Genomic DNA, 57,537 nt, shown 5'->3' with positions numbered 1-57,537 from the left:
TATTCAATCTGTAGAGATTAATTTTGTTTACCATGATAACTTTAGTTAATGTGTTTGTTTTCTTTTTTTTGGTAAGTTTACATTTTATTCTGTTAGCTCATCGAACTTGAGATTTATCTCCTTCCCGTTTATAACTTTACATTCTCCAGCTTTTCAGGTTTTGGCAATGTTCAGCTTGGTTTAATTATATTTTGGTGAAATACCACTCTAACAAGAAATAGATAATGAAGAAAATAACAATAGCTTATATTGTAGTCATCCAAATGCTTTATAGTTTACCAGCATTAGGCCAATTGATACTCCCCGTGAACAAAGCATGCGATGAGCAGTTTATTAATGACATGGTGTCACTTAAGACAATTAAACCCTCTAATTATTATTACTATCACTACATTGCTAGTGGGGGATGTCAGGGTGTGGAATTAAGTGAAGATCGATTTGATAGGATTAATAAGCACTTTGCTAAGTTAGGCAATTTGGATGCGAAATGGGCGTTGGGTGAAGGTTATAAAGAATTGGTTAAAAACGCTCGATTGGGTTCTATTGCAGCTAAAGGAAAAATTGTACAAGCGAATACAGTGCAAGAAACACCACACTTTAGCCGTGATAAAGACCTTGATGCACTGCAGCTATCTGATGAGATAAAACAACGCTATGTCAGTGAGATATTGGAGCTAGCCGAAAAGGGCGATATTCGCGCACTTCGTACTGCTTTGGTGTACTACCTATGGACGCCGCTGTCTCTTTCTGGTTCGGATACTGATGCCATTAAGGCTACCAATAGACTGAAAAATGCGCAACGTTTGGTTAAGCGTTTTGGTGATCAATATGGATGGCTAAAAATGCTTTACAAAATCTGGCTTTTAGAAGCGAAAGATGTGGCTTGGTGTACTCAAAGCTTTGAGGGAAAGCAATATACATCGGGTTTCGAAAAAGATCTGGAAACATTTAGTAGGCCATTACTTTGTAGCAGCGTTTTTGACAAAAAATTATATGAGCAGATTCGGCTTATGGATGAAGTCAGTCGGATACGTGACTTTAAGGAGCAACTAGTTTCGTTAGATGCCAACTTTACCGGCAATATGCAGGCTAGGTTAAAGAAACTGAAGGAATGGGATAAGGCGGCTAATCACATTGCACTGCTGGCATACTTTAACGTTCCGTTAGCCAAGGAAATGTTGGCGTTTATGCTTACTTCCTTGCCTTATGAGCCAAATCAAAATCTTGCAGGTTTTTACTGGATAGATTTGGACCATGAACCTTCCCCTTTAATGCGGCTCATCAGTAGTGTGAATGGTAAAAATGGCTATAACATCAATAAAAAAATAACGGAGCAGGTTATACCAGAGATCTTGGCGAGCGAGAAACATTTTGGAATGAGTTACCTTTATCAAGGGAGGCTCGACGATTACTACAAGTTCACCTTAAAAAATGTGCTCCCTAAAGGAGATTTGCCAACATTATATAGTTTTTACTTAATGTTTAAATTCGAAGATAATACTCGTGCTTGGGCAATGATTAAAGCCCTGGAACAATACGATACCAATATGGCTAATCAGTTAGCTGCAGACTTCACTGTCAGCGGCCTTCACCAACCCGATAGGCTAGCTGTTGAAAAAGTAATGGCTGAAATCAAGCCTTATTTACCTGAAAGAAGTAAAGCCCACTACTCTCAGATAGATTGGCGTAGGGATATTAAACCATACTTGTTGTTACAGCTGTCATTGAGGATTGAACAAGGAATAAGTAACAATCAGAGAATTGAGTAAGGTATCTATCTCTGCTTATTGTGAAAATAAAACGCTAAAGGTGCTTATTAAACTCTATGGCTTATTTGCTAACTTGGATGAGTTCAATTTGATAGCCGTCAGGATCGGTGACGAATGCAATGTGGGTCGATCCACCTTTTACCGGGCCTGGTTCGCGAGTGACGTTGCCACCTTGCGCTTTGATCTTGTCACAGGCAGCATTAATATCGTCTACCCCTAGTGCCAGGTGACCAAAAGCATTCCCCATCTCATAATGGTTGGTATCCCAGTTATAGGTCAGCTCTATAGTGGTACCTTCCGGCTGATCCTTATAACCCACAAACACTAGCGTATATCGGTATTCAGTGTTTTCTGTTCTGTCTAAAACGCTCATACCTAGCACCTGGGTATAGAACTCGATAGATTGGTCCAGATTAGTAACGCGAATCATGGTGTGCAAGAATTTCATAATTAGCCCTTAATACGCTTTATCCTACTAGCTCATAGGCGTTGTAATTCGGCAGCGTCGTGAAGATGGATGATGATAAATCTGGCAGTGAAGATAACGCGATTAGTATTGAGCGTAAAATTATGGTTTTTTATCTTTTTAATAAGTTTAAGTTATCATCTGGTCAAGCTGATCCTCGAAGGAAAGGCTTAGTCTGTGTAAGTATCGCTGCGCAAACGGTTAGGCAATCGATTTTTGTTGACGTGTGTAAACTGTGTGTTTCCAAATTGCTTATGTTTCGAACTTGTTACAGACTGGTTTAGTCAATAAAATCCGCACTAATAATAACGATTTCATTGCTGATGAAGTGCCCTTAAGAGGGTAAGTAATGGGATCAATAACAAGTCTTCAGTCAAAACAACCAGTCAGCCAAAAGAAGAAGTACTATGAAATTGGAAGCAGTCGATTATACCGCCACGAACGCCGAAGAGTTATTTGTCGAGTCATTACGCAATACCGGTTTTGGTGTTCTGAAAAATCACCCGATCCAGCAAAAACTGGTCAGTTCAATTTATGAAAATTGGAATGAGTTCTTCAACAGTGAAGATAAAAATGATTTCCGGTTTAATGTTGAAACTCAAGATGGCTTTTTCCCATCAGAAGTGTCTGAAATTGCAAAGGGTCACACGAAAAAGGACATTAAAGAGTACTTCCACTATTACCCTTGGGGTCAATGTCCTGAGGCGCTGAAAGCCGAGCTTCAGAACTATTATGACGAAGCAAACAAACTAGCCGCTGAGTTGCTTTCATGGGTAGAGAAGCACTCGCCTGCTGATGTTTCTAAACTGTATTCTCAGCCTCTTTCAAGCATGATTGACGGTAGTTCCCAGACATTGCTACGTGTTCTGCATTACCCGCCGCTGAAAGGTGACGAAGAGCTGGGCGCTATCCGTGCCGGTGCCCATGAAGATATTAATCTGCTTACCGTGCTACCTGCAGCCAATGAACCTGGTTTGCAGGTTAAGAGCAAAGAAGGGGAGTGGCTGGATGTACCGTGCGACTTCGGTAACCTGATCATCAATATTGGTGACATGCTACAGGAAGCGTCTGGCGGTTATTTCCCGTCTACAACCCATCGTGTTGTCAACCCGGAGGGTACGGACAAGTCAAAGGCCCGTATCTCGCTTCCTTTGTTTTTGCATCCAAAACCAGAGGTTGTACTGTCTGAACGCCATACAGCAAATAGCTACCTCATGGAGCGCCTGAAAGAGCTGGGTGTGATTTAAAGCCTAAGCTTAATAGTTTATATAGCCAACGCCAGTCCTTCATGACTGGCGTTTTTGTATGTGTTCTGGAAACAGGAACTGTTACTTTATTTCATCCCTATTTCTTACTTATTTTTCTCATAGAATAAACCCCGTCAATAGATTGTGATTTGCGTTCGACTGAAATGAGTAACGAAGTCGTTTTTTGCTGTCTGTCCGTGATATCCGGTGAGAGACGAGTCGTTGTGAGTCAGTTTTAAAGTTTTTTTACGTAACTCTGTGTTAGGCAGGTCGTCCCTGTCATTAAGGAAATACAATGGCGAAATACATTGCACTAGCTATATCCTTTTTCAGCATTTATCTGGCTACGCGGTTAGCTGATTACTGGATGATTAGCTTTGCTGTGATTGGGTATTTTATCGTGGTTTTTGCTTTTATCCTGGATGCAAGCTCCAAGAGAAAACCAGCGAAAAAACCGGTTTATATGACGCTCTATGATGACGATCTGTTAGCTCAGCACCTTCACAACGCAGACTAGATTGCAAACCAAAGTCATATTTAAAATTAATCGGGTATTAAGGAAGAAATGATGCCTAAGTATATTTCGTTGTTATTATCATTTATTTGCCTGTTATCTTCTTTGTATTTGAAAGAAATTATGCTGACAGCGATTTTCGTTACGAGCTTTTTTGCAATTCTGTATGGCGTAATCAGAGATGAAATTCAAACAAAGAAGAGGGCGAAGTCGTCAGTGTTTATTTATTATTAGTATGATAATTCTACTAGTAACTTCCATGTGAAAATCCCCCTATATTTCAGGCGCTGGTCGCTTTTGGCTGGTGCCTGGAATATTCTCTTCCATCTTATTGGCACATTTCATCCCTAATTTTTACTAACTATTACGAACTCAAGTCGACAGCACAGAGCGTTGTGACGATTGAGAGGAGCAAGTGAATTGCTCTTTGAGCAGCGTAAGTTGGTATCGACTATATCCATGATCAGTTGTGAGCAGGAGAATAAGCCTGCCAATAAGGGAACTCAATGACTAAATATATCGCAGTGGCTATGTAATGCATGTAAGTTAGACTAGCTTAACTTAACTTACATGCATTAGCACTAGAGTGCTGCCTTTATTGTTATTGCCTAGCGGTGCCAGGGGGCTTTGAGGCGTTGACCGAACACATTGACAAGTGCGCCAGCCACAATCAGCATGCCGCCTAAATATGTCCATACCGACGGTACTTCATGGAAGATCACTACACCAAGTATTGCCGAGAAAACAATCTGAACGTACGAGTACGCAGATGCCTTTCCTGCGGCCTGCGTCTGCATCGCCTTGGTCAGGCCTAACTGCCCGACCTGGGTGAATATCCCGACCAGAACAAGCAGGCCGGTTAAGTACCAGTCGGGTACCACAAAGCTATCGCCGATCAATAGTAGCGACATCGGCAGGGCGACAAGCGGGAAGTAGAAGATAATCACAGAGCTATCTTCTGTCTGGCTTAATTTACGGACAATGACATACGCCACAGAGCTACCGAAAGCCCCCAGGATCGCTACCATGACGCTGAACATCGGCAGCTCAGTGGTGGCTCCCTCAACGGCTGCCGGGTTGACCATCACAAACAAGCCTAAAAGACACATGACAATGCAGATAACTGTCGAGAAATGGACTTTTTCCTTGAGGAAAAGCACGGCCAGCAAGGCAGTAAAGACGGGGTGCACATACTGGAGAATTGTCGCTTCAGCCAGTGGGAGCGTGGTTACCGCATAATAGACACACATTAGCGCAAGGGTGCCAACGGCCCCTCGGGTAAACAGCAAGACTTTATTGTGTCCCCAAACCGAAATTCCTTTTCGTTTTACGTCCAGATAACTGATGATTAGAGATACCAAGGCCCTTGCCGCGACAATTTCAAAGACAGGGATACCATAGTTGCTGACGTATTTTACGCAAGCAGACATAAGCGCAAAGCCAAGTGCTGAGAGCATCATATAGCGAACGCCGAGAGGGATATAAGAGCCGAACGAGTTAGACATAACGAAGCTAATTAGTTGAAGTTGGTCGCACTTTACCACAGAGCGCGTTTAAAACATAAATCGTTGCGAGGGTGGAAAAAGAAAGGGCGGTATTGCTACCGCCCTGATTAGATTTATCTATTGCCAGTTGTCTGGCAAGTAATATGGTTATTGGACAACTTCGCCGCTTTCTACCACTGTCTTGCGGACTTTGTCGGCGAACTTCAAGGCTTCTTCGCGAATAGCATCTTCATCGACGGTCAGCATGTTACGGTCTTCCATCAGCAGCTTACCGTCAACAATGGTGTGCTTGACGTTTGTCGCATAGGCCGAGTAAACCAGCGCAGAGTACGGATTGTAAACCGGTACCATGTTTGGTGCCGTGGTATCGATGATGATGATATCAGCCAGCTTGCCTGTTTCCAGAGAACCAATGGTGTCTTCCATGTGAAGGGCGCGGGCGGCACCGATAGTCGCCATTTCAATCACTTTCATTGGTGGCATCGCTGCACGGTCTTTATTGACAAGTTTGTGTACTTTGGCCACCTGGTTAAATTCATCGATGGTACTGATGGTATTTCCTGACATCGGTCCGTCAGTACCCAGACCGATACGCAGACCATCGTCAAACATCTTTAGTGCCGGTGAAACACCCTTGGCAGATTTAATATTGGCACTCATGTTGTGAGCAATACCGACATCATGTTTCTTCAGCAGAGCGATATCATTGTCGTCCACATTGATCACATGGGCACCGACAAGGTTCGGTGTTAGCGCACCGATATCAGCCATATAGCCGACAGGTGTTTTGCCGCCACTACGCTCGGCGATCACCTGGTTTTCTCGCTCTGACTCGGCAAGGTGGATCATTACCGGCACATCGTGTTCAAGCGATAATTTGGTTATTTTTTGCAGTATTTCGGTGGTATTGGTGTAAGGGGCATGCGGGGCAAAGGCCGGCGTAATTCGCGGGTGATCCTTATATTCTTTGATGAAGTTCAGCGCATACTGGATGCCTTCATCGGCATTGGCAGCATCGGCAACCGGGAATTTAATCACTGTTTCGCCCAGCACGGCACGCATACCGATTTCATCGACGGTTTTGGCAACCTCATCCTCGAAATAGTACATGTCGGCATAGGTAGTGACACCGCCTTTTAGCATCTCGACATTACCCAGTTGCGCCCCGATACGGACCATGTCACGGGAGACCAGTTTCTTTTCAAGCGGGAAGATATAGCGGTGCAGACGGTCGGGCACATCGTCGGCCATGGAGCGGAAGACCGTCATTGAAACATGGGTGTGGGTATTGATCAGCCCCGGCAACACGATATCGCCATTGGCATCGATGACTTTTGCGGCCAGGTAATCTTTGACATCAGAGCCGTCGGTAACGGCGAAGATTTTATTTTCCTTAACAGCGACTAATCCATTGTCGAAAACGGTTTTCTCCTGATCCATGGTCAGGACAGTGGCATTTTTAATCAGCAAGTCGACTTTTTCGAGCGCAAGAGCGGATGTGCTGGCGAGAGAAGTTGCGGCTAAAGAGACGGCAATAAGTGTTTTTTTAAACATCAATGACTACCAAAAAACGATAACGGTATGCAGATGATACTCTCAGATCATGTATTGAAAATCAGTATTGCATAATTACCTATCCAAATGTGACTAGGGTCACCTTTCTTGTCGGGTTAAAATTTGTTTTGTGTAAGAAAACAGCGCCATATGACGCAGCTAAACGTTTGCACTGTGGCATTTCTGCCCATTTGGCTAAATGGCTTATGTCCGGCGCAAGGCAAAAATCATCCAGGCGGTGAGGAGCGAACTGCACAGAGGTAAAGCTATCCAGACACCATTGACACCGGCAACGTTGGCCAGGGTGAAGATAAACATGGTAATCAGGATCAGCTTGCCGCCAGTTAATAGTGAGGCTTCTTTGGCACGGTTGATGGACTGGAAATATGTCGCGCCGACAAGCAGCAAGCCTTCCATTGGCAGCCCCCAGAAATAGAGCTGCATGCCGTTCACTGCTTCCGGCTGGAGGGTCGGGTTCTCACCGGCAAACAGGTACACCACATATTCAGGGAAGCTGTAAAGCATGGCAACCCCAAATAAAGCAAACAACAAAGTGACGGTAAATGCCAGGTTACGGACTTTGACAACACGCTCAGTTTGCCCGGCGCCGGTGTTATAGCTGGTGATAGGCTGGATCCCTAGTGCAATCCCTTCAAAGATCAGGTAGAAAAACGCTTCTGTGTAGCTGACGATGCCGTATGCAGCCACGTGAAGTGCATCCCCGACCCACAGGAAGGCTTTGTTGTGCAAGGTGAGTACGACGGATAAGTAGAGATACATCAACAGGCTGGAAAAACCCAGACGAATGATTTGGATAGTGGTATCCCACTTTAGCTTCAGTGTTTCCCAATGGATGCGAAGCGTGGTTTTGGGACTGAAAAAGTGCTGCAGGCATAACAGGCTTGTTGCAGCCTGCGAGAGCATGGTCGCGATAGCCGCGCCCGTCAGCTCAAATGGGAAGACAACAATGAAGAGCCAGTCGAGCACAACATTGAGCACGCCACCAAAAATCATGATCAGCGTGACGCGGTTTGGCTGGCCGTCATTACGCAATAGGGAGGAAAATGCCATAGAGATGACAGGAAAGGCACCAAGAGCAAAATACCAGAACAGGTAGTCGGAAGCCATTTGAAGGATTTCGCCTTCTGCTCCCAGCCAGATCAGGAGGGGCTTGCCGTAGATAATGCCCAGGGTACAGATCAGCACTGCGGCGAGAAGACTGAGAGACAGGGCATTGCCGACGATCATTCTCGCCTTGTCGGTGTGGCCTTCGCCTAGCCTGATGGAAACCAAGGCTGATGCGCCCATGCCAATTAATGCGCCAACCGCATAGAGCGTCGAGCCGATAGGGTAGCCGAGCATGATCCCGGCGAGGCCTCTCTCGCCAATGAAATGGCCGACGAACATGCCGTCGATGGCAACATAAATGCCGGTTACCAACATGGCTGCGATGGTGGGCATGGTATAGCGAATAAAGAGCCGGAAGATAGAGTCATTCCGCAGCGATAAATGGGAAGCCGTGCTGGATGCTGTCATGTAACGTCTTATTCAACAAAAATATAACACTGAAGGTGCCGCTATAGTAAAGGATGAAGGGCGATATGAGTTATCGCAGCGATCACTTTATTGGCTATCGTTTGCTATTGAAGTTGGTAATAAGCTGTGAGGAGAAGGTAGCGGTGTACGGTTTTATCACTGCCGTTGCGCTTGAGCGGATGATGGATCTGGTGGTGCCCACCGGATAACAGATACTGATGCTGCAGGCAATGGGGCAGGGTGTTGGCACACTCTTGCAGGCGGATCCCATCGGCCAGATAATCATTGACGTTGACGGGTAACTGGCCCAGCCACCAGGCAGGGATTTCTTTGCTGGCCTTGCTGCGGTCAAACCAATGGTCGGATACGATCAGCAGGTGATGTTGCTTGTTCTCATCGATTTGCTGGCAGGCAGTATTGACAGACTGAACCAGTGCTTCACGGCGAGCCAGATTGGCACTGACCAGGCGGTGGGCAATAATCCACAGGTTAAAATCGGCGGTCTCAATACGGAAGATTGGCTGTTCAAGTGTATCATCCTGATGACACTGGTGCAGCTCGGCAGGAATATCGGCTTTGCTTAGCGTCGACATGATTCGACGGCATAAAGTTTTGCCCAAGTGGTTTCCACGCATTCCCCGGTTATGGACGGTTGGATAATGTTGCTCGCACAACTGCAAGCAGTCAGCCTTGAACTGATGGATGCTGACTGAAAGAAGATCACTGACCAAGAACGAAACGCCCCATAACACAATACCACTTGCTCAGCCCAGAAAAATGATGTGGTGGATTCCAGACTGATAATACCGACTATCACAAAGCCTAATCGTACCAGAAAAAAACATTTTCCCTTACGGTTTTTCAAGTGTTTAGTGATCAAAGAAGACGCAAAATAGCGACTTCTTTGATCTAGTGATAGATATAACGTTATGAACGGCTTGATGTTGTGCGATTGATATAGGGGATGGCTGGTAACCAGCGCCTGAATGTCTTGTGACGAAATGCCAGTAAGATCAATGCGCCAGCAATATAGATAGCCGGTTCGGCAAGACCGGATTTTACCGACCAGTAATAGTGGATTGGAGCCAGCAGCAGCGCCAGATAAACCCAGTTGTGTATTTTTTGCCATTTCGGCCCGAGCCGCCGTTGCATACCCTGTGTGGAGGTAACAGCAAGGGCAAACAGGATGAGCCAGCTGATTGCGCCGACAGTCAGATATGGCCGGTCAACGATTTCGCTTGCCAGCAATGAGACGTCGAAGCTGAGATCCAGCGCCAGATAAACCAGCAGATGAATCGCTGCCCAGAAAAAGCTGTACAGGCCAACCAGGCGACGAACCTTGACCAGTTGCCCCATTTTAAAACGGCGGGCAATCGGTGAGATAAGCAAGGTAATCATCAGGGTATTCAAGGCCGCCTTGCCGGTAAAGTGACTCAGCCCCTCGACAGGAACGGCCCCGAGCCCGCCGGTCAATGTCTGGGCTATCATCATGGCCAGAAAGCTTAGGCTTACCAGATGAATAATGACCTTAAGCCCTGTGATGTGTCGAGGCGTGATTTTCATTCGCATTTTTCCTCAATGTTGCTTTCTATGGCTGACTAGTACTGTTTTTTGAGATCCATGCCTTTGTATAGCCCGGCCACTTCATCGGCATAGCCATTAAACATCAGCGTTGGCTGGCGTCTGCTACTGAACAAGCTTCCCTCGCCGATGAAGCGTTCACTGGCCTGGCTCCAGCGCGGATGATCGACTTTCGGATTGACGTTGGCATAGAAGCCGTATTCATGCGGTGCGAGGCGGTTCCATGTTGTCGGAGGCTCTTTGTCTGTCAGGGTAATTCGGACAACTGACTTGATGCTCTTAAAGCCGTATTTCCAAGGCACGACCAGACGGAGCGGAGCGCCATTCTGCGGTGCCAGGGTCTTGCCATAAAGACCAACCGATATGAGTGCCAGCGGGTTCATGGCCTCATCGATTCTGAGTCCCTCGACATATGGGTAGTCAATACCGCCTCCGAGCCTGCGGGAAGCTTGTCCCGGCATACGTTTGGGATCGTACAGGGTTTCGAATGCAACGTATTTTGCCTTGCTCATCGGATTGGCTTTTTTCAGCAACTCCGCCAACGGGAAGCCAATCCAAGGAACGTTCATTGACCAGGCTTCAACACAGCGTAGTCGGTAAATACGCTCTTCAAGAGTGAACTTGCTGAAAATATCTTCGTAACCCAGGGTGAGCGGGCGATGTACCAAACCGTCAATCTCTACGGTCCACGGGTTGGTCTGAAAGTTGGCAGCACGAGCAGCGGGATCTGACTTGTCGGTACCGAACTCGTAAAAATTATTGTACTGGAGGATTTTGCTTTCAGGCGTTAGCGAAAGCTTTTTGTCCGAGTACTGTGATGGTTTGGTCACCAGCTGGCGGCGGCTGTCTTTCGCTGCGGGTTTGTCTTTGCCGGTAAAGGCGTCAAACAGTCCGGCATTGGTCTGGGTGGCGATTGGCATGCCGACAAGGGTGATACCTAGCTTTTTTAATATATCGCGACGCTGGTGATAGACCGTCTCCGGGGTGGCATCGCTTTCCTTGAGCGCCCAGCGAGGTGTTTTCTTGATAAGCATAATCTTCCTTTGGTGTAATTAAAATTATAGTAATTGGCTGATGGGAAAGTAGACCTGACAAATCGATACTAAATTTCACAATATTATTCTTTGATTTTATGAAAGAAGAGGTTATGTTGCGCGGTGCAAATGAAACACCTTCGTTTAGGGATTAGGGATGTACAAACGAGCGATATTACTTTCTTCATTATTAGCGTTACCCGTCACGGCCACGGCAGCGGGTTCACCTTTGGCAGCAGGCGTTTATGTCGGTAGCCCGACTTCCGGGGTTACTGTTAAGTACCGAGAGGAATTACAGTTTTCTGTGGGGCTTGATACTCTTAGCCTGACTGCGGATGCATTATGGAATGTCAGCGACTTGAGCCGCGGTACACTGTATTCGCCGTTCTACATCTATACCGGGCTGCAGTGGGTCGATGATGACAAGCATGAATGGGGGCCAAGAGCCGGTGCTGGACTAGTTATCCCTTACGATAAGTTTCACTTGTATGCCGAGGGCGGTCCTACCTGGTACATACAGAGTGAATCGAGCGTGGAGTTCGAAGGCGCTATCGGGATCAGGGTAAATTTATAATGTCTTGATGAACGTAGCGGTTTTTTTGTGATATAAACTGCTGCGTTTCTCCCAATACCGTATTAACCATGAGTGACTTATACCAATTCAACGCCCATCTTGAGCTTCAGCATATCTTCCTTGAAGCGCATGCCGAACGGTTTCACTATCTCAGTACTTTTTTTGAAGGCTATTATTGCTACCGTTATCAGTTGGTTACCCGGCAGGGAAAAGCTGATTGGACACAAATATTTGAGCACGGTGTACGTTCTAAAGCGGCCAGCCAGATAGCAGACAGAAAACAGCTGGTACGGGAACCGCGCTTGCCGTTTGCTGTGTTAACAGGCAAGCTCAAAGAACTGGTGAGAGATGACGAGCTGAACCTCGAGTCCCTTCAGTCTTTGCTCGATGAACACCTTGAATACACCGTCTTGACCCGGGAGGAGTTCCAGAAGCTAAAAGCGGCGGGCCTGACCGAACGGATGCCTGCAGGCTATTATCGCCCGGCGAGCTCTGACTTCCAGAGCACTGACGCCAGGTTCGAGGCTGTCGGGATTAAGTTTCTCGCCTAAAGAGGCAGGTGACCAGTTTTCATTAGCATCAGGCAGCCGTTTTTTGTTGATGGCTGATGTGAGCTACCTGCAGGGTAGCGGATCCAGGTTCCCCTTTCATAGTGCCCCTGTTCATCAAAAAAGTCGCCCGACAGAATAAAGATTTCTTCTCCGCCGTCATGCTGGTGGAGAGAAAAAGCCGAATCGGGCTGCCATTTCAATAAAATTGTTTTTTCCTGACCGTACCCGTGTAGCGGCAAGGTCGATAGTCTGTTATCGATTCCGGGTTGCCACATTGCGTTGTGGGTATCAAGGCGAAAAACTTCGGCGTCATGTTCCGGAAACATATTCAGTTTGACATACAGCAGGCAACCACCGTCGCTGCCGGGGGCATGGCAGGAGCCCGGCGGGTTACGGATATAGGTTCCGGCGGGGTAACAGCCATATTCATCCTGAAAGATGCCGTCGATGACGAATATTTCTTCGCCGTTGGGGTGAAAGTGTGCCGGAAAATGCGTGTTGGGGTCATAGCGTACAAGGCTGGTTACCTGCCCGCTTTCCGCTGCTTCTCGCTCTAGTGGAATACGCCAGACGCCGGCAGACGGAGAGGCAAGCCAGGGCTGGCTCGCAGTATCAACCACGATACGCTGATGTCGATCCATATTGAATGAAGATAGGGGATTCATAGTCGTTATCTCCATGGCCACTCATTGTTAGTGTATACCCAAACGTATATCTAAACCCTGGCAAGATGCAGAATCTTGCTGGCAAAGTCACGATGAGGTGATTTTGTAACAAGTGTGACGCTGTTGTGGTATTTGTTTACAAAATGCGTAATTTATCGTTGACCTTGAAAGAATGGCTGATTATTCTAGCGAACACATGTAAGCTGAATAGTTATTTTAAGGTTATAGGATGTCGACCAACAGACCACCAATCATTTGGCTAAATGTGGTTATTTTTTCAGTAACATTTGCAATTGCCGCATTAGGAGCCCCTCTTTATGCCTTCTACGTAGGCTTTGACTGGATGCAAGTCGTAATGCTGCTGGTGGCATTTAGCTACTGCGGTTTGTCAATTACAGCCGGCTATCATCGCTTGTGGTCACACAAGGCTTATGAAGCTAATGCGGTGATGCGTTTTATTTTTGCTATCGGTGGAGCCTTTGCCCTGCAGAACAGTATTTTGCACTGGTCGTCAGATCACCGCGTTCATCATCGCCATGTCGATAACAACGACAAAGACCCTTACTCCGCAAAAATGGGTTTTTTCTATAGCCATATCGGCTGGATGCTAAGAGAGTATCAGGCCTCTCGCTATAGTGATTACTCGAACTGCCGTGATTTGCAGAAAGACAAGATTGTGATGTGGCAGCACAAGTATTATGTGCCATTGGCTATTGCCACCAACGTAGGTATTCCTTTGTTGTTCGGGCTTATTCATGGTGATGTCTGGGGGGCCTTGTTGCTGGTTGGGGTCGTCCGCCTGGTGCTGAGCCACCACACCACTTTTTTCATCAACTCGCTGGCCCATATCTGGGGCAGCCAGCCGTATACCGACAAAAATACGGCCCGAGACAATGGTTTCCTTGCCTTTCTGACCTTTGGCGAGGGCTATCACAACTATCACCATATCTTCGAAAACGATTACCGCAACGGGATTCGCTGGTGGCAGTTTGATCCGACCAAGTGGCTGATTAAATCTTGCTCCTGGCTGGGTTTCGCCAAGAATCTGCGTACCTGCCCGGAGGATAAGATTGAGAAGGCCAGAGCAACAATGTTACTCAAACGGCTTCAGGCCAAGTTGGCGAGTGCACCCAATAGCGCAGTGTGCCTGGAGCGACTGGAGGAAGAATACGAGGCTCTGATGCTGAAAATATCGGATTATTATGCAGCGCAGAAACGGATGATTGAGCTTAAGAAGAAGCGACTGGTCAAGCACTATGAAAGCTTTGAGTTTGTTCAGCAGTATGCCGAAATGAAGCGTCTGCTGGATGAGCAGCGTAAGTCATGGAAGATGGTGACTGCGCAATATGCTTAACTCATAAATGGCGAGTGGTGAAAAAAGCAACAAAAGGGCGAAGTCGTTATGACTCCGCCCTTTTTTTGACGCAATGATGACGAAGCATTCAGGTAAGGTATGTAGAATCTGGGGTTATGAATTGGGAGCTTCTGTTACAGAAAAAGTTGTATTGTCTTATTCGTGAGAATACGGCAGTAGAAATACGATGACATTCCCATGTTTGCCATACTAAATAGTACTTCGGATGGAGGTGTTTTGTGTTTCGCTCATTTCTCTTATCGCTAGCCTGCCTGACATCATTGTCGGCCAATGCCATTGAATATCAGCGCCCGGATGGCGATAGCAAGCTGGTAGGCACTATGGAGTACTACCAGGTTAATGAAGGCGACAGTCTGGCGGATATCGCCAATCGATATGATGTCGGCTTCCTGGCCATGATGGAGGCAAACAAAGGGGTCGATCCCTTCCTGCCTGATCCCGGTACATTACTGACAATCCCGACTCAGCTGATACTGCCTGATGTTAAGCGCGATGGGATTGTGATCAACCTGGCCGAATTGCGCCTGTACTATTTCCCGGCAGATGACAAAGAGCGGATGTATGTATTCCCGATCGGTATTGGCAGGGTAGGACGAGAAACGCCTAAGATGTCGACCACGGTTAGCCAGAAAATCGAAAATCCGACCTGGACGCCTACGGCCAATATTCGTAAAGAATACCGCGAGAAGCATGATATCGAGTTACCGGCTGTCGTGCCTGCTGGTCCTGAAAACCCGTTGGGTGAATATGCAATGCGTCTTTCCTATGGTAAGGGGCAGTATCTGATTCATGGCACCAATAAAGACTTTGGTATCGGGATGCGAGTGAGTTCGGGGTGTATCCGAATGAATCCATGGGATATCGAGTGGCTGTTCAACCAAGTGCCAAAGGGAACTGCCGTTCAGGTTATTAACCAACCCTTGAAGAAAACCGTTGAGCCGGATGGCTCCTTATATGTTGAAGTTCACCAGCCGCTGTCACGCTCCGAGGAGCAGGTAGGTACCCATAAGCCGGTGAAAGCCACAAAATCTCTGCTTAATAAAATTGAAGGGGATCAAGATGCCGAAGAACGCTTAAGCTCGGCGTTGGTGCGACAAACGGGTATTCCTCAGGAACTCAAACGAGATATCTAATCTCATTTTGCATTCACTGTTTTTTCAAAGCGGGAGCCTTTTGGCTCCCGCTTTTATTTATACCCGATATATCCAAGCTAAGGCGATACCAAGCCAAGATGATGCTAGGGTGAAAGCTGGCGAATGATATCGATCAGAGGAGCGGGATACAGACCAAGCCCAAGCGTGATGGTGGCAGTTGTTGCCAGAACTATGACTAGATGAACTGAATATGCTGGGGCAAATTTTTGTTGAGCCGGTTTCATAAACATAACCAGCACGATTCGAATGTAGTAGTAGGCTGACACCACACTGAATATCACAGCCAGTATGGCTAGTGCTGCGTGTTGATGGCTGAGCAGCGCCATGATGATGTTGAACTTGGCAATAAATCCGCTAGTTGGCGGGATCCCTGCCAATGAAAACATAAACAGCGCCATGATAGTTGCCAGCCAGGGACGATGATGAACAAGTCCGCTGTAGTCATCAATGTCCTCATTGTCCTGATTGCTCGAATACAGTGCGATGATGACGGCAAACGCGCCAAGATTTATAAAGGCGTAAGCAGACAAATAAAACACGATGGCATAGAAACCGTCGGTTGTTGATGTGAGAAAACCAAGCAGGATAAAGCCGACATGGCTGATGCTGGAATAGGCTAACAGTCGCTTGATGTTGCTTTGCACCAGGGCAACGAGGCTGCCTGTGATCATAGTGACAATAGCGATAGCAGTCAGCAGTTGTTCCCAGATAATCTGCTGCTCGGCAAAGCTCATCATGAACACCCGCATCAGTACCGCAATGCCGGCAATTTTGGGGCCGACAGATAAAAACGCCGTGATGGGAGTGGGGGCCCCCTGATAGACATCCGGCTGCCACATATGGAAGGGGACGGCAGCCACTTTAAAACCGAAGCCGGCAAGCAAGAAGGCCGTTGCCAAGATCAAGCTTGTGTTATCGAGGTTGTCTTCTGCCGTTGTGGCTGTGCCAGATAATGCTGTGGCGATTTGCTGCAACTGGGTGGTGCCCGTCAGACCATAAAACAGGGAAATACCATAGAGCAGAATGGCTGAGGAGAGTGCGCCGAGAATAACATACTTGAGCGCCGCCTCGGTGGAGTCTGTCTGATGGCGGAGGAAGCCGGTCAGAATATAGGTTGCGAGGGCGACGAGTTCGATACCGACGTAGACCGAAAGCAAATCGGTACCTGATACCATCAGCATCATGCCGCAAAGGGCAAACAGCAAGAACACATAGTATTCGCTGTGTCGGATCTGCTTGAGCTTTAGGTAGCCGATGGACAGCAGAATCACCAATATGGTTGTGAGATAGAACAGATATTTAAAGAAAAGCGCGCTTGAGTCCAGGATGAACATTTCATTGAAACTGGACATCCCCTGCGGTGTATAGGCGTTGGCGACTGCCGCGAGGATAATGGCCAGAATTGACAGGTAGGCAATAGCCTCCGTGTTTATCTTGGGACTGACGAGCGGTGTCAGCAAAAGTCCACAGGCAAATACAAGCAGAATGAGTTCGGCACTGCTGGCATAGAGAGACTGGAGGATTGCAGTGATGTCCATGCCTAGCCCCCTCTAAAGTCAGTGAGAGAAGGCGCAGCAAGAACTGATTGTGTCAAAGCGGCATGTGTTTGTGGTGCTATCTGTCTGAGCAATTCATTAACGCTGGCATCCATCAGGGCAAGGAAGGGTAAGGGGTGTAGCCCTATCCAGAAGACAAAAATCAGCAGTGCAGCAATGGCGCTGAATTCTCTGAGGTTGATGTCATTGAACGTTTTGAGCTTAGGGTTATTGAGTGGCCCCAGCGCTACCCGTTTGTACATACTCAGAAGGTAAATGGCGCTCAGGGCCGCGCCGATGATGGCCAGCCCGCCAAATACCGGCATCGAGCTGAAGGCTCCGGCAAGGACAAACAGTTCACCAATGAAAGAGTTAGTGCCGGGCAGCGCCATGGATGCCAGCACAAAGATGGCGAAAAAGACGGTATAGACAGGCAGCACTTTCATCAGGCCACCGTAATCAGCGATTGAGCGCGAGTGGGTTCGTTCGTAAATCAGGCCGACCATCAGGAAAAGGGCGCTGGTGACAATGCCGTGGTTGAACATTTGCAAGATGGCCCCTTTGATCCCTTGGCTGTTGAACGTAAAGAGGCCCAGGGTGACAAATCCCATGTGGCTGATACTGGAGTAGGCCACCAGCTTTTTCAGATCATCTTGCGCCAGTGCCAGAAAACCGCCATAGATGATGGCAATGACCGACAGAGTGGCTATTACAGGCGCGAAGAATTGACTGGCATCGGGCAGGATTGGCAGAGAGAAGCGGATAAATCCATAAGCGCCCATTTTCAGCAGTACTCCGGCAAGAATAATACTACCAGCCGTTGGGGCTTCGACATGGGCATCGGGTAGCCAGGTATGGAAAGGGAACATAGGGACTTTGACGGCAAACCCGAAGAAAAAGGCGACAAATATCCAGCGTTGTAGCTCAAGACTATAGTTCTGCTGGGCGAGGTATTGAATATCAAAGCTGTTACCACCGGCCAGATAGAGCACAATAACCCCGATTAAGAAGAAGATGCTGCCCGCCAAGGTGTAGAGAAAGAACTTCAAGGTAGCGTAGAGACGGTTGTCACCTCCCCAAACCCCAATGATCAGATACATAGGGATCAGCATCGCCTCCCAAAATATATAGAACAGAAAAAGATCCAGCGCGCAGAATACTCCCAGCATGAGTGCCTGCATCACCAGAAGGCTGGCCATAAACTGCCTGACGCGGTGTTGTATTGCCCGCCAGGAAGCGACCACACAGACCCAGCCAACCAAGGCTGTCAGAAAGATAAACAGGATACTGAAGCCGTCGACGCCGAGGGTGTAATGGATATTGAGAGCGGAAATCCAAGTGTGGCTTTCAAGAAACTGCATTTGGTGACTGCTGCTGTCAAATGACCAGAGCAGCAAGACCGCCAGCAGTAATTCACCAGTGGCAAAAACTAAGGCTAGCCAGCGTGTAAGAATGGGGCCGATAATAGTGCCAGGTAGGGTTACCAGCAGCATAGCACCAGCAAGTGGCAGAGCAATTAATAGAGATAACAGTGGCAGGTTCATTAACTCCATCGATTACCTCAACCATTCGAAGAATTGCAGGTAAACATCGAAAACAACCGCGCCAAAGGTGATGACCGCAACTACGCCAACCACCATGGCAAGGGCGTAGTGGTTGATGATGCCAGACTGTAACTGCCGAAGTCGTTGACCACTGCGACGGGTTAGGTTGGCGATACCATTAACGGTGGCATCAATCAGTCCTTTGTCGAACCGCAATCCTTGTTTGGCAAGATATTGGGCGGCTGACAGTAGCCCGAGGCTTGCTTTGCTCATCCATTGCTCATAGCGACTGAGTGGATGGTTTGCTATCCACATAAAGACAGCCGCCCCCTTTCGGTAATACCAGTCGGTATCCAGGCTGATAGTATCTTCTGGATCCAGATGCCTGAGAAAAACCGCGAAACCCAGCGCGGTGAATATCAATATGCTAAGCGTGGTCGTGATATGAACGGGTGTGTATGGATCGAAGTCGACAGGATAAGGAAGCAGTTGATAGAGCAACTGGGGAAATACGCCGATGGTGATACAAGCAACTGCCGCGAGGCTCATAGCTATCAGCATATTAAGTGGCGGCTCTTGGCGCTTTATCGGTGAGTCATTTAGTGAACTGTCTTTGCCATAAAACATATAGTAGGGCAGCTTCAGACCGGTATGCAGGAAAGTACCGGACGAGGCGAGCAGCAGCATCAGGGTGACGATTGCCATATGGTCCTGTTCGGCGGCTGCAATAACCAGTGACTTGCTGACAAAGCCACTAAAGAAAGGAAAGGCAGAAATCGACAGTGCGCCAATCATATACAGGCAAAGTGTTACAGGCATGGCTTTATACAGCCCGTCCAGCTCGGTGAGCTTACGTTTCCCCGTCATATAGATAACGGCACCGGCTCCCATGAAAAGCAGCCCTTTGTAGAGGATGTGGGCAAAGGCGTGGGCAGCAGCACCGTTGAACGCCAACTCACTGCCTATGCCGACGGCAGCAACCATATAGCCAACCTGGCTGATGATATGGTAGGCGAGTAGTCGTCGACAGTCATTTTCCAGCACGGCATAAATCACACCATAGACCGCCATGATAGTGCCCAGCCAGATAAGAAGTTCGGTACCGGGAAACCCCCTGAGTAACACATAGATTGCTGTCTTGGTGGTGAAGGCGCACATAAATACGGCCCCGGTGATGGTGGCCTCGGGGTAAGCATCGGTTAACCAGGCATTGAGCGGCGGTACCGCGGCGTTGAGGATAAAGCCAGTCATGATGAGGTAAAAACCGACACTGTGAGTGTGGTCCATGATGGTAAAGACCATAGATCCGCTTTCATGGTAATGAAGCAATATGCCGGCCAACAGGCAAAGCCCGCCTGCAATGTGTACCAGCAAGTAGCGATGACCTGCGGCTTTTGATTGCGTCGTGCCTGAGGCAAAGATCAGATAGGACGAGGAAAATGCCATCAGCTCCCAGAACAGGAACAAGGACAGGTAATCACCGGCAAAGATGACACCAAGGGCGCTGCCGATATAGAGAAATGCTGCGCTGTGTTCGGCAGTATTGCGGACATGGAGTGCGTAGACGGCACCTATGAGTGCCATCAGGGTGAAGATACAGCTGAACATCAGGCTGAGCTTATCGACAACACCGAGCGTGATGGGAGTGCTGATAAAATCAAATCGCCAATAGTCACCGGTAGGGACGGTATTGCCGAAGATGGCGTTCAGAGTAACAGTAACGGCAACAAGCGGCGCGGCGATAAGAATGACTTGCTGGATCGTTTGGATCAGCGGGTGACTTTTCTTCTGTTTAGATTGACCAGCCGGGAGCAAACTGACTAGCGGCAAAAGGGCCGCGGCTACAAAAAAGATGACTCCGGGATGAAACCAACTAGTCATTCATCCCCTCCTTTTGCATCCTTGGCAGCAGGAGGCTGTTGGCTTGTCTTCGCCGTTTCGCCGTGACTGTTTATTTCACTCTGGCTGTTTTTCTCCTTCTTCTTGTCTGCTTTGTGTGAGTCATTGTTCTCGTAGTAGTCGATTCTATGCATCAAACCAAACTGATGACCGAGAAACTTGGAGATAAAGATAATGGCGATACAGGAGATGAAACCATACAGGGCTGACCAGCCCGGAAAATTGTCCCAGAAAAAATGAACGTCGTGGCGAGGAGCTAGAGAGTCCGCGACAACCACGGCAACGGCTGCCAGTAAAAGTAGCGCGATACAAACCGAACGCTTGATCATCCCTGTACCCCCCGTGCCAATGCAAGGAAGTAGTCCGGATAAACGCCAAGTGCCAGTGACAGCAGAGCAGTAATAACTAGCGGAATGGTAACCAGCGGGATTTCTCTCGCTCCGGATGACATAGCTTGGGATGATATCGCTTCAGAAGACATTGAGCTGGATGGAATATGTCCAGTGTTATCCGCATGGCTCGATAGAGGAGGCCGCGATTCAAAAAACGCCTTATAGCTGATAGGTAAAAAATAGGCGGCATTCAGTAGCGAGCTAGCCAGCAAGACCCCGAGAAATACCAGCTGTTCGGCTTCGATGGTCCCCGTGAGCAAATACCACTTACTGATAAAGCCTGACGCAGGCGGTATTCCTATCATACCCAGAGAGGCAATGAAGAAGGCCGTCATGGTCCATGGTAGCTGTCTGCCAATACCGGCCAGTTCACTGATCTTAGTTTTTCGTGCGGCACAGTAGAGAGAACCTGCACAGAAGAACAGCGTAATTTTAGATACACCATGGCTGGCGATGTGAAGCAAGCCGCCAAGGGTTGAGGCGGGAGTTAACAACACAGCGCCTAAGATAATGTAGGAGAGCTGGCTAACGGTAGAGTAGGCCAGACGTGCCTTGAGATCATCCTGGGTCAGGGCGTAGACAGATGCCATGATGATGGTAAAGGAAACCAGATACGCGGTGGCAATGCCCAAGTCCAGCCGCTGCAGGGTATCTTGCCCGAAGACATCAAACACAACCCGCAATACACAGAATACCCCCATTTTTACCACGGCGACCGCATGTAACAAGGCACTGACCGGCGTTGGTGCAACCATGGCAGACGGTAACCAGATATGAAGGGGCATAATGGCGGCCTTGGCGAATCCGGCCAGAAAACAGAAGTAGATAACCGTCAGCAGTAGCGGACTGGCGTTTATCTCGTTAAATATGCCTCCGGAGTCAAAGTTCAAGCTACCTGTTACTGCAAAGGTCAGCGCCAGAGCGGCCAGCAGAAAGGTTTTTGATGCACCGACGAGATACACCAGATACTTCTTGCTGCCGAGCCAGGAGTTTGCATTTTCCTTGTGATAGACCAGGGGGTAAGTGACAAGGCTTAATACCTCGTAAAAGATCACCAGGGTGAACAGGTTGGCAGAAAAAGCCCCGCCAATAGCGGCGGCCAGGCTGGTTGCGAAGCAGGCAAAGAATCGGCTCTGGGATTTTTCGTTAAGGCTGCGCATATAGCCGATGGAGTAGATTGCCGCAGCGACCCAGAGCAGTGATGAAACGCTGGCGAAGATCATGCCGAGCGAGTCGACCCTAAATCCAAACTCAATACCGGGCAGGACGGTAAACAGGGGGAGTTGAATCGTGTAGCCCTGTAAGATCAGCGGTGCCATAGAGAGCACCAGTACGCAGTTGCTGCCTGCAGCCAGAATAGAAATAACGTGTTTCATGTTGGGACGAGAGCGGCTAGCAATAATAGCCAGTGCTGCCGCAAGGGGCACCAGGATTGTGATCAGGGGGATGACTGATATTTCTGGATCCATAGCACGAACCTTGGTCAGCCTTTCATCGAGTTAATATCATCAGCCCGCAAGGTTGCTCGGTTGCGGGTCAGTGCGATCACAATTGCCAGCGCCACAGCCACTTCCGCAGCGGTGATAGCGATAATAAATATAGCCATAATTTGCCCTCTCAAGTCTTGTAAATAAAATGAGAACGCAACGAAGTTAAGGATCACGGCATTTAGCATCAGCTCCAGGCTCATCAATATGATAAGTATGTTACGTCGTAACAATACACCACATAGCCCTATCACAAAGAGCAGCGCACTGAGGCTAAGATACCAAGAGAGCGGCACCATCATCGTTTCCTTTTCTGAGCCAGTAAAATGGCGCCAACAAGCGCCACTAACAAAATTACCGATACCACCTCAAACGGTAGTAAGAAGTCATTGAATAGGGTCAGACCGAGTTCGGCGGTGGTGTTTTGTAGCTGGATCTGGTCGGTTTGGCTGATAGGGTCAAAGTTGTCGCCAAGATTTAACCCTATGATCAGTAATGCTCCGAGCAAAACAGGAAAAAGTATTAGCATCCAAAGGCTTGCTGGCAGGTAGGGTTCGCTGGTGGCCTTGCGGATATCCAGCATCATCATGACGAACACAAACAGCACCATGATGGTGCCGACGTAGACAAATATCTGAATTGCAGCAATGAATGGAGCGCGCAGAAGGACATACAAGGCAGCTATCTGAACAAAGCAGGCCATCAGCGAGAGCGCTGCATGTACCGGGTTTTTAGCGATCACGACCAGTACGGCAAAGATAACCGTCAATGATGCAAATAATAAGAAGAAAAGTGTCTCTATGCCCGGCATCTGTACCCTCTTGTTCTTGTTGCTTCATGATGAAGCTTTGTCAGGGAAAGTCGGTTTAGTGTTCTAATGACGGTGGATTGCCTGCCACCAGTCTTTACCTCGTGTTTTTGGACCTTGTGTATCGGGATCTTGTGTTTTGGGTTTTTGTACACTGAGTTCTTGGTTTTTCGCTTCTTGTTCTTTTGGTTCTTTTTCTGAGTCAGGCGGTACGGCAACGACCTGTGCGCCTGCTTTTAATGTGGCAGGGACTATCATACCGCCTTCTTTGTTTTTACCCGGCAGGTTCAAGAGCTGTTCTTTGTTGAGAACCATGTCATTGCTATCAAGGGTGGAGTATTCGAGGTGACTGCCAAGGGCGATGGCTTCTTCCGGGCAGACATCTTCACACAGTCCGCAGTACATGCAGCGGCGACTATCCAGCTCAAAGATTTGTGGTCGGCGCTTGCCCTGGCTGTCTTCGTAGGGGATCACAGTGATGCACTCGCTGGGGCAAATATTGGCGCACAGTTCACAGCCGACACATTTGATTTCGCCCTGTTTATCTTTGCGCAGGTAGGGGTGGCCCCGGTGTCTGGGATAGGGCACCCATTTTTCTTTGTCCGGGTATTGCATCGTAACCCCTTTGGAGAGCATATAGCGCAGGGTCAGGCGCATCCCGTCTCTGATGTCGGTAAACAGGGTCCAACCAAACCAGCGCTTAATATTCACTCTGACAGCTCCGGGATCCGGCTCTTGTTATCCTTAGTTTAGTTGATACACCCAAACTACCTGAACACGCTGGTCTCACACTGAATCCTGCATCTTGAGGTAGCTTGTGTATATGCTTATCAGCTAGGTGAAAAACAGTCCGGTTATCATGATATTCAGCAGTGAGAGAGGTAACAGCACTTTCCAGCCGATGGTCATCAGCTGATCATAGCGATAACGGGGGAAGGTAAACCGGATCCACATGATCAGATAGACGAAGAAAAAGACTTTGAGCAAAAACCAGATCACCGGTGGCAGCGGAAGCAATATCCCGTTCCAGCCTCCAAAGAACAGCAGTACGCAGAGAACAGAAATGGTGAGCATGACGATATATTCACTGGTCATGAAGAAGGTGAAACGTACTCCGCTGTATTCGGTATGATAGCCTGCAACCAAATCGCCTTCGGCCTCGGCAAGATCGAAGGGGATACGTTGTGCCTCAGCCAGTCCGGCAATAAAAAAGACAATAAAGCCGATCGGTTGCGTCACGACATTCCAGACATTTTCCTGCGCGATGACGATTTGGCTAAGGTTCATCGATTCAGCCAGCATTATCACCCCTATTACCGCAAACCCCATCGGCACGGCATAGCTGATCATCTGGGCGCAGGTACGAAAACTGCCGAGCAGGGCGTATTTGTTGTTCGACGCCCAGCCGCCAAAGATAACGCCGTAAATTTCCAGTCCACCCACCCCAAGGATGTATAACAAAGCGACATTCATATCAGACAGATGGAGGTCGATTTGGGTATCAAAAATGGTGATGGGCTCACCGAAGGGGATCGCCACAAAGACTGCAAATGGTGGCACCAGAGAGAGAAGTGGCGCGAGTTTAAACAAAAAGCGGTCAGCCTGATCCGGAATGATATCTTCCTTGGTTAGCAGTTTGATCCCATCGGCGATGGGTTGTAATAGTCCATGCCAGCCAGTGCGCATTGGTCCAAGGCGCTGCTGAATGTGGCCTGCAACCTTGCGTTCCATCCAGGTTAGTGGCACCGGCAGGATAAACAAAATTATTGTCAGCACAATGACCTTGGCTAGCATGACGAGAAAAACCAGCAAGAATTCCATTCACTACTCCCTGTATACACTGGCGAGGCAGGGAGTAGGCGTTGGCGACATAGCTAAATCATTGGGCAGTTTGGTCAGATCGCCGCTGATTACCAGGGTACTTTTTGTTGCCCGGCGAGTAATACGGGCTGGCAGTATCAGAGATTTATTTAACAGGCTCTGCCCAGAGCTAGATGGTGCATCAAGATATTGAGTCTGGTAGTGAACAAGCAACGGCTCATTTTGGCTGACTCTGAGCTTGCTGGCATCGTGCTCGTGGATCTCAATCCAGGCCTCTGTCTCAATATCATCAAGCTGAGAGGAGGCGGCAATGGGGTCTTTGGAGTGATACAAACTGGAAGCGGTCAATAGTAAAAATGGCTGGCTATTATCATCTTGTGCTTCGGACTCTGGTGTTATGTCCGAAACAAGCTCGCGTTCTTTCTCGGTAAGGGGAGAAGGCTGCACAAAAGCTTCACCGTCCTGATGACTGAATTGGTGACTGACTTGATGCTTGATTGGATGAGCAGGGACAGAATTTCGAAAAGCAAGGTCGCTGTCTAGCTGGTCCCAATCTAGTCCTTGATAAGCGGAAAGCTGCTGGCTTATCTCATCAAAGATGCGTTGTGGCTCCGAGCTTCCCAGCTCGCCTTGTTCGAGGCAGTGTGCAACGAGAGAAAAAATCTCGGCGTCATACTTTGCGCTATTGCTGTTGATGCGGTCGCCGATTTTGTTAGTGCCGCCTTTAGTCGTGGAGTCGAAAGGGCGAACACGCTGAATACGGCCTTCATTATTGGTGAAGGTGCCGTCGGTTTCGGCAAAACTAAACCCCGGCAGAACTATATCGGCCATTTCCATCGTCGAGTTCACAAATGCGCCCTGATAAATCATCAGCTGAGGTTTAGTTAGTGGTAGTTCCTGATCAACGACATAGAGAATATCGGGAAATGCCGGAGAGGTTGCTAGTGCTTGTGTTGGTCCCGGCCAATTAGATGCGATATCTAACGCCCCCAGTCCATTACAATGCTGGAACAAGAACTGGAGCGACACGTCTGGCGTTATTTGCTGCAGTACCTTGATAAGCTGTACCAAGTTATGAACAGTAGCCGTTGTATTTTCTCCGGTAAGCAGATCGGAACCAATAAGTAAGCTGATACTGCTGGTGGACGCCAGTTTCTCGCTGATGTCTTTTAGCTCTGGTGATACAGGCTGTAGTCCATCTATGCCTTGTGTGTCAGTATCCCGGTTTTCTGTTGGTTGATCATTTTCTACCCGTTGAACGTTTTTCAGCTGCAGGATCAGTTGTTGTAGCAAGGCTAACTCGTGGCCCGGTGGATAGCGTAGATAGGTCTTGGCCAGTAAATCCAAGCGGCTTTGACGCGTTGAAGCAAGCAGCAGGGTAAATGGCTGGTGAGTAAAATTACTTCGGAGCAGATACTCGGAAACAGGGTTCTGTTCCCCGATATTGCAGCCAAGTACGAAAATGCAATCGCTGTTAAAGAGCTCAGAAACCGGCTTGTTGGTATAACTCTGGTTGATCAAGCTGTTTAACGCGTGCTGGTAACCGGGCTGAAAGTCGTGCCGGTAGATATCGTTGCCGCAGTAAATCTGCTCGCTGGCAAAGACCTTGTTGATAAATTGATGAAACCGAAATAGTACTTCGTTGGTCATCCGGGCAGAGATAACACCGGCTGCACTGGCTCCTCGTTGGATAAGAGGCTGTAGATTTTCTTTGAGGGCGGCTAATGCCTCATTCCAAGAGACTGCCTGTAAATCGTTATTTTTCCGGACCATAGGTTGGGTGATCTGTGGGGCTTTATCAACAAAATCGATACCGAACCGGCCTTTGGTGCAGAGTAACTCCTTGTTAACGGCGCTGGTGGGTTTGGCTTTGACCCTGACAAGCTGTTTGTTTCTTGTTTCGGCACTGATCTGACAGCCGGTACCGCAATGGGGGCAAATTGTATCTGTGGTGATCAGATCCCAAGGTCTGGCTTTGTAGCGGTATTCGACTCTCATTAATGCCCCGACAGGGCAGACTTCGATACAGTTACCGCAGTGATCGCAGCTGTTGAGGTTATTGTCAAAACCGGTTTCGATGCAATCGGCACCGCGACCGATCACGCCGATGGCACTGGCACCGACGACTTCATCGCACACCCGGACACAACGCTGGCATTGGATGCAGCGATTAGAGTTGGCGATAATGACTTTGTTAAGGATAGGGTCTTTGTCGGTAAAGACGCGTTTGTTTTCCTCAAAGTAGCTCACACGGGGACCGTGATCTAACACGGTGTCCTGCAGTTCACACTCGCCACCCTTGTCGCAAATTGGGCAGTCAAGCGGATGGTTGGCAAGCAACAACTTGATAGTTGACTGCCTTGCCTGGGTAGCCCTGTCGCCGTCTGTATTGACCACCATGCCATCGGTGATGAGGGTGGCACAGGATGGTTGCAGACGAGGGACTCCTTCAATCTCGACCAGGCAGACACGGCATGAGGCGACAGGCTTTAGCAGCTGATGGTTGCAGAATGTAGGCAGGTTGAGGCCTAGCTGCCGTGTCGCCTCCAGGATGGTTATACCCGGTGTAAACTCATGGCATACACCGTTAATCGTCACTTTAATCATGGTCAATGCCGCCCTCTGATTTAAGGGTAGCACGGGCATTGATTCGCTCAGTGAACTCCGATTCAAAGTGCTTCAGAGCAGCCCGCAACGCCATGATTGCACCGTCGGCCAGAGCGCAGAATGAGTTGCCGGCGATATTGTCACACAGGCTATGAAGCTGAGACAGGTCATTTTGTGTTGCTGTACCGTCAGCAAAGCGGCGCAAGATTTTTACGGCCCACAAGGTCCCTTCGCGACAGGGCGAGCATTTTCCGCAAGATTCATGACTGAAAAACTCCATTGTTCGTTTGGTCACCTCAACGATAGAAGCACTGTTGTCCATCACGATGACACCTGCCGATCCCAGCATCGAGCCAGCAGCGGCCAGGGTGTCGAAATCCATGGCAATATCGACCTGATCGGCTGGCAGCATCGGGGCAGAGACACCGCCGGGGATCACCGCTTTCAACTGGTAACCGTTACGGCAGCCTCCACCATGGACTTCAATCAGCTCGCGAAGGGAAACACCCATTGGCAGTTCATACAGGCCCGGCTTGCTGACTTGTCCGCTCAGGCAATAAAGCTTCGGGCCGGGGCTTTTCTCCGGCCCGATAGCGGCAAACCATTCTGCGCCTTTGGTGAAAATGGCTGGAATGCAGGCAAGGGTTTCGACATTATTGACTACCGTCGGGCTGGCACAATACCCCTTGATGGCCGGAAACGGTGGCTTTAGCCTTGGTTCGCCACGATAGCCCTCGAGTGACTCTAGCAATGCCGTTTCTTCGCCGCAGATATAGGCACCGGCGTTGCGATGGATATGAATCTCCAGCTCAAAATCGGAGCCGAGAATGTTTGTTCCCAATAATCCCTGTTCTCTTGCCGAGTCTATGGCTTGCTGAAGGCGTTCAAGGGCGAGGCGAAACTCATAGCGAAGGTAAATATAGGCCCGGTGGGCACCGATAGCGTAGGCAGCAATTGCCATCCCTTCAAGCAGCTGGTGTGGATCTTGTTCCATCAGGAACTTGTCTTTGAAGGTGCCGGGTTCGCCTTCGTCGGCATTGCAGCACAGATAGCGCTGGCTGGGGCTGTCAGCAGGAATAAAGGACCACTTCAGGCCGGTCGGGAAACCTGCTCCGCCACGACCTCGCAAATTGGAGGCTTTGACCTGACCGATCACATCGGCGGGTTTGTAGTTATTGAGCACTTTGCGCCAGGCCTCGTAGCCACCATTGGCCTGATAGACATCAAGCTGCCAGGCGTTGTCTCGGGCAGCATTTTTTAAAAGGACAGGCTCAAACATTTCGCACCTTAATGGTTTTATCAGCCTCGGACTGGTGCCATTCCGTTGGCGCTTTGGTGTGTTCTATGAGTTGCTCCAGTAGTTGCCGAAGTTCAGTCTCGTTTAACTGTTCAATATAGGGGGCATTATTTATCTGCATGACGGGGGCTTTATCACAGGCCCCCAGACATTCAACGGCTGAAAGGGTAAAGCGACCATCCGGCGTGGTTTGATCCTGCTCGATTGCCAAGGTCTGTTTGATCACGTTCATTAGCTTTTCGGCGTTGGCAAGCATGCAGGAGACATTGGTGCAGAGTTGAAGGTGACAACTGCCGATTGGCCGGGTGTGGTAGAGGCTGTAGAAACTGGCTACTTCATAAACCTGAACCGGAGGGAGTTCGAGAATATCGGCCACATCCTGCATGATCTGGGTGCTCAGGTAGCCATACTCTTGCTGGGCAAGATGGAGTGCCGGCATCAGTGCCGAATGACGCATGGGATAGATACGGCAGATTTCTTCAACTTCGTGTTTGAATTGTTCTCTATTCATGCCAGCAACTCCCACAACTTGGTCGTATTTGCCTGTTATTTGTCGACTTCGGCCATCACAGGATCCAGGCTACCGACGATGGCTATCAGATCGGCCAGATAGCAGTCTTTACACATTGGCTGCATCGCCTGAAGATTCACAAATGACGGAGCCCGCACCTTGACCCGGAAGGGGATCGCACTGTCGTCACTAATAATGTAGTACCCCAGTTCTCCTTTGGGGGCTTCGATGGCCTCGTACCATTCTCCTTTGGGTACCTCGATACCGTGGGCGGCCAGCTTGAACTGGTGGATCAGTGCTTCCATCGACTTTTTGACTTCGGTTTTGTCACTCGGAAAGGCAATCTCCGGGGCGTCAATTTGAAAACGGCCTTCGGGCATCTGCTCGAGACATTGCGAGATCATTCTCAGGCTCTGTTTCATCTCTTCCATCCGGCACCACCAGCGGTCGTAGCAATCGCCGTTGTGGCTGACAATGACGTCGAATTCGAGCCGGTCATAGATTTCATAGGGCTTATCGCGCCGAATATCCCAGTCAACGCCTGAGGCGCGCAGGCAAGGCCCGCTTAGTCCCCAGTCGATGGCATCTTCCGCACTGATAACGCCAATGCCTTTGGTGCGTTTGGCAAACATCCGGTTATTGCTGAGCAGTTGCTCGTAATCAGAAATTCGCTTGCTGAAAATTTGGCAAAACTCTGCTGTCCTGTCGGTGAAACCGTCTGGCAGATCTTCGCGAACGCCACCGACTCGGCAATAGCTGCTCATCATCCGGCTACCGGAAACCATTTCCATCAGATCCATCACCATTTCCCGTTCACGCATGGTGTAGAGCAGGGCGGTCATAGCGCCCAGGTCCATTGGCAGGGCGCCGGTGATCAGCAGGTGACCGGAAATACGTGATAGTTCAGCCATCAATACCCGAATGTATTGCGCTCGTTCCGGGGCTTCTATGCCCAGCAGGCTTTCGACTGCCCGGACAAAGCCCAGATTGTTGGATGCCTGACACAGGTAATCGAGCCTGTCGGTAAGCGGGATGGTTTGGGTATAGGTGCCGGCTTCGGCCATTTTCTCGAAGGCTCGATGCAGGTAGCCGATAATGGGATCGGCTTTCACGATACGCTCGCCCTCCATTTCGAGCAGTATTCGCAATACGCCGTGGGTACTCGGGTGCTGAGGCCCGAGATTGAGCAGCAGATCTTTGGTCAGGCCGTCATCGGCGTTGAGTTGGGTTATTGCGGTCACCTAGCTGTCTCCTTCCGGCTCTGGCTCACCAAAGGGATTTAAATCGTCTTGGTAGCCGCGGACGGGGAAATCTTTTCGCAGCGGAAAGCCTTTGAAATCATCGTCCATATAGATCCGCTTAAGGTTCGGGTGATCGGAAAAGACGATGCCGAACATGTCAAAGGCTTCGCGTTCATGCCAGTCGGCACAGCTCCATATCTTTGAGACCGTTGGGATTGTTGCGCCTTCGTTAAGCGGGCACTTGAGCCGGATGCGATGGTTGAGTTCAATCGAAAACAGGTGGTAGACCACTTCGAACCGTGGTTCTCTGTCTAGGAAATCGACACCACCGATATCAGAGAGAAAGTTGAATTTGAACTGCGGATCTTGCTTAAGCTGCTGGCACAGGGAGATGAGCTTTTTTGGCGGCACCACCAATGTCGGCATATCGATACAACTGGTGTCGAGAGTTACTCCTTCCATGCTGGCATCCGTCAGGAGATTGGCAATATGCTCGGAGAGTGCATTGCCGTTAAGCGAACGGCTCATGATGATTTAAGTCCTCCGAGATCTCGCGGGTTAGCAGTTTGAGCGGTAATGTTTTTGTCTGTTATATCTCGGTTTGTTATATCTTGGCCTGTTTCGGGTTCAAACCGACGCAAGACCCGGCCTTGTTTGATTTTCTCCTGCAACATAACGATACCCTGCATCAGGGCTTCCGGGCGAGGGGGGCAACCCGGTACATACACATCGACCGGGATCAGGCGTTCTACGCCCTGTACGACGGCATAGTTGTTATAGACGCCGCCGGAGATAGCACAGGATCCCATCGCGATTACCCAACGCGGCTCAGGCATCTGGTCATAGAGAAGCTTAACTATCGGGGCAAACTTCTTGTTGACCGTACCGGCCACGATCATCACATCAGATTGTCTGGGTGACGGTCTGAACACAACGCCGAACCGGTCGAGATCATATCGGGAGCAGCCTGTTGCAATCATCTCGATAGCGCAGCAGGCGATACCAAACATTTCCGGCCAGAGCGCCGAGCTCCGGCTCCAGTTGATGATGTTATCGACCGAGGTAAACAACAGATTGTTGGGAAAGCGGTTGTCTAAGACTCCCATTCTAATGCTCCTTTAGCCCAGGCATAGATAAATCCGACCAACAGCACAAAGAGAAAGACCATCATTTCGATGTAACCGAACAGGCCAATGCTTTTTAACACCACAGCCCAGGGAAACAGGAACAAGGTTTCGACATCAAAGATGATGAACAAAATACCGATCACAAAATAGTGAACCTTGAACTGGCCGATAGCAGCATCACCGATAGGCGCTACACCACACTCATAGGGCTGGTTTTTGGCAGGGTAGGGATCATGCGGACGGATCAACGAGGAAACCGTGAGTATCAACAGGGCAAGCAGGGAGACAAACCCTGTCATAAGCAATACCGGAAGATAATCTGAGAGCACCATAACTTTCCCCGCATCAGCCTTATATGTTGAGTATAGCCATTGTGGTTTGGGCTACGAGTTAGCGATAGTTGGTGCGAGTTGGCTCAATCGGGGTGCTTGAAAGTCGTGGCAAGAGGTAAAGGCGTTCTATGTTGCTGTTAGGGAAGAAGGAGTGAGGTCGTATTGCCTCACTCTTTGAATGCAGTACTGATGGTTACTCGGGGCGGGTTGAAATCAGGCGTGTATTTTTTACTGCAAGCGGTTCAGGGCTGAATGCCAGGTTATAAAGGTCAGGATGGCGTTCGTCGAATAACGCTTTGTCACGCTTGTAGGCACTGCTGTAGGTAATCACCCCATAACCACTCGGATATTCGATATTCCACAGTTTACTTTTCGCAACCAGGCTAGAAGTGATGAACTGGCCGATGTAGGTGACTCGTCCCGGCTCAATCGAAAAGGCGAGGCCAAGGTCATCCCTGGATTTAGACGTGATCGTTTTTGAGCCGTTGCTCCCTTTGAACCCGATGCAGAAAAGTTCGTATTCACCAGCTGGTAATGGAAGCGAAAAAAGCTGGCCTTTAAGAGAATCCGTAATGAAATCGGAGTCAGCGTTGTTATTCACAAGGGTTATGACATCAGCATGGCCTTTTTGACGAATATAGAGGGTGGTCATCAGCCCTTCGCCCGATGATGGCCAGACGGTGGTCGCACTCAGGCTGCCGGTCAGATAGCCCTTGTTGTATTCGGTGGTTTCACCGTATTTTTCCGGGATTGAAATATCTACCCCGGAACTACATCCTAGTAATAACGTAATGGTATAAAGGAAAAAAACAATTCTCATTTTTAATTTATCCTTGCTATCCCTGCTCGGTGATCAGCATTTGGTCATCTTGTGGGTATGCTAGCGCCCTGACATGACAATATTGCTCTCATATATGCCACAATTCGCATTATCTGGCACTCACTAATTGCATTTTGCTGCTAATACCCATCAAATTTATGAGCAACTGCTCGAATTCTGTCACTTGCGGGAAGAAGATGAGGCGTAACGGTTACTTAGGTGCCGACGTATTGAACAGAGAGCGGGAAGCTGTGGTAAGGTAGGCGCGTTGTTTGTTAATTGATAAGTAGAATGATACCTATTCGCCTTCCAAAAATCCGCACGCTGTTTTTCCTTGGAGATCGTGACGGTCTGGCTTTTCGCCTGTTTTCATACTTTGCGGTTATTTTGACTTTAATCCTGGTATTGCAAAATATTGCCGAGGTTGCCCTGATCAGGGCCTTGCTACATGTTCCCGAGAGAATTCAGACCGAGATGCTTTCGCTGGCAGAGCAGGCCGAAGTGATGATTGAAGAAGGGGATATGGACGAGCTTGCCGATTGGGAACGGGGGCAGGAGTATTATTTATTTGTGCTTGATAAAGAGCGTCGCACAATCAGCGGCCGGGAAATGCACCCGCATTTTGAATTCAAGCTTAACTTTATTAGGCAGCTAGATACGACCTTCGAGAACCGGGTTAACCAGCCCGTTATTTCTATTCCGTTAAGTACCGGGCATGAAATAGTGATCCAGTTTCCCCATGAATATCATCCGGCTCGCCATTTCCCCTATTACTTCGCGATGATCCAGATTGCTATCGCGATTTTGATCCTCAGTGTCTTTTCGTTATTGCTTGCTCGCTACCTGCAGCGGCCACTGAATAAGCTGCAAAATGCCAGTAATCGGTTAGCAGAAGGGGATTTCAGTGTTCGGGTTGGTAGTGAGGTGGGTGACAGTGTCACGGAGTTCGGCCAGCTGGCTAATTCGTTCGATCACATGACTCAGCGTATCCACGGTTTGGCCCAGAAGCAAAAACAACTGATCCGGGATGTGTCTCATGAGCTGAAAACGCCCTTGGCCCGTCATAACCTGGCTTTGCATTTATTACGAAGAAAACTGCCGGAAGATAGCCAGCAATTGCTTGACCGTCTGGAGCGTGAATCAGATGAAATGAATGAGCTGGTGACGGAAATTCTCGAATATAGTCAGCTGGAAAATGCCAGCTACTCGGTGAACCTTGTGCCTACTCAGCTTGAAACCGTCTGTCACCACTTGGTGCTCGAGTTGCAGCACAATCTCGGCCCCGAGCAGCAGCTTGAGTGTGACTTGAATCATGCAACATTGATGGCAATGGCGGATAACCGTTTGTTGCTCAGGGCTATCAAGAATTTGCTCGGTAATGCGATTAAATATGCCGGCGAGCAGGCGGTGATTGGTTTGTCGGTCACTAATGCCAATGGCTGGGTACAGCTGGTGGTCGAAGATGACGGGACAGGGATCCCGGAGCAGCATCTCAAGCAAATATTCGATCCCTTCACTCGCCTTGAAGCCGCGCGAGACAAGCAATCAGGCGGGTACGGCCTTGGACTGGCAATCGTGAAGGAAGCCATGACGATGATGAAAGGCCATGTCAGGGCTGAAAATCGGGAATCAGGCGGGCTGCGAATTTGCTTACTGTTTCGTGCGGCTTAAGAAGGTAGGGGGCTTGAATGCTCGTTGTTGTCCTGAGAAATAAGCATCATTGCTGAATGACAAGCTCAGCCTACTTGTCGATGATAAGTAGGCTGAGGTTAGAGGTACTTTGCCAAGAGTGTGGAGGTGATTATTTACGAAGCTTATCTGCGTCAATAACGTTCTTGAACTTGCTTGCCTTTCTCAGCAGGTAGTCGACATCTGGCGGAAAGTCCTTGTTGGACTTGGCATGCTTCATCATGTCAAACACGGTGAATTCGGTCAAAATAGCATACTGATACGATGTAAAGTCACCTTCGGCCTGAAGGGTCGGATCAAAATACTTATCCCCTTTGCGAATAATGGCGTGATCGACAATGGTCTCTTCGCAACGGTAACCTAATACATAACGCTCACCTTTGCCGTAGATAACATTCATATAGCTGTTGTAGAAACACTCACCTTCTGTGGTAGTGCAGCTTTCCAGCAGCTCGTCATCCATAGCCGATACGGTAACAATTCGGATCTTATCAGCTTTGTAGTTAAGCTCTGTTAGTTGGCGACGCACTTCGTCTAGGTTTACTTCTGTCACTTCTCATACCGCGTAAATCAATAAAATCGGCGGCATTATACCCGTGATTGGTCGAAATATCACTTTGGTGATTATTGGGCTGTGGTTTCCTCTAGGTAGCACTTCTTTACATGGGTATTCCCAGGCGTTATTTGACCGTCGTTGACATAAATTTACCAAATGCAAAGAATGTAAATTAACTGCAAATGGTAATACTTATCACTTATATTCCCTTCCGTATTTTGCAGCAGCGCCGAAAAGGCGTACGTGGGTACCTCAGGCCTTTGGATAATCAAAACAAATCAGGGCTGGGACCTCATACTATTTGGAGTAACGGAATATGTTTTCTAAAAGTCAGCTGACTTTATTGATTGGTGCGATTCTATCCGCACCTGTTGTTCATGCTCAGACGCAGACCCAGTCAGCAGATATTGACGAGCACATGGTGGTAACGGGCCATGACTATGGTTACAAAGCCGATACCAATACCAGTGCGATGCGGATTGAGGCAAGTCAGCTGGAAACTCCGGGGCAGGTGGCAATCATTGACGAGCAGCTGATCGAAGAGCAGCGCGCCAGCACATTGGGTGAAGTGCTGAAGAATGACTCCAGTGTTTCTGAAGGGGGTAAAGGCCGTAACCGTGAGACTTTCAAGCTTCGTGGTTTTGACTTGAGCAGCGGCGATAGCTTCCTGCGTGACGGTAAGCAGCACTGGTCTCACTACCGTCAGCCAATCGAACTGCTTGAGCGTGTTGAAGTACTGAAAGGCCCGGCTGGCCTGCTTTACGGTAAGTCTGCTCCTGGCGGTCTGATTAACATGGTATCGAAAAAGCCAACGTTTGATACACAGGTAACGGTTAGCCAGGATATTGGTTCGAATAATGCCTCACGCACTGTTGCCGATGTCAGTGGTTCTTTAAATGACGAACAAACACTGCGTGCCCGCGCTGTTGTTGCCAAGCAAAGCTATGATTCTTGGCGCCACTATAACGACGGCAGCACACCGTCGACTGAACGTTTCGTCGGTGGCCTGTTTGTTGATTACGACGTGAACGATGATATTACCGTTTCGTTCCATTACGACAAAACGAACGATGACGGCAGCGTCGATACCGGTGCTTATATTGTTGATGGTAAGCCTGTACTGGGCGAAGGGCATATCTGGGATGCCCAGTGGTCAAACATTGAAAATGATGTCGAAAATATCGGTGTTGATGTCAACGCGCAGCTGACTGAGAGCTGGCGTGTTGCGGCGGGCTATAACCATCAGGACTTTGAGCGCCGTGATATCGAGAGCTTCTCGAAACCGGATACCTATGATGCATCGACAGGGACCTTTACCTATAACGCCTATGACCGCTGGGATAACTGGCAGTTCGATACCGCGTACATGGATTTTGTCGGCGAGTTCGATGCGCTGGGCGTTAGCCATCAGTTGCTGGTTGGAGCCAACTGGTTAGGTTATTACTACAAGACTCAGAGCGAGTACCTGAAAGGTTACGAAGCGACGGTGGGTCAGCCAATGGATAAGCCTGCTGAACTGCACTACAGCAACGGTAAAGTGAAAGATCCGACAGAGCGTGATTCTTACGGTATCTATCTGCAGGATATGATCACATTCAATGATCAGTGGCAGGTACTGGCCGGTGTGCGTTTTGACAAAACCGAGACCAGTGAAGATACCTACAACAATGTATTGCCGAAAGCTGGTGTTATCTATCATCCGATGTCTAACGGTTCAATCTACCTGACGTATTCCGAGAGCTTCGAGCCGGAAGATCCGGTTGATGACAAGACAGATGTTAACGACGGTATGGAGCTGGATCCGGTTAAAGGTAAGCTGTACGAGCTGGGTACCAAGTGGGAGCTGCTGGATAACCGGTTATTTGTCTCGGGTGCCATCTTCGATATTACCCAGGAGAACAAAGTCCTGACGGAAAGCGTTACCGGTGTAGCAGACAAAGAGACGATCACTACACAGGTTGGTGAGCAGAAACACCGTGGTGCCGAGCTGAGCGCTTCAGGTTTTGTTACTGACAAACTGGCGCTGAATGGTAGCATGACATACCTTGATGCAGAGATTGTTGATCCGACAGATGCATTGAAAGACGGCAAGCGTCCGGCGGATGTGCCTGAGCTATCGGCAAGCATTTGGTCTCGCTACTCAGTATCGAATAATACGGATGCAAATCTGGGTGTTATTTATGTCGGTGACCGTTACGGTGATTCGCAGAACACATATAAGAAAGACGGATATACGCGTGTAGATGCAGGTGTGGCTCATACGATTAAATATGATCAAAACCTGGATGTTATTATGCGATTAAATGTTGAAAATGTCTTCGACAAGGATTACCTGGCAGGCGGCAGCCAGACCAAAACGATTCTGGGTGAAGGCCGTAACTATATGGCGACACTACAATTCCGTTACTAATGGAATAAGTGATAAGGGAGAAGTTTCGGCTTCTCCCTTTTACAGCATTAATGCTGAAAATTGTTTAAATGATATTCGTTTTCAATTAAGATTAAATCTCGTTACCCGGCATTGTCGGGCATATTTGTTTTTAACATATGTGAAATTCACGGAGTGAATTTTTTATTTTTGTGCATTCTCATAAGAAATTAACTGCCAGATGAACGTAAAAAAAACTAGCCTCGCGTTGATGATGATCGGCCTTTGCGCGGGCGTAAACGCCGATAACCTCGATAATGCCCGAGCGATTGAAAGTAAGATCAACGCGGCATCATCAAAGAGCCAGAAGAAAATTGATAAGAGTGCCGAAGCGACTTTGTCGACGATGGCTGAGATTGAACAGCTTCAGGAAGAAGTAAAAAACCTGATGGTGTACCGCGACCACCTTGCGCGCTTGGTAGACAGTCAAAATACCGAAGCAGAAAGCCTCAATGATCAGATCACGGGCATTAAGGAGACGCGGCAAGGCGTTGTGCCTTTGATGTACAACATGATCGCAGGGTTGAAAGACATTGTTGCCAATGACAAACCTATTCGTCGTGACCAGCGTCTGGCTCGTATTGCCAAGCTCGAGCTGATGATGGCGCAGGCCGATATCAGTGATGCAGAGAAGTATCGTCGTATTCTTGAGTCTTACCAGATTGAAATGGATTACGGCACCAAGATGGGGATTTACCAGGGACAGGTAGCACTTTCCGAGCAGGAAAAGATCGAAGCGGATCTGCTGTATCTGGGACGTATTTCGCTGGTGGCTCGTAGCCTCGATGGCAAACGCTACTGGGCGTGGAATGATAGCCAGAACGACTGGCAGACACTTGATTCGCAGTTCTCTACCGATATCGATAAGGCGTATGCCATTGCTTCAAAGCAGGCCGCTCCGAGCCTGATCACCTTGCCTGTATCTGTTAACGTGGAGACGAAATAATGAAAATCAAAGCGTTAGCAACAGCTCTATGTCTATTTACTCTTCCGTTTGCCGCTTCTGCCACTGACTCGCTGGTTGAAAAAACACAACAGGCACAGAATGTACAAGCGGCTCATAATGCCGAGCGTGAAGCGGGTTTTAAATTAACGGAAAAGCAGGTCAAAGCAAAACTGGCTGCCTTGAAAGCACAGCGTAGCCAGTTGCAGAAAGAAACAGAGCAGCTTAGCGAGACTTTCAGTGACAACGAGAATAAGTTGGCTCAGCTGGAAGAGCAGCTCCGACTTGAAACGGGCAGTCTGGGTGAGCTTTTTGGGGTGGTACGTCAAGCTGCCAAAGATCTTGATGCCGAAATGTCATTCTCGGTCACCAGCGCTGATCGCAAATCCTACCATTCTGTCGTTGAACAAATTGTTGATGCCAAAGCTTTGCCTTCGATGTCTCAGCTTAATGGCCTGTGGCTGGGAATAACCGATCAGATCACGGCAAGCTCAGAGCTACGTGATGTATCGGTGCCTTATATCAACGGCGAGGGCTACCAGTCCGAAACGCAAGCTTACCGATTAGGTAGTATTGGTTTGATTGGTGAGCAAGGCTACTTAGCATGGGACGGCAAGCGTCAGGTTGCCAAGCCATACCTGAAACAACCAGAAGACGGGCCAGCCTATGCGAGCCTTAACGGTCTGGTGCAATCTGGGTTGCAAACAGCGGTTGTCGACCCGTCTCGCGGCATCATGCTAGAGCAACTGGCTAACTCGCCTGAGCTGAAAGATCGTCTTGAGCATGGTGGTGTTGTGGGCAAGATCATACTTGGTCTGCTTGCTGTTGGTGCCATTATTGCACTGTTCCGCGGGATGAAACTGCTCGTTATCAGGCAACAAATCAAATCTCAGCTGAAGAACCCGACCAAGCCAGGCAACAACCCGTTGGGTCGTGTACTGGGCGTGTATGACAAAGAGCAGAATCGCTCGGTGGAAGCTCTTGAGCTGCGCCTGCTGGAAACCATAGTCGATGAGCAGCAAGGGCTTGAAAAAGGCTTGTCGATGCTGAAACTGCTGGCGGCTCTGGCACCCATGCTTGGCCTGCTGGGAACCGTTACAGGGATGATTGAAACTTTCCAGGTGATCACCCAGTTTGGTAACGGCGATCCGACAGTGATGGCAGGCGGTATTTCAATGGCGCTGGTAACCACGGTACTGGGTCTGATTGCGGCTATGCCATTATTGCTGGCTCATAATATTTTGAGCACTCAGGCTGAGACTATCCGCAACATTCTCGAGAAGCAGGGCATCAGCCTTGTTGCCCAGCAAGCAGAAAAAGCAGGAAACGCAGCCTAATGGGATCGAGTCTTTTTGAGGTACCACTGTTGCAGGCTGCGGGCTTCGAGGGTTGGTGGTATTCACTGCAGCACTTCATGAGTCAGGGTGGCCAGTTGCTTTGGTGGCTGGCTGCTGTGGTTGTCGTGAGTTGGCTGCTGGTGACCGAGCGGGTGCTATACCTGCTCATCACCTACCCAAAGCAAAAGAACCATTGGCTATCGCAGTGGCATGCGAGACAAGATCAGACGTCCTGGTATGCTCATGCACTGCGTGACGGTTGGTTGAGTGAAGCGCGCATTGCCCTGAATCAGAATTTGAATCTCATCAAGGTGCTGGTAGCTATCTGTCCGATGCTGGGTTTGCTTGGCACAGTCACCGGTATGATTTCAGTGTTTGATGTAATGGCTACGCAGGGTAGCAGCCAGCCACGTCTGATGGCGTCGGGCATATCATTGGCGACCTTGCCGACGATGGCCGGAATGGTCGCGGCATTGGCCGGTATGTTTGTACACGCGCGTCTGTCGAAGGCCTGCCACCTTCGTGAACTCAAGTTAGAAAAGTTATTAAGGAGTCAGTGATGAGACTGAGTCGTCCGTCTTCTGCTCGGGAAGAAGCCCAGGTTGATCTGACATCGATGCTGGATATTGTTTTTATCATGTTGATCTTTTTCATTGTGACCAGCTCGTTTGTTCGAGAGTCCGGTGTCGAGGTCAACCGTCCGCAGGCCAGCAATGTCGTTAGCCAGAAAGATGCCGGGATCTTTATCGCGATCACTTCTGCCAATGATATCTATATTGATAAGCGGGTGGTGGATGTCGAGCGTGTTCAGGCTACCCTTGAACACCTGTTATTGGAGCAGCCAGAAGCGTCTTTGGTCATCCAGGCTGACGAGCATGCCTACAACGGCACCGTTGTTAAGGTGATGGATGCCGCCAAAGGGGCCGGGGTGAAGAAGATTGCGCTGGCAGCGGAGAAACGCTGATGTTGCGATTACTGATTGCTTTGCCTGTTGCGCTGGCAATGGCTCTCGGCTTGTTTACCTTTATGGCCTGGATGGTTGATAACGGCCATCGACGAGCACCTGAAGAGAAGCAATTCCTCGCCTTTGACATGGTGATGGTCGAGCAGGAGCGCGAAGCTCAGCGCCGTCAGCGAGTTGCTCCTGAAAAACCGGATACCCCGGAACCGCCTCCTGAAGCTGTGCCGACGGCCTCACAAACTACGGCGACGACAGTGGCACCGACGATGCCAAGCCTGGCCTTGGATACCGCTGTTTCAGGCTTGGCGATTAATGTTCCGACGTTTTCGGACTTCGGTTCTAATCAACAGGCAATGCCACTCTATCGGGTAGAGCCACGTTATCCGGCTCGTGCAATGAAACGGGGGACTGAAGGTTATGTGGTTATTTCATTTACCATTGACCCGCAGGGGCGACCGACTGATCTGAAGGTGCAGGATGCCCAGCCTCGACGTTTGTTTGAAAAAGAGGCGATTCGTGCACTACGGAAGTGGAAGTACCAGCCTAAGATTGTGGATGGTAAAGCGATTGCTCAGTTGGGTCAAACTGTCAGACTGGAGTTTAAGATACAAAAATGATCAAGAAATTCGTAATTGCACTTGCTCTGGTATTGGTCGCGGGGGCTGCTCAGGCAGAACTATCAAGGTACACGGCAGGGAAAGTTCAGCGAGCCCAAACTCTGCAGCAAGAAGAGAAGCTGGGTGAGGCCATTGCGCTGCTGGCGGAGATGTCACCCTCCAAAGCTTACGATGCCGCCTTTGTGCAGCGTATGCTGGGTGTTTTCTACTGGCAGAAAGGCGATGTTAAAAATGCCATTGCCAACCTCTCAAAAGCGGTTGAGAGCGGTTTGTTGAAAGACGAGCAGGCTTGGGTTACCCAGCGCATGCTGGCTGATATTTTGTTGTCTGATGAACAGTTCAAACGCGCCTTGCCACATTATTACCAGTTGTCCAAGGCAATTCCCGAGAACCAGAAAGCCGATGAGCTATGGCTGCGGATTGTTCAGGCCCATTATCAGATCAGTGAGTGGAAACAGGTTCTGTCGGCAATGACAACCTATGAGAAGCTTAATCGCGTTGATGAAGTCCAGCCCCTGTCAATGAAGTTGGGTGCTCAGCTTCAACTCCAGAAGTGGCGTGAGTCTCTGCCAACCTTGCAGCGTTTGATTCTGCTAGAGCCCGACAAAGCGGTATGGTGGCAACAAACGGCGGGTATCCAGCTCCGGCTTAGTCGCTCGAGGGATGCGTTGGATACCTTGGCTCTGGCAAAACGTCAGGGCGTTGAACTGAGTCAGCAGGATTTGAAAACTCTGGCGCAGCTGTATGCTCAGCGCGGCATCCCCGAAAGGGCTGCTGTTATTTATGCCCAGTTGGAAGGGGCAAAAACCGATGTTGAGTTGGTATCATCTCAGGCAATGTATTGGCAAATGGCCAAGGAGTGGGATAAAGCGATTTCGACGTGGGCAAAGGCGGCGGAGCTAGATAATAAACACCGCTGGCCGTTGGCCCAGTTACTGCTTCAGGAAGGGCATTATCGCAAGGCAATTGACGAACTGGATAAGGTGACCCTGAAAGGGCGCAAGGACGATATCGAGCTGGCAAAGGTACGTGCCTACTACAAGCTTGAGAATTATGACAAAGCAATTATTCATGCCAAGCTGGCCAATAACATTAAATCGACCTCAGCGTCGAAAAGCTGGATTAAGTATCTAAGCCAAATGCGCAAAATGGACAGCTAGAAACTCTTTTATCCTTCGCTTAAGTCAATTGCCGATGGCTTCCTTAGTGTTTGATTCTGAAAAGACCTCTTTTTCAAAAGAGGTCTTTTTTATATTCGAGAAAACAACATAACTCACAGCAATTACCATGAGTCGGGTTAAGCTATAAGTAACTGGTCACTGAATGGTTCGATTATGGATATCCCCATACGGAAAATGACTTGGAAGACGATGAGGCGGTTAAACCGCCAACTAACGCAATGTAACGTGTGAAATCTCTCGTCTTTCTTTTTCTAGGGGGCATCTATGTCTGTTAATGAAATACGTAACGTAGGATTTATTGGTCAAAGCGGGGTTGGGAAAACGACGTTAATCGAGCGTCTATTGTATGAGTCTCGGTCTTCCACACACTTGGGGACAGTCAAAGACGGAGACACGATAACCGATTTTGATCCCCAGTCTATTCAGTATCAGCACAGCATCGAAGCCACGCCTGTGGCACTTACCTGGCAAAAACACCGAATGAATATCCTCGACACACCAGGCTTACCAGAGCTGCTTGGCCGTAGTTTGAGTGTGTTTCCTGCCGTTGAGGCGACTGCCTTGGTACTTGATGCAAACACGCCTTTAAATCAGGTGTCGGAGCGGCTATTTGCTTTTGCGCAAGAGCAGCAAAAATGTCAGATGATTATCATCAACAAGCTCGACTTAAATTCGCATTTGATAGGTGAGCTCGTATCTGAAGTTGCTGCCCATTTCGGCAGTAATTGTTTACCGATTAACTTACCGTCAGCAGATGGGAAGAAGGTAATCGACTGTTACTATGCGCCTAAATACGATGAGCCTGTATTGTTTGATAGCGTAACGGATGTGCATGAGCGGCTCATCGATCAGGTGATTGAAGTCGACGAAGCCTTGATGGAGTTATATCTCGAGCAAGGCTCGGAATTGTCACCACAACAGCTGCATGACCCATTTGAGGAGGCGCTACGCACCGGGCACGTCATTCCTGTCTGTTTTGTTTCTGCCGAGAACGGGGCGGGTGTCGAGCTGTTGCTGAGAACGTTGGCCGAAATCATGCCGATGCCGGATGAAGGTAATCCACCTCTGCTGGAGAAAAAAGGCAAACAAGTCAAAGTTGACTGTGATCAGCTGGATCACAGTGTGGCCCATGTCTACAAGGTGAGTGTCGACCCGTACCTAGGTAAACTTGCCTATATTCGTGTTTTCCAGGGGGAGATAAACGCAGGCAGCCAGCTGTATGTTGGCGAGAGCAATAAGGCATTCAAGGTTGGCCACCTCTATCAGTTACAGGGTAAAAAACGGATTGAAATTTCCAGTGCGAAAGCGGGGGATTTCTGTGTGTTGGCAAAAGTCGATGACCTCTATTTTGACTCTGTTATTCATGATTCTCATGATGAAGACAACATCAGGATGCGGACCCTGAGTTTCCCTGAACCTATGTATAGCCAGGCGATTAGGCCGACAAAACGGGGGGATGAACAAAAGCTCTCTGAAGTGCTGAACAAAATAGTGGCGGAAGACCCGACGCTTCGGCTTGAGCATCGCACTCGCACCAATGAAACCTTACTCAGCGGGCAGGGTGAGTTTCACCTGAAAATCGCCCTCGAAAAGATGGAATCTTTGTATAAATTGCCAGTTTCAGCGGCCCAACCAAGTATCGAATACTACGAAACGATCACACAACCTGCGGAAGGACATTATCGGCATAAAAAGCAGAGTGGTGGTGCCGGGCAGTTTGGTGAGGTGCAGCTTAAGGTGCGTCCGTTAGAGCCAGAATCAGGCTTTGTGTTCGTTAATAAAGTGGTTGGTGGCGCTATTCCGACCGCCCTGATCCCTGCGGTCGAAAAGGGTATTCGGCAGGCCGTTGACGAAGGGGCGATATCCGGTAACCCAATTCGGGATATAGAGGTGACCGTCTACGACGGCAAATATCACTCGGTGGATTCGAAGGAAATCGCCTTTGTGATTGCGGGCAAGAAAGCCTTCCTGGATGCTGTCAACAAAGCCAGCCCTATCGTGCTGGAGCCGATTGTTGAGCTGTCTTTGGTTGTGCCGACTCTGGCGGTTGGTGATGTTACCGGAGATCTTGCGGGTAACCGGGGGGTAATTATCGGTACAAATGCTGCCCCGAATAATCAGACAACGCTGGACGCCAAGGCGCCGCTAAACGAACTGCAGGATTACTCTCAGCGGTTACGGGCCATTACAGGAGGTGAAGGCAGCTTTAGTATGACACTGAGCCATTATGAACCGGCACCGATGAATGTTCAAAAGCGGGTTTGTGGTGATAGCTTAGCGAGCTGAATATCCTTATCTCGTTAGTAAGCCCGATTTCAGATAATAAGTCCGGCAGCCTGAAAGGTTGCCGGACATTTTTCTCTGGCATAACATATTTGCCATATATTGATAATCATGCATTTTTTGAATTAATCTGTTATTTATCAATATCATAGTTTGTTTTTTGTTGTGAGCGTGGTTCCATTAATTGATTGCATTATTACTTTTTTTGCGCTTGTAAATAATCAAACAGTTATATCTCGATTCAGGTACAAATCGAGTCTTTTTGTCTGCAAAATCGTGATGTAGTGCGCAAGTGGAATAAATGGGTTGATGATGACTTATTCTTTTTCTGATTGCTTCCTATAATTGATTGTTTTCCTCAATAGATTGCCTTTCCTATTTCCTACCTCCAGAGCTGTAGGACGAGTAAATTGGTTATAACTAAGTGTGATACGTATCTGTCATGCATTGGTATTAACAATGTTAATGTCTGTCTCGCTTTAAATTGCAAATAAGAACAACAACTTAACTACGCAAATGTTATATGAAGGAAAATATAATGAAAGCAAGACAGTTTTATCGTTCGGCTATTTCTGCGGCTGTAATGGCGGCAATTTCTTTTCCTGTTCTAGCAGCGAATGACAGCGTCCCGCCTGTTCCATTTGAAGAATTAACCACGGTGAAAGGGACAATCATTGAGCCCGTCATAAAAGAGCAGCGGACTCGTTCGAAGAGAAGCCTCAGTGATGCTGCAGGACAGCTTGATGGTGACTGGTTTAACTTAGACCCGGAAATGAATGGCATTGAAGGTTCGAGTGTTGACCGTGTGTACGACACCATTACGTTAGCCCCAAGTGATAAGCCGGTTGTGGTAGCTGTGATTGACTCGGGTGTTGATGTTCACCATGAGGATCTGCAGGGCAAAATTTGGGAAAATCCACGTGAGATCCCGAACAATGGTTTTGACGATGATTTCAACGGTTATGTTGATGATGTTTATGGGTGGAACTTCATAGGCGGGCGTGATGGCTCTCATGTTGCCTACGATACGCTTGCAGTAACCCGAGAATATAAACGTTATCAGGCCTATAAAGATTACGGTGTTTGGTTAACGCCTGACGAGAAAGCCTATTTTGCAGATGTCGAGAAGGAATATCTGGCTGAGTCTGAAGCGGCAAACAGTAAGTATCAGGCCTTCAAGGCGATGTATGATGAGGCTCAGGCAAGTAAAGCTGTGCTGCAGAATAAGCATGGACAGACGGATTTCTCATTGGCGGCCATTGAGCTAGTTAGCAGTGATGATCCTGAAGTGATGAAAGCTGCAGAATATTTGGTACAGACTTTGTCGACATGGCGTTCGTTTGACTACATGGATTCCATGTTGGAGCGCTACAGTTCTGCGGTGGATTATCACTACAACCTTGATTATGACCCTCGTGCCGAGATAGTCAAAGATCAGCCCTACAACCCTTGGCAGTTCCGATACGGTAATAATGATGTCATTGGTCCTGACGCATCTCACGGTACGCATGTGGCTGGGATCATAGCGGCTGATCGCTACAATCAGTTGGGTGTACGCGGAGTGGCAAGCAACGTGAAGATTATGGCTTTACGGGTTGTGGCCAATGGTGATGAACGTGATAAGGATGTTGCCAATGCGGTACGTTACGCTGTCGATAATGGCGCAAAAATCATCAATATGAGCTTCGGCAAGGCGTATTCGCCTTACAAGGATGTTGTGGATGAAGCCTTCCGCTACGCGTCACGCCGCGGTGTATTGTTGGTTCACTCTGCGGGAAACAGCCACACCGATAACGATATCAAACCGAGCTATCCGAACCGTTTCCCTCTCTACTATCCGGGACACCGGATTGGCACCTGGTTAGATATCGGCGCATCGGGTAATTACAAAGATCAGAGGCTGGCGACGAGCTTTACCAACTTTGGTAAAGACAGTGTCGATGTATTTGCCCCTGGCTATAAGATCATGTCTACCACACCAGGTAACAATTATCAGGCCTTCAGCGGAACCAGCATGGCCTCACCGGTTGTATCAGGCGTTGCAGCGCTTGCGCTGACTTACTTCCCGGATCTGAAAGGTCGTCAGTTGAAGAAAGCCATTCTAGAAACGGTAAGAACTTACGAGGGTCACATGGTTAAAAATCCGGCCACACCGGAAGTGATGGTGCCGTTCTCGGAGCTGTCGGCTACCGGTGGTGTTGTTGATGCCTACCAACTGCTACAACACTTGCAGGAAAAACAGCAGTAATTTCACTCTGGTTTTAATGGCTTATAGCGGGCAGGGGAGACCTTGCCCGCTTACGTAAACAATGTAAATTGAATGCCAATGAAAACAATTATCAATTAAATTAAGCCGCATGACATTTTGTGACTGTTAGTTGTTTTCTATCATGCTGCTAAAAAATAAAGCGGTTCAGCTTTGGGCGCGTCGCCTCCATATCTATATTTCGATGGCTCTGTTGCTTATCGTGCTGTTCTTCTCAGTAACGGGTATTACGCTAAATCGGCCCGAGCTATTTGTGAAGAGCCAACCTGCAGTCGAAGAACTCACCTTGTTGCTACCTGATTCGTTATTACAGTCAGGGAAAGCCCCTTTTGTGCCGAGCGAGCAGAGGTTTCTTACCTACTTGCAACAGTACGCTGATATGTCGGGTACCCCTTCAGCGATGGAGGTCTTTACCGATGTTGAGGAGGGTGGGCTGCTAGAGGGTGAAATTTCACTTGATTACAAAGGACCGGGCTTTAATGCCACCGTCTTTGTCGATTTAACAACCAAAGAAGCGGTGATCGAAAAATCACATTATGGCGTTGTTGCCGTTCTTAATGATCTCCATAAAGGACGTAACAGTGGCGAAGTGTGGAAGTGGTTTATCGATATTACTGCTTTGCTGATGGTGCTCTTTGTGTTTACGGGTGTTTGCCTGTTGTTACCCAAGAAAAAGACCCTGGCGATATCATTGAAATGGACGGCGCTGGGCTCATTGGTTTCTTTGTTGGTTTTCTTTTTGGCTGTTCCTTAAGGCCAGCAGCTAAGTATTAAAAGGATTTCCCATGACCTTTATTTCCAAGCCGCTTATAGCGCTTTCTGTTGCGCTGCCACTGGCTTTCTCTGCCCACGCGAAACCTATTCCTGATAGTGCTTCGATGGATATTCAATTTGAATTACCAGCAATAAATACCTCGATGTATGCCCGGCCATATGTGGCGGTGTGGATTGAAAATCAACAGCGAAAACCGGTCCGAACCGTTCAGCTTTGGATTGGTAAAGATGAGTGGCTTAAAGATCTTCGCAGCTGGTGGCGAAAGGTCGGCCGTTATGATCGTGAGTTAGTCGATGCCGTGACTTCAGCAACTCGGCCAGCAGGTGAGTACCGATTCGTTTGGGATGGTTTGGATGATGCCGGTAACCGGGTAGAGCAAGGGACATATACCTTCTATACCGAAGTAGTTCGTGAGCACGGTGGTCGAAATTATATTCGCCAGAAAATACAACTCGGTGAATCAGGTTTTACTCATCAGCTAGCACCGACCGAAGAGACAGGCACTATCACTCTGCACTACAGCGTCAACGATTAGTATCTGCCCGATAAATGAGTTCGATTTTCCATTTGTTTAGTTTCTCGTTAGTTAAGAGCATCAAAAATGATCAAGAGTAAAAAAATTAAAGCGCTCTCTGTAGCGTGTGCTGTTGTTGCCGGCATGGCCGTGACGGCAACAGCCAATGCTCACCCGCGTTGGATTGTGCCATCTCACTTTACCGTATCAAAAGAGGGCGGTGATTGGTTGACCTTCGATGTGACAGCGTCACACGGGACCTTTGTATTCGACAAACCGGCAGGTAGTGAAACCGGCCAAATCATTATGCCGGATGGCCGTATTCAGTACCCTTCTTATGTCACCAAGGGCAAACGACGCTCGATTTTTGACTTCTATTTTGAAGAAGAAGGGACACACAAAGTACGTGTTAATAACGTTCCATCATACTACACGAAGTATAAGGCGGGTCGGCGCGACACGGTAAAGTGGATGAAAGCCCATAAGGCTGAGCGTGCCCAGGTTCTGCCGGAAAAAGCTCGTGATGTCATTACTCAAGTTAGTTATACCCGCGCAGAAACCTATGTCACTGTCGGCAAGCCGACGACCAAAGCATTTGAGCTGGAGGGAAAATATCTGGAACTTGTGCCGGTAACGCACCCATCAGATATCGTTGAGGGTGAAGAAGTTACTTTTCAGTTCTTTTACAACGGCGAGCCACAACAGGGTGTAACAGCCGAGATCACTCGTGAAGGGACGTTGTATCGCAACCATCAGGAGCAAATTGATGTCGTCAGCGATAAGCAAGGGATGGTGACGTTCACGCCTGACACGGCAGGTCGCTGGTTGATGAAAGCGAACTACAAAGGTGAGCTGACTGATAACCCGCTAGCCGATATTTCGAGCGTCAATGTGCACCTGACATTTGAAGCAATTCTTCAGTAATTTAATAGCCTGTGAAAGCAGGCTATTCATTCCTTCCTTTCTTATTTAAGCTGTTGAGATTAATTATGAAATTAATGACGAAAAAGCGTGCTAGTCTGCTTGCTCTATCTGGTCTCTTTTCCGCGTCGGCACACGCGCATTTTCCTCTCATGAGCTGCTGGCTTGAAACTGACAAAGTGGTTTGCCAAGCAGGATACAGCGATGGTAGCTCAGCGGTTGATTATAACGTCGATATGTTCGACTACGATGACAACCTGATAGCCAAGGTATCAACAGACAAGCGGTCAATTGCTGAGTTTGAGCTGCCTGGCACTGACTTCTATCTGGTTTTTGATGCAGGGCATGAAAATCCGGTTGAGGTCGATGTTGTCGAGATTTCAGAAAAATGATCTGCGAATCAGTCAGTGCCGATGATGGCGGCCGTGAAGGGAAGTGGGTTGCATTGTCGATTGCAGTCATACTTCTGATAGCAACAATCTTGCTTCCATACCATCAGACATCAACTGAGCAACTAGCGCTGGCCTTTCATCAAATATCTATTCAAGAGCTTGAGCCTCAGGAGTTGGCGATGATTGCCGATTTGCGCCTGGCCCACGAAGAAATACGTAATATTCGCCAGGATAGCCTTGAACTTGATGGTGTTGATAGCTGGCCATCCATCAGCGAGTTAGAAGAGCTTTGGCTGGCACCATTTGTAAAGGACAAGAGCTGGCAGCACAAAGGCCAGCATCGGTGGCTGAATAACGACTCCGGTGCCTACCTGGGTATTCGTCAGCAACAGCAAGGCGCGGCTTCTGTTGTTCTTTATTCTTTGCTGGCATTGCCTGATGTTTGGTTGGATTTTGGCGAAACAGCACGCTCTGTTTCGATTGAAGGCCTGACAGATCCCGCTGCGCTTATAGATGCCGGCTGGAAACAGGTTGTCTTTACTGCCCAAGAAGAAAATCATCCTCATTAACAGACTCACTTTGCCAATCCTGCGGCAAATGCGAGTGGTATCCGCTATGAAACAGCTAGTAACAAGCAATATAAAGAGTCATATGCAAAACCAGATAATAAATATGATTAAAAAACAAAATAGTAAGCTCATGCTAAAAGCAGTGTCAGCTGTATTGCTGTTGGTAGGAGCAACCTTGGCTCAGGCAGCAGAAAAACTCACCATAGGTATTACTCTCCAGCCTTACTATAGCTACGTAAAGGCGGTTGTTGGCGATAAGGTGGATGTGCTGCCGCTGGTTGATGCCGGTTTTAATCCGCATAACTATCAGCCCCAGCCGAACGATCTTCGACGCCTGAAACAGATGGACGTGATTGTGGTCAATGGCATTGGCCATGATGATTTTGCTTTGAAGGTAATTCAGGCGGCAAACCGTGATGATCTGCTGGTAATAGAAGCGAACAAGGATGTGCCATTACTACCTGCTATCGGTCAATCGGTAGGAGATGGTGCGGTGAATCCCCATACTTTTGTTGGCTTGTCGACAACTATCCAGAAGGTGTACACCATCGCCAACGAGATGGCGAAGATAGATCCGGAAAATGCTCGTTATTATCGCAGTAATGCCCGTCGTTACGCGACCAAGTTCCGCAAGTTCAAACATGAAGCTATGACCACGCTGGGTGACCTGGATACCAGCGGCATGGTGGTTGCGACCACGCATAATGCCTATGGTTACCTGCTACAGGAATTTGGCATTGATGTTGCCGCGGTTATCGAGCCTGCTCATGGTGTCGAACCGAGTGCCAGCCAGCTTCAGGAAACAATCGAGAAGATCCGACAATCTGGTATTGATGTGCTTTTCTATGAGCTGAATATGCCAAACCGTTATGTTGATACCATCGAAAAGGCAACGGGTGTTCAGCTGTATCGCTTTTCTCACATGACACATGGCCCGTATAACACCAAAAAGGTTGAGGTAGAGATGAAAGCGAATCTTGATACTTTGGTTGAGTCGATGAAGTTTACGGCTGATAAGAAAGGTAACTAATCGTGGGTCCGAGTATTTGTTTGAATAATGTCGGCCTGAAATATGGCGACAATACCATTTTGCATGATATCAACCACTCATTCATGGCAGCCCAATGCCATGTAGTGATGGGACCAAACGGTGGCGGTAAAACATCGCTATTACGCTCAATTCTTGGCTTAACGCCGTTCTCGGGTGAGATCAGCATTCAGTGGCCTGAAGTGAAAGGTAAGGTCGGTTATGTACCGCAAAAAGCGGTGTTTGAATCCAGCCTGCCTTTAACCGTTATGGACTTTATCTTGTTAAATCAGAGTCGGACACCTTTGTTCTGGCCAAACTGGCGTAACCGCTCAAAACAGCAGGATCATGCGTTGGCGCAGTTGGAGCGAGTAGGGATGGCGGCGCGTGCTGATCGTCGTATGGGACAGCTATCAGGAGGCGAACAGCAGCGCGTATTGTTTGCCCAGGCATTGCTGGATAATCCTGATCTGCTGGTTCTTGATGAACCGACTACCGGGATGGATGAACAAGGGGTTCGCTATCTTGAGTCTTTGATTACGGAGCTTGTTTCGGAGCAGAAAACGGTACTGGCTGTTCACCATGACGTCACGGCGGTGAGACGGCTGGATGCTCACGTACATGTTGTTAACCGACAGCTTGTTGATAGCGGATCGGTTTCTGAGGTTCTGGTACCCGAAAAAATAGAGCGCTTGTTTAACCATTACACAAGTGCATCGCAAGCGGATGCCTGTGCTTTGGAGAATGTAGCATGATGGACTTTATCCGAAATTGGGCACAATCAGGCGTTGATGCTGGCTGGCTAAGCGAAAGTTTCTCTTATGCCTTTATGGTAAATGCTGTCGTTGCAGCGTTGTTGTTAGGACCGCTTCTTGGTGGACTCGGAACTCTGGTGATAGCAAAGCGGTTGGCATTTTTCTCCGAAGCTGTCGGACATGCGGCATTGACCGGTATCGCCTTGGGCGTGTTGCTGGGAGAACCGCCAGAAAACCCGATCATTGGCTTGTTTAGTTTCTGCATGATTTTCGCGCTGTTGCTTCACTTTGTCCGTAATCGCACCAATGTGCCTTACGATACACTGGTGGGTGTATTTTTGGCATTGGCACTGGCCGTGGGTGCTGCGCTGTTGATGTACGTCGCGCGTAAAATCAATATTCATATGCTGGAAAACGTTCTGTTCGGCTCGATTTTGACTGTAACAGATCAAGATATATTGGTGTTGGCACTCAGCTGCTTGTTAATAGTGCTGGTGCTGATCCCGACATTTAATCGTATTCTGTTAACGTGCATCAGCCCAGATATTGCCCGAGTAAGAGGCTATGCCACTAACTTTTATGATTATTTGTTTGTCATGATGATCACCCTGGTGACGATTGCTTCAGTGAAAATTATTGGTGCGGTTCTAGTAGGTGCATTGCTGTTAATACCGGGAGCAACGGCGCGTTTGCTTACCAAAAACATGGGTGATTTCGTATTAATGTCGGCGCTTCTTGCCACGGTTAGCTGCTTGGTTGGCACCATTCTTCCGATGGAACTTAAACTGCCAGTACCATCTGGGGCCGCCATTATTATCGTGTCGGCTGTGTTCTTCTTAACTGCCACCTTCTACCGTATTGTACGAAAGGGATGATCAAGTAATGACAACTCAATTCAAAGAAAAATTAGCCAAGTTAACTTGTCTTACTTCTCTGGTTGCTACTGGATTGGTTTCAGCCTCGGTGCAGGCAGAAGATATTCTAACGGCGACACCCGTTACGTACATGCTAGCTTCAGAACTGACAGAAGGTACGGCTATTACAACTAGGTATTTGCCACCCAAGCGATACGGCATCCAGCGACTGCCGAACTGGTTTAACGGAAAAGGCGCAGAGCAAACAGCCAAGGCTGCACAGGAGGCGAGGGTAGTAGTGACTATGGGAGCAACTTGGCCTCAGGACCCCTTATATGTTCATGCTCGTCAGGGGAATATAGCGATTATTGAGGTAGATGCCTCTCAAGCGATCTCTCCACGAGCACAAGGCGTTGCAGCTTTGCGGTTGGATGATGGTACAACGTCGATGTTTACCTGGCTAAACCCTGCCAATCTGAGCCGTATGGCTGCGATTGTTAGCCATGATTTACAACGAGTATGGCCCGAGCAGGCAAAGGTTATAGAAGCTAACCAGCAACGGCTGATGTTAGACGTTCGAAAGATGATAACTAGCCAGCAGAATGACTTGTTTGAAGCGGAGATTGATTCAGTGATATTGCTCTCCAAAGAGCTTGAAGATTTCGCCTCTGGTAACCAGTTATTCGTTGTCGAGAGATTTACTCAACCTGAGCTGGAATGGACCGATGCGGATAAACAAGCACTTGAAGAGCTACTGAAAAACGATGAATCCTTATGGTTACTGACATCAAAGAAGGTTAGTAACCTGTTGAAGTCATTGGTGCCTGGTCCTAATCGCATACTGGTTGTAGATAGTGTGGATAGATGGGGTCGAGAAGGGATCAGCAAAGAAGCTCCATTGGCACGTTGGCAGCTAGATTTGTAATTCATCATTCTTTATTGGCACTAATTGTGTTCTAATACCGCTCTTACAAAGGGGGAGTGCTTTCCAGAGCGTTGAATTTGTAGATTCAATACCAAGTGCTTCCACCTTGAGTTATTCCTAGGAAAATGAAATGGCAAACGGCAAAAAATTTGATTACCGCGTAGTTGAGAAAAGAAATGGCTGGGCGGTTGAGATTATTCGACAGATCACTGCACGTCGTACAACTATCTCTAAACGTGAAACGGGCTTCGCAACCGAAGCAGAAGCGACCGAATGGGCAGAGAAGACTTTAGCTGAGTTCGTGCAAAATCAAATTGAGCGTAACAAGCGTAAAGCGCTTCAGCGCAAAGCGAATGAAGAAAAAGAAGCAGAAGAAGTTGAAGACTTAGATTAAGCACTTCTATTGAGCTATCTGCTGATCTTTTAAAGGCCTTATGTATGAACATAAGGCTTTTTTGTTTTCATATAAGTAGATAGAACTTATATTACGATGCTAATTCATTGTTTTAGTTCGCATAAGGCGAAACTGACTCTTTCTGAACGCTTAAATCATGGTACGATTTGCCTTAATAACTAGGCAGATTGTAGGGATTTGAGTATCTTCGGCGGTAGCGTATCTGCTTCTTTGAATTGATACAGATCAGTTGTCTAGAGGGCTCCTGACTCCGCTCTTGTGCAGCCCAGCTACATGAGTATAGATTTGGGTAGTTTTGATATCCGAATGCCCTAGTAATTCCTGAATATTTCTAAGATCTGTCCCTTTTTCAAGTAACCGGGTAGCAAAAGAGTGCCTAAACGTGTGGCAACCTGCTTTTTTGATAATCTTAGCCTTATGAATTGCTCTCATGACATGTTTTTGAACCGTACGGTCTGTAACGTGATGACGCATCATCTTTCCAGAGCGCGGATCAACAGTTAATTTAGAAGCAGGAAAAAGATACTGCCAACCATAACCCCTAGCTTGTGTCGGAAATTTAAGAGCCAGAGCGTAGGGCATGTAGACTTCGCCGAAGCCTTTATCCAAATCTCTATCATGTAGAACTCTGACTAAATCCAACTGCTGCTTAATAGATCTGACAAGCATACTAGGAAGTAGCGTTTTTCTGTCTTTGTTACCTTTCCCATTTCGAACTGTTATAGAATGCGTTTCCAGATCGATATCGGCAGCTCGTAGTCTGAGTGCTTCATTGACCCGTAGTCCGCTACCATACATAAGTTGTGCGACTAATTTGGCTGGTTCGGCTAGCTCGTTAATCACAGTGATCGCTTCATGGTGGGTGAATACTTCAGGGATTTTGGGGCCTTTCTTCGACCTTTTATACTTCAAGGATTCAGTATTTTGCTTAAGTAGTTCTCGGCAAAGAAAAACAACAGCATTGAGGGCTGTTTTCTGTGTATTGGGGGAGACATTTTTTTCAATTACTAAATACTCAAGAAAGCGGCTGATGTCAGCAGAAGATATGTCTTGTCGAGCTCGGTAACCACAGAAGTTAATATACCGCTTAATCCAATGTACGTAGGTTTTTTCTGTCGAATACGAAAGTCCACGTACCCGAATGAATGATGTTAGTTCTGTGATAAAGTTACTATTAATGGCTGATAAAGGTTGAGGAATATCTTTCATTGAACTGGTTATCCATACAGTTGTTTTGGTTTAGGCTAGACAACAAATTTACTCTGTTCAATATCTTCAGAAATCAATTCGGTGATTTTGGTTACCACTCACATTGAGATGAAAAACACTTATACATCAGTTGCATGTGAAGTAACGTCCTAAGCTGGATATGCGAACTCAAGTCGGTATATCTGAGGCAGTTTTTGTGAACTTGAAATGTGAGTAGTTGTTTTATTGAGTATTTGTGTTCGTGAAGGGCTGTCGGAGATTACGAAAAGAATATATGAACGGAATTAGCGAACAGGTTTCGTAGAATATAATGTTATGCACCTTAGAGCCAAGTGCATCAATGGTTGAATGTTCACCGTTTACTACCACGATTTCTCTGGTCATTCGTTTAGCGAAAGGCTGCCAGAAAGTTCGGAGAACAGCTGGTTGTATTGTCCTTTTCTGCCTTTTGCTCAAGCAATTCAGCATTGAGTTGTCAGCGTTACTCTGCTCTGAAAGTGCTGTTGCTTGTCTTTACCCATAGTTCGGTGCAGCAGCCAATCAAGACCGTATCAGGATGTCATGCAAGTTGGTCTGGCTCAAAGCGTTGAAAGTAAATTGGAAATATCAGGATCTGCGTTTGTTGACTGCATGTCGCAAATTCATCACGCGTGGAAAGGTCTTCGGCCAAGTATGATCGAATCATTGGATGGAGTTGCATAACAAAGCAATCAAACGGACGCGAACACTCGGCAGTTTTGGTTTGAAATGGCTCCGTGATTACGGCGTTTATAGTAAGTAAAGTTAAATTCGCGCCGCTTATCGCAGGCGTTACATGCGAAGTAGCTCTAAAGATACTCAACCACGTGACTATCTTTCTTTACCTTTAAGCAGTAGAAGGTATTTTCATCACTGAATAGTATTATTTGGTGGATGAAACAATGAAAATTATATTCAGTATTGGAAATGGAAAATTGTCATTAGTTACTCCTTGCTTTTCTATGGTTGTTAATGCGACAAGTGGGCGTGGTAACTGTTTGAATAAGGCTTCGACAGCTTGTCAGGCTAAGTCATTTGAAGGGCCTCTTCCTGTAGGCATGTACTATATCAACCCGGAAGAAATGAGTGACCCTAACTTGATTGGTGATTTGGCGAGGCGTTCGAAAGGAGATTGGGGGGATTGGCGTGTACGCCTTCATCCCAAGCCAGCTACAAAAACATATGGAAGGGATAATTTTTTCTTGCATGGTGGTGATATGAAAGGTTCTGCTGGTTGTATCGACATTGGTGGTGGAGTTCTCGGTAATAGACAAACTGATAAAATACTTAGCTATATTAAGTCCAGTAAAATAAAAATTGATTTGGAAGTAGTAGAATGAAAAAGGTTGTCTGTCTTTTATTAGCTATAGTCCCAAATATTTGTCATGCTGAAGTGTCGGATAAGATTCCATCATATGGAAATCTTTGGATTACAAGTATAGTCATTGGGTTAGTCTTTCTTCTGATTTCATATAAAGTACGTTTTATTAACTATTTTAGTTTGATTGTTGCTTTGTTTATGGCTTTTGGGATTTACGACATGTATGCAGAGCCATCTTTCAGAAGTGCAGTAATTGATGAAAAAGGAGAGGGGTATTTTTATCACGGATTTTTTTCATCATTTCTTATCTTTGTTCTTTCTATAATTGGTAGTTGGTTAAGACATTTTAAAGCTAAACGATAGCCATGGTGGGAATATTTAATAAGCCGCATGTAACAAAGGCATCAAGGGTGACGCGTTACACTCGGCGGTTTTGGTATGGAGTTCGGTGTGCTTGGTGTGTTGGTCGTGGCGCACCTTATGCCCAGCGTTATGCACCTAAGAGCCATGCTCATCGATGGTAGAAGGTTCATTGTTCACTACCACGATTTCTCTGGCTATCGTTCATCAATAGGCTGCCGTTTAGCTTAGGGGATAAGCGTGTTGGAAGTCTCTTTGTTGTCTTTGAGAACAAA

56 protein-coding genes are annotated in these 57,537 nt (G+C 48.1%); 29 read left to right on the top strand and 27 right to left on the bottom strand.

Features of this window, described 5'->3' with window-relative positions; translation table 11 throughout:
- Window positions 1-224: 224 nt before the first annotated feature.
- Window positions 225-1,769, top strand: a complete 1,545-nt coding sequence (locus EIZ48_RS16670; RefSeq protein ID WP_160653711.1) for a hypothetical protein — start codon at window positions 225-227, stop codon at window positions 1,767-1,769.
- A 61-nt stretch (window positions 1,770-1,830) separates the two neighbouring features.
- Here EIZ48_RS16670 and gloA read toward each other — a convergent pair whose 3' ends face one another.
- On the bottom strand, window positions 1,831-2,217 hold the full coding sequence (gene gloA, locus EIZ48_RS16665) for a lactoylglutathione lyase (RefSeq protein ID WP_160653709.1): 387 nt from the start codon (window positions 2,215-2,217) through the stop codon (window positions 1,831-1,833).
- 425 nt (window positions 2,218-2,642) lie between these two features.
- Between gloA and EIZ48_RS16660 the strand changes: the two genes are divergently transcribed.
- Window positions 2,643-3,482, top strand: a complete 840-nt coding sequence (locus EIZ48_RS16660; protein WP_160653706.1) for a 2OG-Fe(II) oxygenase family protein — start codon at window positions 2,643-2,645, stop codon at window positions 3,480-3,482.
- Between the two features lie 295 nt (window positions 3,483-3,777).
- A complete protein-coding gene (locus EIZ48_RS16655) occupies window positions 3,778-3,999 on the top strand; it encodes a hypothetical protein (protein ID WP_160653703.1) in 222 nt (73 codons plus the stop codon).
- A 605-nt stretch (window positions 4,000-4,604) separates the two neighbouring features.
- Here EIZ48_RS16655 and EIZ48_RS16650 read toward each other — a convergent pair.
- The 6 genes from EIZ48_RS16650 to msrP all read right to left on the bottom strand — a co-directional run bounded on the left by EIZ48_RS16650 (window position 4,605) and on the right by msrP (window position 11,206).
- A complete protein-coding gene (locus tag EIZ48_RS16650) occupies window positions 4,605-5,501 on the bottom strand; it encodes a DMT family transporter (protein ID WP_160653700.1) in 897 nt (298 codons plus the stop codon).
- A 147-nt stretch (window positions 5,502-5,648) separates the two neighbouring features.
- Window positions 5,649-7,058, bottom strand: a complete 1,410-nt coding sequence (locus EIZ48_RS16645) for an amidohydrolase (RefSeq protein WP_192928608.1) — start codon at window positions 7,056-7,058, stop codon at window positions 5,649-5,651.
- Window positions 7,059-7,259: 201 nt separating this feature from the next.
- Window positions 7,260-8,591: an MATE family efflux transporter gene (locus EIZ48_RS16640; RefSeq protein WP_160653694.1), complete on the bottom strand. Its 1,332-nt coding sequence runs from the start codon at window positions 8,589-8,591 to the stop codon at window positions 7,260-7,262.
- Between the two features lie 104 nt (window positions 8,592-8,695).
- Complete coding sequence (locus tag EIZ48_RS16635) at window positions 8,696-9,343, bottom strand: hypothetical protein (protein ID WP_338046928.1); 648 nt, start codon at window positions 9,341-9,343, stop codon at window positions 8,696-8,698.
- Window positions 9,344-9,518: 175 nt separating this feature from the next.
- Window positions 9,519-10,154 carry a protein-methionine-sulfoxide reductase heme-binding subunit MsrQ gene (gene msrQ, locus EIZ48_RS16630; RefSeq protein ID WP_192928607.1) on the bottom strand — a complete coding sequence of 212 codons (636 nt, stop codon included), beginning with the start codon at window positions 10,152-10,154 and terminating at the stop codon, window positions 9,519-9,521.
- Window positions 10,155-10,189: 35 nt separating this feature from the next.
- Window positions 10,190-11,206, bottom strand: coding sequence for a protein-methionine-sulfoxide reductase catalytic subunit MsrP (gene msrP, locus EIZ48_RS16625; RefSeq protein WP_160653688.1), 1,017 nt, complete (start codon window positions 11,204-11,206; stop codon window positions 10,190-10,192).
- 157 nt (window positions 11,207-11,363) lie between these two features.
- Between msrP and EIZ48_RS16620 the strand changes: the two genes are divergently transcribed.
- The gene (locus EIZ48_RS16620) at window positions 11,364-11,780 is read left to right on the top strand and encodes a hypothetical protein (RefSeq protein WP_160653685.1); all 417 of its coding nucleotides are present in this window, start codon (window positions 11,364-11,366) and stop codon (window positions 11,778-11,780) included.
- A gap of 68 nt (window positions 11,781-11,848) precedes the next feature.
- Complete coding sequence (locus tag EIZ48_RS16615; protein ID WP_160653683.1) at window positions 11,849-12,331, top strand: hypothetical protein; 483 nt, start codon at window positions 11,849-11,851, stop codon at window positions 12,329-12,331.
- Here EIZ48_RS16615 and EIZ48_RS16610 read toward each other — a convergent pair.
- Window positions 12,328-12,996 (bottom strand): cupin domain-containing protein, encoded by a 669-nt coding sequence (locus EIZ48_RS16610; protein WP_160653681.1) that lies wholly within the window; start codon window positions 12,994-12,996, stop codon window positions 12,328-12,330. The two genes, EIZ48_RS16615 and EIZ48_RS16610, sit on opposite strands and share 4 nt — an antisense overlap.
- 229 nt (window positions 12,997-13,225) lie before the next feature.
- Between EIZ48_RS16610 and EIZ48_RS16605 the strand changes: the two genes are divergently transcribed.
- The gene (locus EIZ48_RS16605) at window positions 13,226-14,350 is read left to right on the top strand and encodes an acyl-CoA desaturase (protein WP_160653678.1); all 1,125 of its coding nucleotides are present in this window, start codon (window positions 13,226-13,228) and stop codon (window positions 14,348-14,350) included.
- A 239-nt stretch (window positions 14,351-14,589) separates the two neighbouring features.
- Window positions 14,590-15,504: a L,D-transpeptidase family protein gene (locus EIZ48_RS16600; protein ID WP_160653677.1), complete on the top strand. Its 915-nt coding sequence runs from the start codon at window positions 14,590-14,592 to the stop codon at window positions 15,502-15,504.
- Between the two features lie 104 nt (window positions 15,505-15,608).
- On the opposite strand, the gene EIZ48_RS16595 is transcribed toward EIZ48_RS16600, so the two are convergent.
- From EIZ48_RS16595 to EIZ48_RS16515, 17 genes are all read right to left on the bottom strand, one after another.
- Window positions 15,609-17,063, bottom strand: coding sequence for an NADH-quinone oxidoreductase subunit N (locus EIZ48_RS16595; protein WP_160653674.1), 1,455 nt, complete (start codon window positions 17,061-17,063; stop codon window positions 15,609-15,611).
- A 2-nt stretch (window positions 17,064-17,065) separates the two neighbouring features.
- Window positions 17,066-18,613, bottom strand: coding sequence for an NADH-quinone oxidoreductase subunit M (locus EIZ48_RS16590; RefSeq protein WP_205298599.1), 1,548 nt, complete (start codon window positions 18,611-18,613; stop codon window positions 17,066-17,068).
- Window positions 18,614-18,616: 3 nt separating this feature from the next.
- Window positions 18,617-20,485, bottom strand: a complete 1,869-nt coding sequence (locus tag EIZ48_RS16585) for a Na(+)/H(+) antiporter subunit D (RefSeq protein WP_160653671.1) — start codon at window positions 20,483-20,485, stop codon at window positions 18,617-18,619.
- A complete protein-coding gene (locus tag EIZ48_RS29085) occupies window positions 20,482-20,832 on the bottom strand; it encodes a hypothetical protein (protein WP_192928606.1) in 351 nt (116 codons plus the stop codon). Before EIZ48_RS29085 ends, EIZ48_RS16585 begins: the two co-directional genes overlap by 4 nt.
- Window positions 20,829-22,364, bottom strand: coding sequence for a monovalent cation/H+ antiporter subunit D family protein (locus EIZ48_RS16575; protein ID WP_160653668.1), 1,536 nt, complete (start codon window positions 22,362-22,364; stop codon window positions 20,829-20,831). Before EIZ48_RS16575 ends, EIZ48_RS29085 begins: the two co-directional genes overlap by 4 nt.
- 14 nt (window positions 22,365-22,378) lie before the next feature.
- Window positions 22,379-22,684, bottom strand: a complete 306-nt coding sequence (gene nuoK, locus EIZ48_RS16570; RefSeq protein WP_275690377.1) for an NADH-quinone oxidoreductase subunit NuoK — start codon at window positions 22,682-22,684, stop codon at window positions 22,379-22,381.
- Window positions 22,681-23,193 (bottom strand): NADH-quinone oxidoreductase subunit J, encoded by a 513-nt coding sequence (locus EIZ48_RS16565; protein ID WP_192928605.1) that lies wholly within the window; start codon window positions 23,191-23,193, stop codon window positions 22,681-22,683. The genes nuoK and EIZ48_RS16565 overlap by 4 nt, the downstream gene beginning before the upstream one ends.
- A 63-nt stretch (window positions 23,194-23,256) precedes the next feature.
- On the bottom strand, window positions 23,257-23,901 hold the full coding sequence (locus EIZ48_RS16560; protein WP_205298598.1) for a 4Fe-4S dicluster domain-containing protein: 645 nt from the start codon (window positions 23,899-23,901) through the stop codon (window positions 23,257-23,259).
- Window positions 23,902-24,024: 123 nt separating this feature from the next.
- The gene (gene nuoH / locus EIZ48_RS16555; protein ID WP_075767234.1) at window positions 24,025-25,011 is read right to left on the bottom strand and encodes an NADH-quinone oxidoreductase subunit NuoH; all 987 of its coding nucleotides are present in this window, start codon (window positions 25,009-25,011) and stop codon (window positions 24,025-24,027) included.
- A 3-nt stretch (window positions 25,012-25,014) separates the two neighbouring features.
- The gene (locus EIZ48_RS16550; protein WP_160653665.1) at window positions 25,015-27,618 is read right to left on the bottom strand and encodes a molybdopterin-dependent oxidoreductase; all 2,604 of its coding nucleotides are present in this window, start codon (window positions 27,616-27,618) and stop codon (window positions 25,015-25,017) included.
- Window positions 27,611-28,897, bottom strand: coding sequence for an NADH-quinone oxidoreductase subunit NuoF (gene nuoF, locus EIZ48_RS16545; RefSeq protein ID WP_160653662.1), 1,287 nt, complete (start codon window positions 28,895-28,897; stop codon window positions 27,611-27,613). The genes EIZ48_RS16550 and nuoF overlap by 8 nt, the downstream gene beginning before the upstream one ends.
- Window positions 28,890-29,426, bottom strand: a complete 537-nt coding sequence (locus EIZ48_RS16540; protein WP_160653660.1) for an NADH-quinone oxidoreductase subunit NuoE family protein — start codon at window positions 29,424-29,426, stop codon at window positions 28,890-28,892. The genes nuoF and EIZ48_RS16540 overlap by 8 nt, the downstream gene beginning before the upstream one ends.
- Before the next feature lie 35 nt (window positions 29,427-29,461).
- Window positions 29,462-30,667: an NADH dehydrogenase (quinone) subunit D gene (nuoD, locus tag EIZ48_RS16535; RefSeq protein ID WP_160653657.1), complete on the bottom strand. Its 1,206-nt coding sequence runs from the start codon at window positions 30,665-30,667 to the stop codon at window positions 29,462-29,464.
- Window positions 30,668-31,195: an NADH-quinone oxidoreductase subunit C gene (locus EIZ48_RS16530; RefSeq protein ID WP_205298597.1), complete on the bottom strand. Its 528-nt coding sequence runs from the start codon at window positions 31,193-31,195 to the stop codon at window positions 30,668-30,670.
- Entirely contained in the window at window positions 31,192-31,773 is a 582-nt protein-coding gene (locus tag EIZ48_RS16525; protein ID WP_160653654.1) for an NADH-quinone oxidoreductase subunit B, read from the bottom strand. The genes EIZ48_RS16530 and EIZ48_RS16525 overlap by 4 nt, the downstream gene beginning before the upstream one ends.
- Window positions 31,761-32,126, bottom strand: a complete 366-nt coding sequence (locus tag EIZ48_RS16520) for an NADH-quinone oxidoreductase subunit A (protein ID WP_160653651.1) — start codon at window positions 32,124-32,126, stop codon at window positions 31,761-31,763. The genes EIZ48_RS16525 and EIZ48_RS16520 overlap by 13 nt, the downstream gene beginning before the upstream one ends.
- Before the next feature lie 193 nt (window positions 32,127-32,319).
- Window positions 32,320-32,946, bottom strand: a complete 627-nt coding sequence (locus tag EIZ48_RS16515) for a hypothetical protein (protein WP_160653649.1) — start codon at window positions 32,944-32,946, stop codon at window positions 32,320-32,322.
- Between the two features lie 291 nt (window positions 32,947-33,237).
- On the opposite strand from EIZ48_RS16515, the gene EIZ48_RS16510 reads away from it, so the two are divergent.
- Window positions 33,238-34,617 carry a histidine kinase sensor domain-containing protein gene (locus EIZ48_RS16510; RefSeq protein WP_160653646.1) on the top strand — a complete coding sequence of 460 codons (1,380 nt, stop codon included), beginning with the start codon at window positions 33,238-33,240 and terminating at the stop codon, window positions 34,615-34,617.
- 130 nt (window positions 34,618-34,747) lie between these two features.
- Here the strand turns inward: EIZ48_RS16510 and EIZ48_RS16505 are convergent, their stop codons facing one another.
- Window positions 34,748-35,188: a hypothetical protein gene (locus tag EIZ48_RS16505; protein ID WP_075767242.1), complete on the bottom strand. Its 441-nt coding sequence runs from the start codon at window positions 35,186-35,188 to the stop codon at window positions 34,748-34,750.
- Window positions 35,189-35,507: 319 nt separating this feature from the next.
- Here EIZ48_RS16505 and EIZ48_RS16500 point away from each other — a divergent pair, with 319 nt between their 5' ends.
- From EIZ48_RS16500 to EIZ48_RS16410, 19 genes are all read left to right on the top strand, one after another.
- On the top strand, window positions 35,508-37,601 hold the full coding sequence (locus EIZ48_RS16500) for a TonB-dependent siderophore receptor (protein WP_160653644.1): 2,094 nt from the start codon (window positions 35,508-35,510) through the stop codon (window positions 37,599-37,601).
- A gap of 199 nt (window positions 37,602-37,800) precedes the next feature.
- On the top strand, window positions 37,801-38,565 hold the full coding sequence (locus EIZ48_RS16495; protein WP_160653641.1) for a DUF3450 domain-containing protein: 765 nt from the start codon (window positions 37,801-37,803) through the stop codon (window positions 38,563-38,565).
- Window positions 38,565-39,899, top strand: coding sequence for a MotA/TolQ/ExbB proton channel family protein (locus tag EIZ48_RS16490; RefSeq protein WP_160653638.1), 1,335 nt, complete (start codon window positions 38,565-38,567; stop codon window positions 39,897-39,899). Before EIZ48_RS16495 ends, EIZ48_RS16490 begins: the two co-directional genes overlap by 1 nt.
- Window positions 39,899-40,459 carry a MotA/TolQ/ExbB proton channel family protein gene (locus EIZ48_RS16485; RefSeq protein ID WP_160653635.1) on the top strand — a complete coding sequence of 187 codons (561 nt, stop codon included), beginning with the start codon at window positions 39,899-39,901 and terminating at the stop codon, window positions 40,457-40,459. The genes EIZ48_RS16490 and EIZ48_RS16485 overlap by 1 nt, the downstream gene beginning before the upstream one ends.
- A complete protein-coding gene (locus EIZ48_RS16480) occupies window positions 40,459-40,863 on the top strand; it encodes an ExbD/TolR family protein (protein WP_007466201.1) in 405 nt (134 codons plus the stop codon). Before EIZ48_RS16485 ends, EIZ48_RS16480 begins: the two co-directional genes overlap by 1 nt.
- Window positions 40,863-41,477: an energy transducer TonB gene (locus tag EIZ48_RS16475; protein ID WP_160653632.1), complete on the top strand. Its 615-nt coding sequence runs from the start codon at window positions 40,863-40,865 to the stop codon at window positions 41,475-41,477. The genes EIZ48_RS16480 and EIZ48_RS16475 overlap by 1 nt, the downstream gene beginning before the upstream one ends.
- Window positions 41,474-42,637 (top strand): tetratricopeptide repeat protein, encoded by a 1,164-nt coding sequence (locus tag EIZ48_RS16470; RefSeq protein WP_160653630.1) that lies wholly within the window; start codon window positions 41,474-41,476, stop codon window positions 42,635-42,637. The genes EIZ48_RS16475 and EIZ48_RS16470 overlap by 4 nt, the downstream gene beginning before the upstream one ends.
- Before the next feature lie 285 nt (window positions 42,638-42,922).
- Window positions 42,923-44,944, top strand: coding sequence for an elongation factor G (gene fusA, locus EIZ48_RS16465; protein ID WP_160653627.1), 2,022 nt, complete (start codon window positions 42,923-42,925; stop codon window positions 44,942-44,944).
- A gap of 535 nt (window positions 44,945-45,479) precedes the next feature.
- Window positions 45,480-47,189 (top strand): S8 family peptidase, encoded by a 1,710-nt coding sequence (locus EIZ48_RS16460; protein WP_160653624.1) that lies wholly within the window; start codon window positions 45,480-45,482, stop codon window positions 47,187-47,189.
- A gap of 142 nt (window positions 47,190-47,331) precedes the next feature.
- Complete coding sequence (locus EIZ48_RS16455) at window positions 47,332-47,961, top strand: PepSY-associated TM helix domain-containing protein (RefSeq protein ID WP_160653622.1); 630 nt, start codon at window positions 47,332-47,334, stop codon at window positions 47,959-47,961.
- Window positions 47,962-47,992: 31 nt separating this feature from the next.
- Window positions 47,993-48,517 (top strand): DUF2271 domain-containing protein, encoded by a 525-nt coding sequence (locus EIZ48_RS16450; protein ID WP_160653619.1) that lies wholly within the window; start codon window positions 47,993-47,995, stop codon window positions 48,515-48,517.
- Between the two features lie 66 nt (window positions 48,518-48,583).
- Window positions 48,584-49,420, top strand: a complete 837-nt coding sequence (locus EIZ48_RS16445; protein WP_160653616.1) for a DUF4198 domain-containing protein — start codon at window positions 48,584-48,586, stop codon at window positions 49,418-49,420.
- Between the two features lie 74 nt (window positions 49,421-49,494).
- Window positions 49,495-49,809 (top strand): hypothetical protein, encoded by a 315-nt coding sequence (locus EIZ48_RS16440; protein WP_160654043.1) that lies wholly within the window; start codon window positions 49,495-49,497, stop codon window positions 49,807-49,809.
- A complete protein-coding gene (locus EIZ48_RS16435; RefSeq protein WP_160653613.1) occupies window positions 49,806-50,378 on the top strand; it encodes a DUF6162 family protein in 573 nt (190 codons plus the stop codon). The genes EIZ48_RS16440 and EIZ48_RS16435 overlap by 4 nt, the downstream gene beginning before the upstream one ends.
- A gap of 130 nt (window positions 50,379-50,508) precedes the next feature.
- Entirely contained in the window at window positions 50,509-51,408 is a 900-nt protein-coding gene (locus EIZ48_RS16430) for a metal ABC transporter solute-binding protein, Zn/Mn family (protein WP_205298600.1), read from the top strand.
- On the top strand, window positions 51,408-52,160 hold the full coding sequence (locus EIZ48_RS16425; protein WP_338046930.1) for a metal ABC transporter ATP-binding protein: 753 nt from the start codon (window positions 51,408-51,410) through the stop codon (window positions 52,158-52,160). The genes EIZ48_RS16430 and EIZ48_RS16425 overlap by 1 nt, the downstream gene beginning before the upstream one ends.
- Window positions 52,160-53,035 (top strand): metal ABC transporter permease, encoded by an 876-nt coding sequence (locus tag EIZ48_RS16420; RefSeq protein ID WP_160654041.1) that lies wholly within the window; start codon window positions 52,160-52,162, stop codon window positions 53,033-53,035. Before EIZ48_RS16425 ends, EIZ48_RS16420 begins: the two co-directional genes overlap by 1 nt.
- 7 nt (window positions 53,036-53,042) lie before the next feature.
- Window positions 53,043-53,939, top strand: a complete 897-nt coding sequence (locus tag EIZ48_RS16415) for a metal ABC transporter substrate-binding protein (RefSeq protein WP_205298596.1) — start codon at window positions 53,043-53,045, stop codon at window positions 53,937-53,939.
- Between the two features lie 130 nt (window positions 53,940-54,069).
- Entirely contained in the window at window positions 54,070-54,333 is a 264-nt protein-coding gene (locus EIZ48_RS16410) for a DUF3622 domain-containing protein (protein WP_160653603.1), read from the top strand.
- A 246-nt stretch (window positions 54,334-54,579) separates the two neighbouring features.
- Here the strand turns inward: EIZ48_RS16410 and EIZ48_RS16405 are convergent, their stop codons facing one another.
- Window positions 54,580-55,563, bottom strand: a complete 984-nt coding sequence (locus EIZ48_RS16405; RefSeq protein ID WP_160653600.1) for an integron integrase — start codon at window positions 55,561-55,563, stop codon at window positions 54,580-54,582.
- Window positions 55,564-56,483: 920 nt separating this feature from the next.
- Between EIZ48_RS16405 and EIZ48_RS16400 the strand changes: the two genes are divergently transcribed.
- Both EIZ48_RS16400 and EIZ48_RS16395 read left to right on the top strand, forming a co-directional pair.
- A complete protein-coding gene (locus EIZ48_RS16400) occupies window positions 56,484-56,921 on the top strand; it encodes a tlde1 domain-containing protein (RefSeq protein ID WP_160653597.1) in 438 nt (145 codons plus the stop codon).
- On the top strand, window positions 56,918-57,265 hold the full coding sequence (locus EIZ48_RS16395; protein ID WP_160653594.1) for a hypothetical protein: 348 nt from the start codon (window positions 56,918-56,920) through the stop codon (window positions 57,263-57,265). The genes EIZ48_RS16400 and EIZ48_RS16395 overlap by 4 nt, the downstream gene beginning before the upstream one ends.
- Window positions 57,266-57,537 lie beyond the last annotated feature (272 nt).

Source organism: Photobacterium alginatilyticum, from assembly GCF_009910675.1.
In the GTDB taxonomy this organism is placed as follows: domain Bacteria; phylum Pseudomonadota; class Gammaproteobacteria; order Enterobacterales; family Vibrionaceae; genus Photobacterium; species Photobacterium alginatilyticum.
This window is presented reverse-complemented; position numbering and strand designations above follow the sequence as displayed.

Excerpts from the sequence above, each read along its gene's own strand:
- EIZ48_RS16670 (WP_160653711.1), top strand. The coding sequence starts at position 225 with ATGAAGAAAATAACAATAGCTTATATTGTAGTCATCCAAATGCTTTAT.
- gloA (WP_160653709.1), bottom strand. The coding sequence starts at position 2,217 with ATGAAATTCTTGCACACCATGATTCGCGTTACTAATCTGGACCAATCT.
- EIZ48_RS16660 (WP_160653706.1), top strand. The coding sequence starts at position 2,643 with ATGAAATTGGAAGCAGTCGATTATACCGCCACGAACGCCGAAGAGTTA.
- EIZ48_RS16655 (WP_160653703.1), top strand. The coding sequence starts at position 3,778 with ATGGCGAAATACATTGCACTAGCTATATCCTTTTTCAGCATTTATCTG.
- EIZ48_RS16650 (WP_160653700.1), bottom strand. The coding sequence starts at position 5,501 with ATGTCTAACTCGTTCGGCTCTTATATCCCTCTCGGCGTTCGCTATATG.
- EIZ48_RS16640 (WP_160653694.1), bottom strand. The coding sequence starts at position 8,591 with ATGACAGCATCCAGCACGGCTTCCCATTTATCGCTGCGGAATGACTCT.
- msrQ (WP_192928607.1), bottom strand. The coding sequence starts at position 10,154 with ATGAAAATCACGCCTCGACACATCACAGGGCTTAAGGTCATTATTCAT.
- msrP (WP_160653688.1), bottom strand. The coding sequence starts at position 11,206 with ATGCTTATCAAGAAAACACCTCGCTGGGCGCTCAAGGAAAGCGATGCC.
- EIZ48_RS16620 (WP_160653685.1), top strand. The coding sequence starts at position 11,364 with ATGTACAAACGAGCGATATTACTTTCTTCATTATTAGCGTTACCCGTC.
- EIZ48_RS16615 (WP_160653683.1), top strand. The coding sequence starts at position 11,849 with ATGAGTGACTTATACCAATTCAACGCCCATCTTGAGCTTCAGCATATC.
- EIZ48_RS16610 (WP_160653681.1), bottom strand. The coding sequence starts at position 12,996 with ATGAATCCCCTATCTTCATTCAATATGGATCGACATCAGCGTATCGTG.
- EIZ48_RS16605 (WP_160653678.1), top strand. The coding sequence starts at position 13,226 with ATGTCGACCAACAGACCACCAATCATTTGGCTAAATGTGGTTATTTTT.
- EIZ48_RS16595 (WP_160653674.1), bottom strand. The coding sequence starts at position 17,063 with ATGGACATCACTGCAATCCTCCAGTCTCTCTATGCCAGCAGTGCCGAA.
- EIZ48_RS16590 (WP_205298599.1), bottom strand. The coding sequence starts at position 18,613 with ATGGAGTTAATGAACCTGCCACTGTTATCTCTATTAATTGCTCTGCCA.
- EIZ48_RS16585 (WP_160653671.1), bottom strand. The coding sequence starts at position 20,485 with ATGACTAGTTGGTTTCATCCCGGAGTCATCTTTTTTGTAGCCGCGGCC.
- EIZ48_RS29085 (WP_192928606.1), bottom strand. The coding sequence starts at position 20,832 with ATGATCAAGCGTTCGGTTTGTATCGCGCTACTTTTACTGGCAGCCGTT.
- EIZ48_RS16575 (WP_160653668.1), bottom strand. The coding sequence starts at position 22,364 with ATGGATCCAGAAATATCAGTCATCCCCCTGATCACAATCCTGGTGCCC.
- nuoK (WP_275690377.1), bottom strand. The coding sequence starts at position 22,684 with ATGATGGTGCCGCTCTCTTGGTATCTTAGCCTCAGTGCGCTGCTCTTT.
- EIZ48_RS16565 (WP_192928605.1), bottom strand. The coding sequence starts at position 23,193 with ATGCCGGGCATAGAGACACTTTTCTTCTTATTATTTGCATCATTGACG.
- nuoH (WP_075767234.1), bottom strand. The coding sequence starts at position 25,011 with ATGGAATTCTTGCTGGTTTTTCTCGTCATGCTAGCCAAGGTCATTGTG.
- EIZ48_RS16550 (WP_160653665.1), bottom strand. The coding sequence starts at position 27,618 with ATGATTAAAGTGACGATTAACGGTGTATGCCATGAGTTTACACCGGGT.
- nuoF (WP_160653662.1), bottom strand. The coding sequence starts at position 28,897 with ATGTTTGAGCCTGTCCTTTTAAAAAATGCTGCCCGAGACAACGCCTGG.
- EIZ48_RS16540 (WP_160653660.1), bottom strand. The coding sequence starts at position 29,426 with ATGAATAGAGAACAATTCAAACACGAAGTTGAAGAAATCTGCCGTATC.
- EIZ48_RS16530 (WP_205298597.1), bottom strand. The coding sequence starts at position 31,195 with ATGAGCCGTTCGCTTAACGGCAATGCACTCTCCGAGCATATTGCCAAT.
- EIZ48_RS16525 (WP_160653654.1), bottom strand. The coding sequence starts at position 31,773 with ATGGGAGTCTTAGACAACCGCTTTCCCAACAATCTGTTGTTTACCTCG.
- EIZ48_RS16520 (WP_160653651.1), bottom strand. The coding sequence starts at position 32,126 with ATGGTGCTCTCAGATTATCTTCCGGTATTGCTTATGACAGGGTTTGTC.
- EIZ48_RS16515 (WP_160653649.1), bottom strand. The coding sequence starts at position 32,946 with ATGAGAATTGTTTTTTTCCTTTATACCATTACGTTATTACTAGGATGT.
- EIZ48_RS16510 (WP_160653646.1), top strand. The coding sequence starts at position 33,238 with ATGATACCTATTCGCCTTCCAAAAATCCGCACGCTGTTTTTCCTTGGA.
- EIZ48_RS16500 (WP_160653644.1), top strand. The coding sequence starts at position 35,508 with ATGTTTTCTAAAAGTCAGCTGACTTTATTGATTGGTGCGATTCTATCC.
- EIZ48_RS16495 (WP_160653641.1), top strand. The coding sequence starts at position 37,801 with ATGAACGTAAAAAAAACTAGCCTCGCGTTGATGATGATCGGCCTTTGC.
- EIZ48_RS16490 (WP_160653638.1), top strand. The coding sequence starts at position 38,565 with ATGAAAATCAAAGCGTTAGCAACAGCTCTATGTCTATTTACTCTTCCG.
- EIZ48_RS16485 (WP_160653635.1), top strand. The coding sequence starts at position 39,899 with ATGGGATCGAGTCTTTTTGAGGTACCACTGTTGCAGGCTGCGGGCTTC.
- EIZ48_RS16480 (WP_007466201.1), top strand. The coding sequence starts at position 40,459 with ATGAGACTGAGTCGTCCGTCTTCTGCTCGGGAAGAAGCCCAGGTTGAT.
- EIZ48_RS16475 (WP_160653632.1), top strand. The coding sequence starts at position 40,863 with ATGTTGCGATTACTGATTGCTTTGCCTGTTGCGCTGGCAATGGCTCTC.
- EIZ48_RS16470 (WP_160653630.1), top strand. The coding sequence starts at position 41,474 with ATGATCAAGAAATTCGTAATTGCACTTGCTCTGGTATTGGTCGCGGGG.
- fusA (WP_160653627.1), top strand. The coding sequence starts at position 42,923 with ATGTCTGTTAATGAAATACGTAACGTAGGATTTATTGGTCAAAGCGGG.
- EIZ48_RS16460 (WP_160653624.1), top strand. The coding sequence starts at position 45,480 with ATGAAAGCAAGACAGTTTTATCGTTCGGCTATTTCTGCGGCTGTAATG.
- EIZ48_RS16455 (WP_160653622.1), top strand. The coding sequence starts at position 47,332 with ATGCTGCTAAAAAATAAAGCGGTTCAGCTTTGGGCGCGTCGCCTCCAT.
- EIZ48_RS16450 (WP_160653619.1), top strand. The coding sequence starts at position 47,993 with ATGACCTTTATTTCCAAGCCGCTTATAGCGCTTTCTGTTGCGCTGCCA.
- EIZ48_RS16445 (WP_160653616.1), top strand. The coding sequence starts at position 48,584 with ATGATCAAGAGTAAAAAAATTAAAGCGCTCTCTGTAGCGTGTGCTGTT.
- EIZ48_RS16440 (WP_160654043.1), top strand. The coding sequence starts at position 49,495 with ATGACGAAAAAGCGTGCTAGTCTGCTTGCTCTATCTGGTCTCTTTTCC.
- EIZ48_RS16435 (WP_160653613.1), top strand. The coding sequence starts at position 49,806 with ATGATCTGCGAATCAGTCAGTGCCGATGATGGCGGCCGTGAAGGGAAG.
- EIZ48_RS16430 (WP_205298600.1), top strand. The coding sequence starts at position 50,509 with ATGCTAAAAGCAGTGTCAGCTGTATTGCTGTTGGTAGGAGCAACCTTG.
- EIZ48_RS16420 (WP_160654041.1), top strand. The coding sequence starts at position 52,160 with ATGGACTTTATCCGAAATTGGGCACAATCAGGCGTTGATGCTGGCTGG.
- EIZ48_RS16415 (WP_205298596.1), top strand. The coding sequence starts at position 53,043 with ATGACAACTCAATTCAAAGAAAAATTAGCCAAGTTAACTTGTCTTACT.
- EIZ48_RS16410 (WP_160653603.1), top strand. The coding sequence starts at position 54,070 with ATGGCAAACGGCAAAAAATTTGATTACCGCGTAGTTGAGAAAAGAAAT.
- EIZ48_RS16405 (WP_160653600.1), bottom strand. The coding sequence starts at position 55,563 with ATGAAAGATATTCCTCAACCTTTATCAGCCATTAATAGTAACTTTATC.
- EIZ48_RS16400 (WP_160653597.1), top strand. The coding sequence starts at position 56,484 with ATGAAAATTATATTCAGTATTGGAAATGGAAAATTGTCATTAGTTACT.
- EIZ48_RS16395 (WP_160653594.1), top strand. The coding sequence starts at position 56,918 with ATGAAAAAGGTTGTCTGTCTTTTATTAGCTATAGTCCCAAATATTTGT.